51 protein-coding genes (1 of these 51 only partly in view) are annotated in these 56,394 nt (G+C 62.5%); 28 read left to right on the top strand and 23 right to left on the bottom strand.

Annotation, left to right across the window (positions count from 1 at the left end):
- Nucleotides 1-102: 102 nt before the first annotated feature.
- The 3 genes from APH42_RS04260 (at nt 103) to APH42_RS04270 (ending at nt 2,772) form a co-directional block, all read left to right on the top strand.
- On the top strand, nt 103-1,089 hold the full coding sequence (locus APH42_RS04260) for a zinc-binding dehydrogenase (RefSeq protein ID WP_012271679.1): 987 nt from the start codon (nt 103-105) through the stop codon (nt 1,087-1,089).
- A 106-nt stretch (nt 1,090-1,195) separates the two neighbouring features.
- Entirely contained in the window at nt 1,196-1,738 is a 543-nt protein-coding gene (locus tag APH42_RS04265; RefSeq protein ID WP_012271678.1) for a WYL domain-containing protein, read from the top strand.
- 98 nt (nt 1,739-1,836) lie between these two features.
- Nucleotides 1,837-2,772 (top strand): cyclase family protein, encoded by a 936-nt coding sequence (locus tag APH42_RS04270; RefSeq protein WP_012271677.1) that lies wholly within the window; start codon nt 1,837-1,839, stop codon nt 2,770-2,772.
- A gap of 51 nt (nt 2,773-2,823) precedes the next feature.
- Here the strand turns inward: APH42_RS04270 and APH42_RS04275 are convergent, their stop codons facing one another.
- From APH42_RS04275 to APH42_RS04285, 3 genes are all read right to left on the bottom strand, one after another.
- Entirely contained in the window at nt 2,824-3,600 is a 777-nt protein-coding gene (locus APH42_RS04275) for an SDR family oxidoreductase (protein ID WP_012271676.1), read from the bottom strand.
- Nucleotides 3,601-3,773: 173 nt separating this feature from the next.
- On the bottom strand, nt 3,774-4,694 hold the full coding sequence (locus APH42_RS04280; RefSeq protein WP_012271675.1) for a LysR family transcriptional regulator: 921 nt from the start codon (nt 4,692-4,694) through the stop codon (nt 3,774-3,776).
- Nucleotides 4,695-4,820: 126 nt separating this feature from the next.
- Nucleotides 4,821-5,543, bottom strand: coding sequence for a hypothetical protein (locus APH42_RS04285; protein WP_060492811.1), 723 nt, complete (start codon nt 5,541-5,543; stop codon nt 4,821-4,823).
- A gap of 275 nt (nt 5,544-5,818) precedes the next feature.
- Here APH42_RS04285 and APH42_RS04290 point away from each other — a divergent pair, with 275 nt between their 5' ends.
- Nucleotides 5,819-6,442, top strand: a complete 624-nt coding sequence (locus APH42_RS04290; protein WP_060492812.1) for a glutathione S-transferase family protein — start codon at nt 5,819-5,821, stop codon at nt 6,440-6,442.
- Between the two features lie 171 nt (nt 6,443-6,613).
- Here the strand turns inward: APH42_RS04290 and APH42_RS04295 are convergent, their stop codons facing one another.
- Nucleotides 6,614-7,789: an MFS transporter gene (locus APH42_RS04295; RefSeq protein WP_012271672.1), complete on the bottom strand. Its 1,176-nt coding sequence runs from the start codon at nt 7,787-7,789 to the stop codon at nt 6,614-6,616.
- Nucleotides 7,790-7,883: 94 nt separating this feature from the next.
- Between APH42_RS04295 and APH42_RS04300 the strand changes: the two genes are divergently transcribed.
- Nucleotides 7,884-8,774, top strand: a complete 891-nt coding sequence (locus APH42_RS04300; protein WP_012271671.1) for a LysR family transcriptional regulator — start codon at nt 7,884-7,886, stop codon at nt 8,772-8,774.
- Between the two features lie 37 nt (nt 8,775-8,811).
- Nucleotides 8,812-9,303 (top strand): DUF1543 domain-containing protein, encoded by a 492-nt coding sequence (locus tag APH42_RS04305; RefSeq protein WP_060492813.1) that lies wholly within the window; start codon nt 8,812-8,814, stop codon nt 9,301-9,303.
- Nucleotides 9,304-9,352: 49 nt separating this feature from the next.
- Here APH42_RS04305 and APH42_RS04310 read toward each other — a convergent pair whose 3' ends face one another.
- Nucleotides 9,353-9,838, bottom strand: a complete 486-nt coding sequence (locus APH42_RS04310; RefSeq protein WP_060492814.1) for a hypothetical protein — start codon at nt 9,836-9,838, stop codon at nt 9,353-9,355.
- A gap of 383 nt (nt 9,839-10,221) precedes the next feature.
- Here APH42_RS04310 and APH42_RS04315 point away from each other — a divergent pair, with 383 nt between their 5' ends.
- The 3 genes from APH42_RS04315 (at nt 10,222) to APH42_RS04325 (ending at nt 12,697) form a co-directional block, all read left to right on the top strand.
- Nucleotides 10,222-10,467: a hypothetical protein gene (locus APH42_RS04315; protein WP_041166458.1), complete on the top strand. Its 246-nt coding sequence runs from the start codon at nt 10,222-10,224 to the stop codon at nt 10,465-10,467.
- Nucleotides 10,468-10,525: 58 nt separating this feature from the next.
- Nucleotides 10,526-11,533, top strand: a complete 1,008-nt coding sequence (locus APH42_RS04320) for a 5'-nucleotidase (RefSeq protein ID WP_012271667.1) — start codon at nt 10,526-10,528, stop codon at nt 11,531-11,533.
- Between the two features lie 75 nt (nt 11,534-11,608).
- On the top strand, nt 11,609-12,697 hold the full coding sequence (locus tag APH42_RS04325; RefSeq protein WP_060492815.1) for a hypothetical protein: 1,089 nt from the start codon (nt 11,609-11,611) through the stop codon (nt 12,695-12,697).
- 22 nt (nt 12,698-12,719) lie between these two features.
- On the opposite strand, the gene APH42_RS30105 is transcribed toward APH42_RS04325, so the two are convergent.
- The gene (locus APH42_RS30105; RefSeq protein ID WP_176729454.1) at nt 12,720-12,881 is read right to left on the bottom strand and encodes a hypothetical protein; all 162 of its coding nucleotides are present in this window, start codon (nt 12,879-12,881) and stop codon (nt 12,720-12,722) included.
- 208 nt (nt 12,882-13,089) lie between these two features.
- On the opposite strand from APH42_RS30105, the gene APH42_RS04330 reads away from it, so the two are divergent.
- A complete protein-coding gene (locus APH42_RS04330) occupies nt 13,090-14,367 on the top strand; it encodes a bifunctional O-acetylhomoserine aminocarboxypropyltransferase/cysteine synthase (protein WP_012271664.1) in 1,278 nt (425 codons plus the stop codon).
- A 64-nt stretch (nt 14,368-14,431) separates the two neighbouring features.
- The gene (locus APH42_RS04335; RefSeq protein ID WP_012271663.1) at nt 14,432-15,196 is read left to right on the top strand and encodes a hypothetical protein; all 765 of its coding nucleotides are present in this window, start codon (nt 14,432-14,434) and stop codon (nt 15,194-15,196) included.
- Between the two features lie 17 nt (nt 15,197-15,213).
- On the opposite strand, the gene APH42_RS04340 is transcribed toward APH42_RS04335, so the two are convergent.
- Both APH42_RS04340 and APH42_RS04345 read right to left on the bottom strand, forming a co-directional pair.
- Nucleotides 15,214-15,729: a thioredoxin family protein gene (locus tag APH42_RS04340; protein ID WP_041166457.1), complete on the bottom strand. Its 516-nt coding sequence runs from the start codon at nt 15,727-15,729 to the stop codon at nt 15,214-15,216.
- 10 nt (nt 15,730-15,739) lie between these two features.
- Complete coding sequence (locus APH42_RS04345) at nt 15,740-16,015, bottom strand: DUF2790 domain-containing protein (protein ID WP_012271661.1); 276 nt, start codon at nt 16,013-16,015, stop codon at nt 15,740-15,742.
- 221 nt (nt 16,016-16,236) lie between these two features.
- On the opposite strand from APH42_RS04345, the gene APH42_RS04350 reads away from it, so the two are divergent.
- The 3 genes from APH42_RS04350 to APH42_RS04360 all read left to right on the top strand — a co-directional run bounded on the left by APH42_RS04350 (nt 16,237) and on the right by APH42_RS04360 (nt 18,851).
- On the top strand, nt 16,237-16,977 hold the full coding sequence (locus APH42_RS04350) for a response regulator (protein ID WP_012271660.1): 741 nt from the start codon (nt 16,237-16,239) through the stop codon (nt 16,975-16,977).
- Complete coding sequence (locus APH42_RS04355; RefSeq protein WP_012271659.1) at nt 16,974-18,260, top strand: HAMP domain-containing sensor histidine kinase; 1,287 nt, start codon at nt 16,974-16,976, stop codon at nt 18,258-18,260. Before APH42_RS04350 ends, APH42_RS04355 begins: the two co-directional genes overlap by 4 nt.
- 108 nt (nt 18,261-18,368) lie before the next feature.
- Nucleotides 18,369-18,851 carry a DoxX family protein gene (locus APH42_RS04360; RefSeq protein ID WP_012271658.1) on the top strand — a complete coding sequence of 161 codons (483 nt, stop codon included), beginning with the start codon at nt 18,369-18,371 and terminating at the stop codon, nt 18,849-18,851.
- 32 nt (nt 18,852-18,883) lie between these two features.
- Here the strand turns inward: APH42_RS04360 and APH42_RS04365 are convergent, their stop codons facing one another.
- The 7 genes from APH42_RS04365 to APH42_RS04395 all read right to left on the bottom strand — a co-directional run bounded on the left by APH42_RS04365 (nt 18,884) and on the right by APH42_RS04395 (nt 30,068).
- Nucleotides 18,884-19,579, bottom strand: a complete 696-nt coding sequence (locus APH42_RS04365) for a DUF2063 domain-containing protein (protein WP_060492816.1) — start codon at nt 19,577-19,579, stop codon at nt 18,884-18,886.
- Nucleotides 19,572-20,405, bottom strand: a complete 834-nt coding sequence (locus APH42_RS04370) for a DUF692 domain-containing protein (protein WP_012271657.1) — start codon at nt 20,403-20,405, stop codon at nt 19,572-19,574. The genes APH42_RS04365 and APH42_RS04370 overlap by 8 nt, the downstream gene beginning before the upstream one ends.
- Nucleotides 20,406-20,478: 73 nt before the next feature.
- Complete coding sequence (locus APH42_RS04375) at nt 20,479-20,919, bottom strand: hypothetical protein (RefSeq protein ID WP_060492817.1); 441 nt, start codon at nt 20,917-20,919, stop codon at nt 20,479-20,481.
- Between the two features lie 174 nt (nt 20,920-21,093).
- Nucleotides 21,094-21,645, bottom strand: a complete 552-nt coding sequence (locus APH42_RS04380; RefSeq protein ID WP_012271655.1) for a DUF4174 domain-containing protein — start codon at nt 21,643-21,645, stop codon at nt 21,094-21,096.
- 229 nt (nt 21,646-21,874) lie between these two features.
- Nucleotides 21,875-26,371 carry an NEL-type E3 ubiquitin ligase domain-containing protein gene (locus tag APH42_RS04385; RefSeq protein WP_060492818.1) on the bottom strand — a complete coding sequence of 1,499 codons (4,497 nt, stop codon included), beginning with the start codon at nt 26,369-26,371 and terminating at the stop codon, nt 21,875-21,877.
- A 79-nt stretch (nt 26,372-26,450) separates the two neighbouring features.
- The gene (locus tag APH42_RS04390; protein ID WP_060492819.1) at nt 26,451-28,811 is read right to left on the bottom strand and encodes a DNA polymerase II; all 2,361 of its coding nucleotides are present in this window, start codon (nt 28,809-28,811) and stop codon (nt 26,451-26,453) included.
- 66 nt (nt 28,812-28,877) lie between these two features.
- Nucleotides 28,878-30,068: an MFS transporter gene (locus tag APH42_RS04395; RefSeq protein WP_060492820.1), complete on the bottom strand. Its 1,191-nt coding sequence runs from the start codon at nt 30,066-30,068 to the stop codon at nt 28,878-28,880.
- Nucleotides 30,069-30,187: 119 nt separating this feature from the next.
- On the opposite strand from APH42_RS04395, the gene APH42_RS04400 reads away from it, so the two are divergent.
- Entirely contained in the window at nt 30,188-31,084 is an 897-nt protein-coding gene (locus APH42_RS04400; protein ID WP_012271651.1) for a LysR family transcriptional regulator, read from the top strand.
- Here the strand turns inward: APH42_RS04400 and APH42_RS04405 are convergent.
- Nucleotides 31,065-31,985 carry a LysR substrate-binding domain-containing protein gene (locus APH42_RS04405; RefSeq protein WP_012271650.1) on the bottom strand — a complete coding sequence of 307 codons (921 nt, stop codon included), beginning with the start codon at nt 31,983-31,985 and terminating at the stop codon, nt 31,065-31,067. The genes APH42_RS04400 and APH42_RS04405 overlap by 20 nt on opposite strands.
- Before the next feature lie 160 nt (nt 31,986-32,145).
- On the opposite strand from APH42_RS04405, the gene APH42_RS04410 reads away from it, so the two are divergent.
- From APH42_RS04410 to APH42_RS04445, 8 genes are all read left to right on the top strand, one after another.
- Nucleotides 32,146-32,934, top strand: coding sequence for a YqcI/YcgG family protein (locus APH42_RS04410; RefSeq protein WP_060492821.1), 789 nt, complete (start codon nt 32,146-32,148; stop codon nt 32,932-32,934).
- Nucleotides 32,935-32,936: 2 nt separating this feature from the next.
- Entirely contained in the window at nt 32,937-33,563 is a 627-nt protein-coding gene (locus APH42_RS04415) for a LysE family translocator (protein WP_060492822.1), read from the top strand.
- Between the two features lie 38 nt (nt 33,564-33,601).
- The gene (locus APH42_RS04420; protein ID WP_012271647.1) at nt 33,602-34,684 is read left to right on the top strand and encodes a hypothetical protein; all 1,083 of its coding nucleotides are present in this window, start codon (nt 33,602-33,604) and stop codon (nt 34,682-34,684) included.
- Between the two features lie 138 nt (nt 34,685-34,822).
- Nucleotides 34,823-35,518: a hypothetical protein gene (locus APH42_RS04425; RefSeq protein WP_041166456.1), complete on the top strand. Its 696-nt coding sequence runs from the start codon at nt 34,823-34,825 to the stop codon at nt 35,516-35,518.
- A gap of 111 nt (nt 35,519-35,629) precedes the next feature.
- The gene (locus APH42_RS04430) at nt 35,630-36,322 is read left to right on the top strand and encodes an AzlC family ABC transporter permease (protein ID WP_060492823.1); all 693 of its coding nucleotides are present in this window, start codon (nt 35,630-35,632) and stop codon (nt 36,320-36,322) included.
- On the top strand, nt 36,319-36,633 hold the full coding sequence (locus tag APH42_RS04435) for an AzlD domain-containing protein (protein ID WP_012271644.1): 315 nt from the start codon (nt 36,319-36,321) through the stop codon (nt 36,631-36,633). Before APH42_RS04430 ends, APH42_RS04435 begins: the two co-directional genes overlap by 4 nt.
- A complete protein-coding gene (locus APH42_RS04440; protein ID WP_012271643.1) occupies nt 36,630-37,463 on the top strand; it encodes an AraC family transcriptional regulator in 834 nt (277 codons plus the stop codon). The genes APH42_RS04435 and APH42_RS04440 overlap by 4 nt, the downstream gene beginning before the upstream one ends.
- A gap of 72 nt (nt 37,464-37,535) precedes the next feature.
- Nucleotides 37,536-37,763, top strand: coding sequence for a hypothetical protein (locus APH42_RS04445; protein ID WP_012271642.1), 228 nt, complete (start codon nt 37,536-37,538; stop codon nt 37,761-37,763).
- 46 nt (nt 37,764-37,809) lie between these two features.
- Here APH42_RS04445 and APH42_RS04450 read toward each other — a convergent pair whose 3' ends face one another.
- From APH42_RS04450 to APH42_RS04470, 5 genes are all read right to left on the bottom strand, one after another.
- Nucleotides 37,810-38,292 carry a copper chaperone PCu(A)C gene (locus APH42_RS04450; RefSeq protein ID WP_060492824.1) on the bottom strand — a complete coding sequence of 161 codons (483 nt, stop codon included), beginning with the start codon at nt 38,290-38,292 and terminating at the stop codon, nt 37,810-37,812.
- Nucleotides 38,293-38,901: an SCO family protein gene (locus APH42_RS04455; protein ID WP_003250418.1), complete on the bottom strand. Its 609-nt coding sequence runs from the start codon at nt 38,899-38,901 to the stop codon at nt 38,293-38,295.
- A 207-nt stretch (nt 38,902-39,108) separates the two neighbouring features.
- On the bottom strand, nt 39,109-39,693 hold the full coding sequence (nfuA, locus tag APH42_RS04460; protein ID WP_012271640.1) for a Fe-S biogenesis protein NfuA: 585 nt from the start codon (nt 39,691-39,693) through the stop codon (nt 39,109-39,111).
- Nucleotides 39,694-39,751: 58 nt separating this feature from the next.
- Nucleotides 39,752-40,786, bottom strand: coding sequence for an acyltransferase (locus APH42_RS04465; protein ID WP_060492844.1), 1,035 nt, complete (start codon nt 40,784-40,786; stop codon nt 39,752-39,754).
- 107 nt (nt 40,787-40,893) lie between these two features.
- Nucleotides 40,894-43,194, bottom strand: coding sequence for a fatty acid cis/trans isomerase (locus tag APH42_RS04470; protein ID WP_012271638.1), 2,301 nt, complete (start codon nt 43,192-43,194; stop codon nt 40,894-40,896).
- 183 nt (nt 43,195-43,377) lie between these two features.
- On the opposite strand from APH42_RS04470, the gene metH reads away from it, so the two are divergent.
- A complete protein-coding gene (metH, locus tag APH42_RS04475) occupies nt 43,378-47,085 on the top strand; it encodes a methionine synthase (RefSeq protein WP_060492825.1) in 3,708 nt (1,235 codons plus the stop codon).
- Between the two features lie 170 nt (nt 47,086-47,255).
- A complete protein-coding gene (locus APH42_RS04480; protein WP_060492826.1) occupies nt 47,256-47,474 on the top strand; it encodes a DUF2970 domain-containing protein in 219 nt (72 codons plus the stop codon).
- 268 nt (nt 47,475-47,742) lie between these two features.
- Here APH42_RS04480 and APH42_RS04485 read toward each other — a convergent pair whose 3' ends face one another.
- A complete protein-coding gene (locus APH42_RS04485; RefSeq protein ID WP_060492827.1) occupies nt 47,743-48,819 on the bottom strand; it encodes an ABC transporter substrate-binding protein in 1,077 nt (358 codons plus the stop codon).
- 213 nt (nt 48,820-49,032) lie between these two features.
- Between APH42_RS04485 and APH42_RS04490 the strand changes: the two genes are divergently transcribed.
- Together APH42_RS04490 and APH42_RS04495 are read left to right on the top strand one after the other, a co-directional pair.
- Nucleotides 49,033-50,685 (top strand): nitrite/sulfite reductase, encoded by a 1,653-nt coding sequence (locus APH42_RS04490; protein ID WP_012271634.1) that lies wholly within the window; start codon nt 49,033-49,035, stop codon nt 50,683-50,685.
- A complete protein-coding gene (locus APH42_RS04495) occupies nt 50,669-51,163 on the top strand; it encodes a DUF934 domain-containing protein (RefSeq protein ID WP_012271633.1) in 495 nt (164 codons plus the stop codon). The genes APH42_RS04490 and APH42_RS04495 overlap by 17 nt, the downstream gene beginning before the upstream one ends.
- A gap of 46 nt (nt 51,164-51,209) precedes the next feature.
- Here the strand turns inward: APH42_RS04495 and APH42_RS04500 are convergent, their stop codons facing one another.
- Nucleotides 51,210-55,391: an NEL-type E3 ubiquitin ligase domain-containing protein gene (locus APH42_RS04500; RefSeq protein ID WP_060492845.1), complete on the bottom strand. Its 4,182-nt coding sequence runs from the start codon at nt 55,389-55,391 to the stop codon at nt 51,210-51,212.
- A gap of 204 nt (nt 55,392-55,595) precedes the next feature.
- On the opposite strand from APH42_RS04500, the gene dkgB reads away from it, so the two are divergent.
- Nucleotides 55,596-56,394, top strand: the 5' portion of a protein-coding gene (gene dkgB / locus APH42_RS04505) for a 2,5-didehydrogluconate reductase DkgB (RefSeq protein WP_060492828.1). Its footprint extends 5 nt past the window's final position; 799 of the gene's 804 nt are visible here — the first part of the coding sequence; its start codon is at nt 55,596-55,598; its stop codon lies beyond the right edge, outside the window.

Raw genomic sequence — 56,394 nt, forward strand, 5'->3', positions numbered from 1 at the left:
TTTTCCCCCCCCCGAAAAACCCCCTTCCCCCCCCCCCGCCTGTATCCCCCGCCTCATCTGCGCTAGCCTGCCGCCCATACTCGTCTCACAAGGACCCGCACCATGCCAACTGATTATCAAGCCTGGGGCTGGACCCCGAACGCCGGCCTCGAAGGCCTGCAGCTGCTGCGCAAACCCCTGCCGCAACCCGGCCCCGGCGAAGTGCTGGTGGCCAACCGAGCTATAGCCCTCAACCCGGTGGACTGGAAAATCTGCGAATGGGGCCATCCGGCCTGGCAGCAAGGCACAGTACCGGGTGTGGATGGCGCCGGGGTGGTCGTCGCCGCTGGCGCAGGCGTCGAACTGCCCTTGGGCAGCCGCGTGGCTTACCATCAGTCGCTGGCTCGCGACGGCAGTTTCGCCGAGCATTGCCTGCTCGATGCCAGCCTGGTGATGCACATCCCCAGCGCACTCAGCGACAGCGCCGCCGCCGCCGTACCCTGCCCCGCGCTGACCGCCTGGCAGGCCCTGGCCAAGATACCGGCAGGCACCAGCCGCGATGTGCTGGTGATTGGTGCCGGTGGTGCGGTGGGCTTCTACCTGGCGCAGTTGGCCGCACAACGTGGCCTGCGCGTATGGGCGACAGCCAGCCAGCGCCACCACGCGGCGCTCAAGGCGCTGGGCACAAGCGGCGTGTTCGACTACCACGACGCCGACTGGCAACAGCAGTTGCAGGTCGCCCTGGGTGAGCGCCCGCTGCATGCCCTGTTCGACACCGTCAGTGGCGCCCACGCAGGCAGCCTCGCCCACCTGCTGGGCTACAACGGGCACCTGGTGTGCATCCAGGACCGCCAGGAAAGCGCGCCAACAGCCGCCTTCAGCACAGCCATTTCGCTGCATGAAGTGGCGCTGAACAGCGTGCATGCCCATGGCCGCCTGGCAGATCGCCAGGCCCTGCGCATGGCTGGTGAACAGCTGTTGCAGGCTGTCGCCAATGGCAGCCTGATCGCGCCTCAACGCCGTGAGTTCGACTTCGCCACGCTGCCCGATGCACTGCGGCAATTGAAAGAAGGCCAAGGCGCAGGCAAATGGGTGACGCGCCTCGGCTGAAGGGCATCCGCGCAACTTGGATCCCATTCTGTGACAAGGTATGCTGGGCAATAGCTAAACGCCATTACTCAGGCAGGCTTGGTGCCTGCCCTCAAGGACGAGCCCTTTGCCCAGCCACCCAACCCGCCACACTATTGCCCGCCAGTGGCAGTTGCTCAAGTTGCTGCCCGGCCGCCATCCGGGCATGAGCTCTACCCAGTTGCAGGCCGCCCTGACAACCGTGGGTCATACCACCAGCAAACGTACCGTCGAGCGCGACCTGGTCGAGCTCGCTGCGCTGTTCCCGCTGCAGTGCAACAGCAAAGGCATGCCCTACGGTTGGTACTGGCAACCGAGCATGAGCCTGGTCGATGCGCAGCCACTGCAACCGGACATACTCACACCCCCGGCACAGGTTGAACTGCACGCCTGGGTGGACGACACACTGGCGCGCCTGCTGAAAGAATCCCCGCTGTCCGCAGACATGCAGCTGACCCCGCAAGCGAGCGGCGGCGCGGCATTGGTGGCCACCGTCGACGACAACCGGGCACTGATGGGCTGGCTGCTGTCGCAAGCGGGTTCGATCCGCGTGCAAGCCCCGAAGACGCTGCGCGTGGCCATGCTGGAACAGCTGCGCCAGAGCCTGGCGCTGCACGATGGCGGTTGTTGACCGGCAGGCAAATATCATTGTCCTGCCGAGCGCTTTTTCCCGGTGCCGGCCCTGCGCAGAATTCGCTCCTGACAACGCATCACTTTCAGGAGTACACGATGAAACGCTTCAAGCCCCTGCTGCTGGCCGTCGCCTTGGCGACCACTGCCCAGGCTACCCTTGCCACCGACTGGCAGCACTCGCCGTACGGCAAGCAGGATGAAATCGGCGCTGCCAACCTGCTCACCCCAGACGTGGTCAAGCAGGCCGTCGGCCTGGTCAAGACCGGCAAGACCTACCCCTTGGCCGTACCCGTGAGCAAGGACTTGCCGGCGTTCCGCCACCGCAGCTTTCACCTGTACAACATCCAGCCCGGCGAGCAGGCCGGCCAGACCCTCGGCCGCAACAAGTTCAGCTTCAACGATGAACTGGTCAACGGCTGGACCGGCGTTGGCACCCAGCTCAACGGCATCGGTCATATCGGCATCGACAACGTCTACTACAACGGCAACAAGGCTGCGGATTTCGTCACCGTCGAAGGCGTGACCAAGCTCGGCGTGGAGAAAGTACCGCCCATGGTCACGCGTGGTGTGGTGCTGGACATGACGGCCTACTTCGGCAAGGCCATCGTACCGGGTGGCACCGCGTTTACCGTCGCAGACATCAAGGCGGTGCTGAAGAAAGAAGGCATTACCCTGCGCAAGGGTGATGTGGTGCTGTTCAACACCGGCTGGCTGGAGTTGGTCGGCAAGGATAACCAGCAGTTCCTCGCCACCGAGCCAGGCATCGACCTACCGGCTGCCGAATGGCTGGCGGATCAGGGCATCGTCGCCTTCGGTGGCGATACCTGGGCCTCCGAGGTATACCCCAACCCGACCGGTGAAGAGTTCCCGGTCAACCAATTCATGCTGGCCAAGCGTGGCATTTACAACCTGGAATTGATCGACACGCGCGCGCTGGTGAAAGACAAGGCGTTCGAGTTCCTGTTCGTGCTGGGCCAGCCGCTGTACAAGGGCTCGACTCAAGTCAATATCAACCCGGTGGCGATTCACTGATCACCGGGCTGATTCAATCTGAATATTGGGGCTGCTTTACAGCCCCAGCTTTCAGAACGTACCCGGATACGCCCCGCCATCAATCAGCAGGTTCTGCCCGGTGATGTATCCGGCCTGCGCGCTGCACAGAAACGCGCAATAAGCACCGAACTCCCCGGCATCACCAAAGCGTGCCGCCGGAATGGCCTTGCGCCGCGCCTGGGCAGTGGCTTGCACATCACCGCCTGCCGCCTTCAACGTCTTTTGCAGACGCGCCGTGTCGAACGCCCCGGGCAGCAGGTTGTTCAGCGTCACGTTGCTGCCCGCCAGGCGCTGCTGCCGGGCCAGTCCGGCGATGAAGCCGGTCAGGCCACTGCGGGCGCCATTGGACAGGCCCAGTATGTCGATCGGTGCCTTCACTGCGCCTGAAGTGATATTCACCACCCGGCCGAACCCCCGCTCGGCCATGCCATCGACCACCGCTTTGATCAGCTCGATGGGGGTGAGCATGTTGGCGTCCAACGCCTTCAGCCAGTCTTCACGCCCCCAGTCACGGAAGTCCCCCGGTGGCGGGCCACCGGCGTTGTTGACCAGAATATCGACCTGCGGGCAGGCCGCCAGCAGCGCCTGACGTACCTCGGCATCGGCTACATCACCGGCTACGGTACGCACCTCGATGCCCGGATTAGCCGCGCGCAACTCATTGGCGGTCTGCTGCAAGGTGGCGTCGGTACGGGCATTGATGACCAGGTTGACGCCCTCTTTGCCAAGCGCCTCGGCGCAGCCTTTGCCCAGGCCCTGGCTGGCCGCGCAGACGATGGCCCAGCGGCCGGTAATACCTAGATCCATTGGGTTGCTCCTAGATGTAATGCAGTTACAGGGTTGCAGGCAGGCCGTGCCGGTACAATCTAGAACGCCGGTCACGGCCACCGATAATGAAAAGAGCTGATCTACCAATAACCATTGCTTATCCCCACCAGCGCTGCAACAACGGGTCGGGGGTGGATAGGCACTGTGGCGCGTCAACCAGCTACCAACTCCTCTACCAGCAACCGCGCCGCTGGCGACAATGGCGCCGCTACCCGGTGCACGATGCCGAACGGCTCGCTCAACGCCCGCAGCTGCACCGCCAGCGACACCAGCAACCCACGCTGTTCGGCGAAGGCCGCCACTGCACTCGGGATGACCGCCACCAGGCTCGGATCATCTTCCAGCAGCATGAAGGTGGCGAAGGTGGAGAAGGTTTCCAGCGGATAGCGTGGCACTTGCACTCCGGCCTCGCTCAACTCGCGCTCCAGCGCCTGGCGCATGGGCATGTTGGCCGGGTAGACAACCCAACGGTACTGGCTCAGCTCGCCGATCTCCAGGGCCATCGCCCCAGCCAGTGGGTGCTGTGGGTGCGCGACCACCGCCAGTGGCTCATGAGCCAGTTCGACAAAGGCATATTCCGCAGCGTTACGGCCCAGGCCCGGTCGACAGATGGCCAGGTCGAGCCGCCCCTCATCCAGCTGAGCGAGCAGATTGGCGCTGGTGTTCTCGGCGATCTCCACGGCCAACTGTGGCTGTTTGCGGCGCAAGCGCCCCAAGGCGCTGACCAGCGCCGGCATAGCGCCCATGATGCAGCCCACCGCCAGCCGCCCACCCTGGCCTTGTACGATGCCCAGCACTTCTTCGCGCAAATGCCCCAGGTCGCTGTGAATCAGCCGCGCATAGCGCACCACGCAACGGCCCACATCGTTGGCCACCAAACCACTAGGCAAGCGCTGGAACAACGGTACGCCCAGCACTTCTTCCACCTCGCGCAAGGCCTTTGTGGCACCGGGCTGGGAGATGGCCATGGCTTCGGCCGCCTTGTGCAGCGAACCGCAACGGTCCAGCTCGATCAACAGGCGCAACTGGCGTAGGCGCAGGCGAGAAAAAATGGAGTCCAGGGAAGGGATCATCAGGCAGGCTCGGCATGGCTCTTGTAATGCCGAGCACTATAAAGGGTGGTCAATGGGGCAGCGTTGCGTTTGCAGCAAATAACCTTTGATTGCAGCACACGCATGCCCGCATTTTTCTGCAGGCGCTTACCGCGTAGTACGTCGTGCCAGGCAGGCGTAGCCCAACCCCAGCACGGTGGCCGCCAGCGCTCCCAGCAACACCATCAGCTCGCGGCTGTAGCGGGCCACCAAGGCCGGGAAGCCGATGACCTCGTGGTACACCTGCACATTGGCGGCACCGTTGGCGTGGCTGATGCTGACCCCGCCCTGGCGGATCTGTGAATAGTCTGCGTCGAAATACACCCACACCTTGCACGTACCGCCTGGCTCTATGGCCGGGATCTCCACCTGGGCGGTTGCGGTTTCCAGCAGCGTGTCGTTGCCGGCAGCATCGCGCACCTGCACCAGGCCCTTGGCTGGCAGGCGGATTTTCACCTGGCGTACCTGCGCGTCACCACTGTTGCGCAGCTCGATGAGCAAGCCGGTGCGGTGGTCGACCAGCCCGGCTTCGAACGGCTTGGCGAACAGTTGGGCATACGGTGCCTGAGCCATTTCGATCAGCCGCTCGACCTGGTCATGGCTCAGTTCGCCCTGTTCGATGTTGTTGATGCGCCCCTGCAATTGTTCGTACTTGAGCTGTTCGCTGGCCTTGCTGATACGCTCGCTGAACTGGCTGGGGTAAGTGAGGTAGGCATAGGTCAGTGACGCCTCCAAGCGCGGGTTGCCCCTGAGCAACGCGTAGGCGGCCAACAGGACCACCAGGCCAATCAGCACGGCGACGAGAAGCTTCCCCACCTTGTCCCAGCTCAATGCATACTTCCTTCTGTCGTGTTACAGACGTTCAAAACCGCCCAAGGGTGCCAACTTCACGCCCCCCAGGCAAGCCTGACCGGGCTTGGTGGGTTGCGGGCGTGCGGAGACTAGGGTGCTCCGGCTACCTCCACAATAGCCAAGGGGGTGAAAAGGGTTACTTTCGGAAATGGACTACAAGAACATTACGAAGGGCGGTTCCGTCGCTGTTCGGCCCCTTGACCACTGCACGGCAGTGGCGGACGATCAACCTCCCCTACACAAGGACGAACACCATGCTACGGATACTGGGCAGAGCCTCTTCCATCAACGTGCGGAAAGTTTTGTGGGCCTGTGCCGAGTTCGAGGTCGCGTTCGAGCGTGAGGATTGGGGGTCAGGCTTTCAGCCCACCGACAACGCCGAGTTCCTGGCACTGAACCCCAATGCCATGGTCCCGGTGATCCAGGATGGCGACTTTACGCTGTGGGAGTCCAACAGCATCATCCGCTACCTGGCCAACCGCTACGGCGCCACCGCGTTCTATCCAAGCGAAGCGCAGGCGCGGGCCCGGATCGACCAGTGGATCGACTGGCAGGCCTCGGACCTGAACCGTTCGTGGAGCTACGCGTTCATGTCGCTGGTCAGGCATTCACCCGCCCACCAAGACCCACAGGCGCTTGCGGCCGGTTGCGCGGAGTGGTCGCGTTACATGCACATCCTCGACCGTCAGCTGGCCGGCACCGGTGCCTATGTGGCCGGCAACCAGTTCACTCTGGCCGACATCCCTATCGGCCTGTCGGTCAATCGCTGGTTCGAAACGCCATTCGAGCACCCGCACTTGCCGGCAGTGCGCGACTACTACGAACGCCTGAGCGAGCGCCCGGCCTATCACCTGCATGGCCGCAATGGTACGCCGTAACGCCAACAACGACTTTTATCGGCGGGCGGGGTGGGTGTGTACAGGGGCGGTAGCTGCTTTGCAGCCCATCGCGACACAAGGCCGCTCCCACAGAGACCGCGCAGCACCTGGAGCTTGCGCTGCACTTGTGGAAGCGACCTTGTGTCGCGGTAGGGGCGCGAACTCAGCGTGCTACAGCGCCACCTGCCCCGCTGCAGCCACTACTCGCCCACGCCAGGCAAACAGCAGCACCATCACCAACCCCAACGCCGCCATCGCCGCGCCCGCCAGGGAAATCGCCGGGTAACCCAGCCCCGCATTGATCACCGCGCCACCCAGTGCCGCGCCAATCGCGTTACCCAGGTTGAACGCGCCAATGTTGACTGCCGATGCCAGGTTGGGCGCATCTTTGGCCGCTTCCATCACCCGCATCTGCAGGGGTGGAACCAAAGCAAAGCTCGCTGCTCCCCAGACCAGGATCGCCAGAGCCGTCGGCAGCGGCCAGTCCAGCACCAGCGGGAACACCAGCAACACGGCAATCAAAACGGCCAACGACAGGATCAACGTGCGATCGATCGAGCGATCCGCCGCCTTGCCGCCCCACACGTTGCCCAGGGTCAGGCCGACACCGAACAACACCAGCATGGCCGTCACGAAGGTGGTGGACGCCGCCGCTTCGCTTTGCAGGATCGGCGCAATGTAGGTGAACACCGTGAACATCGCACTGGAACCCACCACGGTCAGCAACAACGCCGCCAGCACCGGCCCACGGCCTAGCACGCGGATTTCGGCCAGGGCCCCATCCCCCTTGGGCGCGGCCACATTGGGCAGCGCGTACCAGAGCGTGGTCATCGCCACCAGGCCAAGCCCGGCTATACCCCAGAACGCCGTGCGCCAGCCCAGCATTTCACCAAACCAGGTCGCCAACGGCACTCCGCCGATGGTGGCCAGGGTCAAGCCCATGAACATGGCTGCCACGGCCCCAGCGCGCTTCTCGGGCGGCACCACGCTGGCCGCGACGATCGAGCCGATGCCGAAGAAAGCACCGTGGTTGAGCGAGGTGACCACGCGGGCCACCAGCAAGCTGGCGTAGTCACTGGCCAGGGCCGACATCAAATTACCCAGGGTGAAAATGGCCATCAGCCCGATCAACAGGTAACGCCGTGGGATCTTCACCGTGGCCAGGGTCATCAAAGGCGCGCCGATCAGCACGCCAATGGCATAGGCACTGACCAGCAGCCCGGCAGCAGGAATGGAAACACCAAGGTCGGTGGCGATACTGGGCAACATGCCCATGGGGGCGAACTCCGTGACACCGATGCCAAAGGCACCGATGGCGAGTGCGACGAGAGGTGGATTGATACGCATGGCAAGCTCCTTATCTATGCCGCGAATGCTACGATCTGTTTCAAAGTCGCACTAGACTGCTTTTTTGCGAACCACCTTTGCTTGTGAGGCACAAATGGACTTCAGTGGCAGATCTGGAGAGATGGAGGTTTTTGCCAGGGTGGCACACGAGGGCAGCCTATCGGCTGCCGCGCGGGCACTGAACCTGACGCCTTCCGCGGTCAGCCGCATCCTCGCCCGCACCGAACAGCGCCTGGGCACTCGCCTGCTGCTGCGCACCACCCGGGCGATCACCCTCACCCCCGAGGGTGAGGCGTACTTGCGCGGCGCGCGGCGGGTGCTGGCAGACATGCTCGAAGTCGAAGAGGCCATCACAGACCAGGGCGTGCCACGCGGGCGCTTGCGGGTCAGCGCTGCGCTGGGCCATGCCCGGCTGACCGTCGTGCCGCTACTGGCAGCCTTCAGCGCGCGCTACCCGCAGGTGCTGGTCGACCTGACCCTCAGCGACGAGGTAGCCGACATTCTCGGCGGCCAGGCCGACGTGGCGCTGCGTTTCGGGCACCTTCCGGACAGCTCGTTGAGCGCCCGTACCATTGGCGAAACCGGCCAGGTGGTAGTTGCCTCACCTGACTACCTGCAACGCTGCGGCACCCCGCTTGAGCCTGAAGACCTGGCCCGGCACAACTGCCTGCGCTTCAACTTCCGCCGCGCCGCCCCCGACTGGCCGTTTCGTCGCGACGGGCAAACGTTCTCGTTGAGGGTGGCGGGAAATATCGAATGCAGCAGCGGTGAAGCCTTGGCGCAACTGGCCAGGCTGGGTGCCGGCATCGCGCGAATCGGCACCTTCACCGTGGTCGATGACCTGGCCAGTGGGCGGCTGGTGCCGTTGCTCGAGGCATACAACCCTGACGACCGCGAGCCGATCCATGCAGTGTTCGTCGGTGGCCCGGCGATGCCCGCGCGAGTGCGGGTTTTTGTGGACTTTCTGATACAGCACCTGTCCTAATGCCGCACGCTTACATCAACCCTGCAAAGGATCGCCCATGCTTTACGTCGTCATGCTCGGAGGCCGCCACCCCGGCGCCAAGATTGAAGTCCACGACGTGGTATTCGCCCAGGCCGATACCTTCGAACAGGCCTACCCGCAGCTGCGCAAGGCGTGGTTCGGTAGCCCGCAAGGCTTGCACATCGATTCGTGGTTGGAAGTGCACGGCGTAGACGGCCAGCGCATTGAACTGCGCCCGGGCTCACCCGCACGCGGCGCTCTGCGCCTGTATTTCATCAACCTCGGCGGGTATGAACGCGATGTGTTCGGCGAGGCGCACCGCTTCCTGCTGGTTGCCGCCCACAACAAGGCTGCAGCCAAGGCCCTGGGCAAGCAGCGGATGCAAGCGCATTGGCTGAAGCCGCACACCGATGCCCTGCTCGATGTCGATGAATGCCTGGCGATCGATCAGGTGGACGGGCAGTTTGTGCACCTGGTCGAAGGGCCGCATGAGCCGCTGGTGGTACGCAGCGACTACATCCTGATCTGACGGCAATAGAACGCCAGGGCCAAGCCACCCTGCGCGATGCCGGTCCGCGTTAACCGAGCAGGTGCAGCCCCAGCGTAAAGACCGCCACGGCCAAGGCCAGCAACGACACGGCGTGCCGTTCCAGATACGCTGGCCAACCGGGTGCTGACTGCTGTTCGCATTCACATTGACGCTCAGCCAGGCTTGCTAGCCGTGACTCCACGCTGTCCACACGGTCTGCCTGAGCGCTGGTTGCCAGTGCGAGCTTCTTCAACGCAGTGGTCATTGTGGTGGACAGGCCTTCCCGGGCCAGGTTGCTGGCTGCCAGTTGCTGCTGATGCTGCTCAAGGCTCTTGCGAATCGCCCCTTCCTTCTGCACCCGGGCCAGGGTACTTGCCACCAGCTTCTTGTTCAGCACCTCGATACTGGCCATCAACGCGCCTTGCTCGGTGGCCTGCCGGGTCAAAGCGTCTGCCTCAATAGTGTTCTCGATCACCCTGTCCACATCCGCCTCGCTGGAAGGCGTCAGAGTGCTGTGTTCGTGTGGCTGGTTCATCAATCTATCCGGATACTGCGATAAAGCGGGGGAAGCTATCAAAATGGCATCACCGGATCCACTGATGAGTTATGGAATTGAGAAATTGGCCAGGTATCTGACAAGGCTGACCAAGCCAGATATGTAAAGTAGCCAGTCACATCTTGGTGAAGGCGTGCACCGTCTGCTCACGGCACCCTCAATGCTGGCAAAGCCTTGTCCACCGTGGCATCGCTTGCACTGAGTGATATCAAATTGCCTGCCGCTGCGTCATGACGCGCCAGGGCGAGTCCCGCTGAACCTGCACCATTCTCTTACCTGTATAAGTCATCACTATCGACATGTAATTATTGGCGACATATCTTTTTGCTTACCAGCTGATGACCACTCCCGAGGAACGTTACATGGAAGCAATCGAAATCGCCCTGCTGGGTGTCTGCGGCATTACTCTGCTGCTGGTGTGTCTCCAACTTGTCCGCCAAGGCGAGATATGGAGCCTGCTGCAAAGCGACCGTGAACTGGAACACACCGCACGTATCCACAGGCAGGAGAACAGCACGCTGCACGCGGCTCTGCGCACGGAGCGCGAACATGTGAGCCAGCTGCAACACCAGATTCAAGTACTGCTCGGGCTGGCGCCGGAGGCCTGAGGGCTTTCGACGCAGCGTGCGCGTACACTCGCTTTCAGGCCACTTGCAGGAGCAACTCATGCCCTACCCTATTGAAGAAAAACTGGTCATCGGCGTTGCCTCGAGTGCGCTGTTCGACCTCACTGTCTCGGACGACATCTACAAGTCCGAAGGTGTCGAGGCCTATCGCCAACACCAGGAGCAAAACCTGGACGAGCCGTTTCCCCGAGGTGTGGCGTTCCCTTTCATTCGCCGCTTCCTGAGCATCAATCAAGCCTTCCCCGAGCAATTGCCAGTGGAGGTGGTACTGCTCTCGCGCAACTCGCCCGAAACCGGCCTGCGGGTGTTTCGCTCGATCAACCATTATCAGCTGGACATCACCCGCGCGGCGTTCATGTCGGGCCGCTCGCCTTACGAATACATCCCGGCATTCAATGCCTCGCTGTTCCTCAGTGCCAATGAGGAAGACGTGCAAAAAGCCATCGACGCCAACTACCCGGCCGGGCGCGTGCTGCCTACACGCATCTACGACGATGAAATCGACACAGAGCTGCGAGTGGCCTTCGACTTCGATGGCGTGATCGCCGACGACGAGGCCGAGAGCGTGTACAAGCGCAACGACAACCTGGACGACTTTCAGGAACATGAGCGCGTGCACAAGGGCACCCCGCATTCGCCTGGGCCGTTGGCGGACCTGTACCGCAAGCTTTCGCTGATACGCATGCTCGAAGATCGCAAGCTGGCCGAGGACCCGACGTACAAGCGAATTTTGCGCATTGCCATCGTCACGGCGCGCAATGCACCTTCCCATGAGCGGGTGGTGACCACCTTGAAGGATTGGGGCGTGTCGCCAGATGAGTGCTTCTTTCTGGGTGGGATGGAGAAACCCAGGGTGCTGTCGATCCTCAAACCGCATGTGTTCTTCGACGACCAGCGCACGCATTTGCAATCGCCAGCGGGGAATCTGCCGATGGTGCATGTGCCGTTCGGCGTGGCGAACAAGAACGCTACGCTGCAGCGTTCCCAGGCCGCCGTGCCACCCGCCGAAACGGTGCAAGCTGAACACCTACAGCACGATAGCCAGTAGCCATCAATTTACCGGCAACGTAAACTGCCCGTGCTGTGCTGCGCAGCCCTCTCTACCGCCACGGAGCCCCTAGGCATGGATCGCGACGCCCTCGTTCAACAGGTTCAGTTGAACATCCTGAAACGCTACGACGTCTTGCTTGATTGCAGCGAATTCGACGACAGCACACTGAACAAGTTAAGCAAACGCTTGCCCAAGGCGAATGGCGAGCACGCGACCTTCGCACGCTGGTGCGAACATGTGTTGGGGGACCACCGCCCTGCAGTGGCACGCTTCAAATACCCAGTCTCCGGACAGACGCGTATCGACACACTGCGCCTGGGCATGCGTGAAGGCCTGTCGACCCAGGAAAGGGCACTGACAGCACAGATTGAAGAACTGAAGAAACAGATCAACGCGCTGCAGGCCAAACAATCGGCGCTACCCACTCACGTTCAACCTGCCGTGGACTTCGAACAGGTGCGTTGGGAGCACGCCTGGCAGTATTTCTATGCAGGCCGGCGTGACGTATTGCGCAACTTGCTGGCTGATGTGCGGGATGTCGAAGGGCACATTTTCAACGCTCAAGGTGAGCGCAACCGCAATTATCGCGAAGTGCTCGACGAAGGCATCCGTTACATGCTTGAGGGTCTGCAACGCCTGGGTTTCATCATCGACGTCACATTGACCACCGCCAGGGAACATGGCTTCATGCCTCAGTACTTCGATTACTACCGTACGCCTGAGCGCGACGATCGATTCGACCATTTGCTCAGCTTCGAAATACCGGAGATGCCGACCGATATCCTGGTTCCGCTACCCGAGGAGGTCAGCGACAAGTCGATCTGCCACGTCTCGCTGTACCGTGGCAGTGCAGCACGGGCTACACCTGAAGAAGTAGAGCACTTGGGGGCATTTCTGCACAGGATGTTCGCTGCGCTCGCCAAGTCGGCCGACCACGTACCACGCGCAGGGCTGCGAGAGCATCTGCTGCTCGCCCTGATGCTGTCCTGGAGCGCCCCCGGGGTAAGCCTGGACGATATGCACTACAGCTCGGTGTACTCACACTCTGACGAGGCGTGGGTAACGCCGAATGCGCAGCCGGCCGACCAGCCCATCGAAATGAGCCCACTGAAGGTTTTCAAGCTGCTGGCCAACGCGGTGGCAGCGCACAGCAATAATTGACCGCTCTGTGCAGGGGGGCAGCTTAGCGTGGGCCGCCGCCTTGGTGGCCGCCAAAGCCACCGCCACCGCCGTGGCCACCACCATGCCCCCCACCACCACCCGGCGGCATGAACATCCAGCAACCCGACAAGGCGGATACCAGCGCCGCCACCAGGGCTGCGCGGAAAAGGTGTTTCAACTTCATAGCAACGCTCCACTAGGCTAGATCCGCTGCCCGCCGTTGGCCGGCTTGGCAGCGGGCGGATTCTAGAGCGGCGGCATGATGGCCCGGGGAAACTTTGCCTATCTTTACAGTCGGCGCAGGCGCACGGGCACAACCACGACGTCCTTGACCCACGCCCGCCCGCCGACGCATGCTCGAACGCTTCCACCCACGCTCAAGGAACGATTGCATGAAGCTGGAAACGCTTGCCATCCATGCGGGCTTCAGCCCCGACCCGACCACCCGGGCGGTGGCCGTACCGATCTACCAGACCACCTCCTTCGCCTTCGACGACACCCAGCACGGCGCCGACCTGTTCGACCTGAAGGTGGCCGGCAATATCTACTCGCGCATCATGAACCCGACCAACGATGTGCTGGAGCAGCGCATGGCTGCCCTCGAAGGCGGGGTGGGCGCGCTGGCGGTGGCGTCGGGTATGGCGGCCATCACCTACGCCATCCAGACCGTCGCCGAAGCCGGTGACAATATCGTCTCGGTGGCCAAGCTGTACGGCGGTACCTACAACCTGCTGGCCCACACCCTGCCACGCATGGGCATCCACACCCGTTTCGCCGCCCATGACGACATCGCCGCCCTCGAAGCGTTGATCGACGCACGCACCAAGGCGGTGTTCTGCGAGTCCATTGGCAACCCCGCTGGCAACATTGTCGATATTGCCGCGCTGGCCGAGGCCGCCCACCGTCACGGTGTGCCGCTGATCGTCGACAACACCGTGGCCACCCCAGTCCTGTGCCGACCGTTCGAGCACGGCGCGGACATCGTCGTGCACTCGCTGACCAAGTACATTGGCGGCCACGGCACCAGTATCGGCGGCATCGTCATCGACGCTGGCAAGTTCCCCTGGGCCGACAACAAAGAACGGTTCGCCTTGCTCAACACCCCCGATCCGTCCTACCACGGCGTCACCTACACCGAAGCCTTCGGCCCTGCCGCTTTCATCGGCCGCTGCCGCGTGGTGCCGTTGCGCAACACGGGCGCCGCGCTGTCACCGTTCAACGCCTTCCTGATCCTGCAAGGCCTGGAAACCCTGGCCCTGCGCATGGAACGCCACACCGAAAATGCGCTGAAGGTCGCCCAGTACCTTCAGGCCCACGAACAGGTGGCCTGGGTGAAATACGCCGGGCTACCCGACCACCCCGAGCATGAACTGGCCCGGCGCTATACCGGCGGCAAACCGGCATCAATCCTGTCGTTCGGCATCAAGGGCGGGCAGGCGGCCGGCGCACGCTTCATCGATGCGCTGCAGTTGGTGGTGCGCCTGGTGAACATCGGCGACGCCAAGTCTCTGGCCTGCCACCCCGCCTCCACCACCCACCGCCAGCTCAACGACGAGGAGCTGGAGAAGGCCGGCGTGCCACGGGACATGGTGCGCCTGTCGATCGGCATCGAGCACAGCGACGACATCATCGCCGACCTGGCCCAGGCCCTGGAGGCCAGCCGCGCCTGACGCATCCGCGCCCCACCCAATGCCGACGGCGGGCGCGCCTTCAATTAGCCTGGATACACCCGCAATGACCCTGTTTTACCTGAAACTGACGGTCACTCCTTTGTTGATGTGGGCCATCTCGCTTGCTTCCCGGCGCTGGGGCGGCCTGCTGGGTGGGCTGCTGTCCGGCCTGCCGATCACCTCGGCGTTGGTGATCACCTTTCTCTGCCTGGAACAGGGCCCGGCCTTTGCCTTGGGGGCGATACCCGGTGCACTGGGTGGCCTGGCAGCGGTGCAGACCACCTACACCTTCTATTTGTTGGCCACCCGCCGCCTCGGCATCGCTGCGTCCGTCCTGCTGGCGTTGCTGTGCTATGGCCTGGCCGCCTATGCGTTTACCCACTGGGGCAGCCTGTACCTGTCGATTGCCGTGGCGCTGGCGCTGATCTGCGTGTTGATCGACGCCAGCGGCCGCGAGCCCACGCCGGATACCCTGGCCCGCCCCCGGCACCGCTACTGGGAGATCCCCCTGCGCATGGTGTCTGCCACTTGCCTGCTGATGGTCATCACCCGCCTGGCCAGTTGGCTGGGCCCGGCGACCAGCGGCATGCTGGCGCCGATCCCGGTGATTGCCTGGCCGCTGGTGGTGTTCGCCCATGTGCAGGGCGGGCGGGCCGCAATGGCGGCGATGGTGCGGGGCAATGCGATCGGCGCAGTGGGGGTCATTGCGTTTTATCTGGTGTTGGCGGGGCTGCTCGAAACCTTGGGCATGGCCATCACGATCAGCCTGGCCATGCTCTGCGCCGTGGTGCTGACTGTCGGGTTGGCCACTGTGCTGCGGCGGCGCTGACTGGCCATGCAGGCCGATCACCCTTTTTCATCCAGCAAAGCCTGTATCACCTGTTCCTGCCCGCCATAATCCCCTTCGCCAAAGTGCACATGGCGCACCTGCCCCTTGCGGTCGACAAAGTAATGGGCCGGCCAGAACTGGTTGCCCCAGGCATTCCACACGTTGTAGTCGTTATCCACCGCCACCGGGTAGGCAATCCCCAGGCTGGCCACCTTGCCCCGCAAGGTGGCGACATCATGCTCGTAGTCGTACTCTGGCGTGTGCACCCCAACCACCACCAGCCCCTGGTCGGCATAGCGCCGCGCCCATTCGTTGACATGCGGCAGGCTGCGCTGGCAGTTGATGCAGTCCCAGGTCCAGAAATCCACCAGCACTACCTTACCCTTGAGCGCCGGGCCATCCAGTGGCACCGAGTTGATCCACTGGCTGGCGCCCGACAGCGACGGCATGGCGCCGTAGCTGTCGCGTGCCATCAGGTGCCCGGCCAGGCCCAGCCCCGTCAACGCCAGGGCAACACCACCCACCTTCAACATCAGGCGGCGATCAATTGTCATGGCAACCGCCGGTGGCGTAGGTACGGTACTGCACGCTCTGTGGCTGACCATGGGAGTCAAGGTAGTCCATGCGGGTGTTCACCAGCCCACAGGCATTGCTCTGATCATCCTGCACCGACAGCACTTTCTTCACATCCAGGTGCTCGCCGTAGCGGTACTGCATGGCCCCGCCATCGTGCATCGGGGTAGCGGCGGCCTGGGCAGCGATGGCACCGAAGCTGAGCACGGCGAACAGGCTGGCGCTGGCGAAAGTCTTGACGTTCATGGCATCTCTCCTGAGTAACACTTGGGTGTGGGGAGTGTTGTTCCCCGGTCGAGAGCCATTTCACGCCTGCCAGGTATCCCGTATGTGTCGCCCAACACGGTGATGTGCTTTCTGCTGTATCTGTACCCATGGCAGATACACTGCAATACAAACCCCCGCAGGCAAGCGCGAACGCGCTCGGTACACTGCGCCCATCCCCTCTTTGCACAGGAACGCAGCGCATGGAACACGTCGATCACATCCTGATCGTCGACGACGACCGCGAAATCCGCGAACTGGTCGGCAACTACCTGAAGAAGAACGGCCTGCGTACCAGCATCGTCGCCGACGGCCGGCAGATGCGCGCCTTTCTCGAAGCCAACAGCGTCGACCTGATCGTGCTCGACATCATGATGCCCGGCGACGATGGCCTGCTGCTGTGCCGTGAACTGCGTGCCGGCAAGCACCGCAACACCCCGGTATTGATGCTGACCGCCCGCAACGACGAAACCGACCGGATCATCGGCCTGGAAATGGGCGCCGACGATTACCTGACCAAGCCGTTCTCGGCCCGCGAACTGCTCGCCCGTATCAACGCCGTGCTACGCCGCACGCGCATGCTGCCGCCCAACCTGACCATCAGCGAAAGCAGCCGCCTGCTTGCTTTCGGCCAGTGGCGCCTGGACACCACCGCGCGCCACCTGCTCGACAGCGAAGGTACCCTGGTGGCCCTGAGCGGCGCCGAATACCGCCTGTTGCGGGTGTTCCTCGACCACCCGCAGCGGGTGCTCAGCCGTGAACAACTGCTTAACCTGACCCAAGGCCGCGAGGCCGACATCTTTGACCGCTCCATCGACTTGCTGGTCAGCCGCCTGCGCCAACGACTGGGCGACGATGCCCGCGAGCCCAGCTGTATCAAGACCGTGCGCAGCGAGGGCTATGTGTTCTCGCTGCCGGTGCAATTGCTCGAGTCGCTGTCATGAAATGGCCTCGTACCCTGGCCTCGCGCCTGGCACTGATCTTCTTCACCGGCCTGGTGCTGGCCTACGGCCTGTCGTTCGGCCTGCAGGCCTACGAGCGCTATATCAGTAGCCGCTCGATGATGCTCAACAACCTGGAGCAGGACGTGGCCACTTCGGTCGCCATCCTCGACCGCCTTCCCGCAGCCGAACGTGCTGCCTGGCTGCCACGCCTGGAACGGCGCACCTATCGCTACCGCCTCGACCAGGGCCAGACAGGCGAAGCAATGACCAGCAGCGACCCGCCGATGGCCGCCGAGTCGATCGTCAAGGCCATTGGCAGCGACTATCGCCTGACCTTCCAGGAAATCCCCGGACCGAATGCGCACTTCCAGGCACACCTGAACCTGGCCGACGGTGCGCCACTGACCATCGACGTGACCCCGTCGCCGGTGCCGGTGGCACGCTGGCTACCCGTGGTACTGCTGATTCAGCTGGCTGTGCTGTTGCTGTGTACCTGGCTGGCAGTGCACCTGGCCATCGGCCCGCTCACCCGACTGGCCCGGGCGGTGGACAACCTCGACCCGGACCGCCCCGGTGTGCAACTGGATGAAAGCGGCCCCCGCGAGGTGCGCTACGCGGCGGTGGCCTTCAACGCCCTGCAGGCGCGCATCGCTGCCCACCTCAAGGAACGCATGCAGTTGCTGGCGGCCATTTCCCACGACCTGCAAACGCCGATCACCCGCATGAAGCTGCGCGTCGAGGTGATGGACGAGGGGGTGGAAAAGGACAAGTTGTGGAGCGACCTAGGCGAAATGGAGCACCTGGTGCGCGAAGGCGTGGCGTATGCCCGCAGCATGGATACCAGCACCGAAGCCCCTTGCAGGGTCAACCTTGATGCCTTCCTCGACAGCCTGGTATTCGACTATCAGGACAGCGGCGCCCAGGTGGCGCGCCACGGCAGCACCGGCAGCCTGCTGGAAACCCGCCCGCATGCCCTGCGCCGAGTGCTGGTGAACCTGGTGGATAACGCGCTCAAGTTTGCCGGTGCTGCCGAACTGGAAGTGTGCCGCGAGGGCGGCATGACCGTGATCCGTGTGCTCGACAACGGGCCTGGGATACCCAGTGGCGAACTGGATGAAGTGCTAAAGCCGTTCTACCGGGTGGAGGGTTCGCGTAATCGCAGCACGGGTGGCACCGGTTTGGGGCTGGCCATTGCCCACCAGCTGATCCAGGCCATGGGGGGGCGACTGACCCTAAGCAACCGCGAAAGTGGCGGGCTGTGCGCACGGATCGAGCTCAACTGAAAAGCGCGCACCTACAATCCGATACACAACCCCCGCACCGCCGACACACTGCAGACACCCCACAACCACACACTCCCGGTCACACAACTAGCCCCGGGAGCCACCTTGATGAAAGCCATTACCCTGACCACCTTCGACCACATCGGCAGCTGGAGCGCCGACCTGCCGTTACGGCTGTTCCTGGCTTGGGAGTTTTTTGAATCCGGCTGGGAGAAGTTCAATGGCAGCAACTGGTTCGCCGACCTGCAAACCCGCTTCCCATTCCCCTTCAACCTGCTACCAGTCGAGCTGAACTGGCAGCTGTCGATGTGGGCGGAGCTGGTGCTGCCGTTGCTGCTGTTGTTGGGCCTGGGTACCCGGCTGGCTTCCTTTGGCTTGATGGTCGTGACCGTAGTAGCGATTGCGGCGGTGCATTGGCCGGCGCACTGGTCAGGTTTGGCTGAGCTGGCGCAGGGGTATGCGATTACCGACCAGGGCTTTGGCAATTACAAATTGCCGCTGATCTACTTGGTTGCATTGCTGCCTCTGCTGCTCAAGGGCGCCGGGCGCTTGAGCCTGGATCATTGGCTCAGGATGCGGTTCAGCAAGTAGTATCGCGGGGGCGTTTTGCGCCCCCAATGCTCTCAAACCGTGCCGACAATGATGCCCGCTTCGCGCATCCCCTGGAGCAACCCCAGCCCCTGCTCCAGATCCCCACCCAACGCCTGCAACCGCTCCCGTCCACGCCCCTGCTCCACCAGCAACCGATACGCCATCGGTGCCAACCGCGCAAAGCGCACCTGCAACCCCGCATCGCGATAAACCAGCAGCAAGGTCGGCGCCTCTGGCGCAACCGTTGGCTGGTAATCGGCGCTGATGCGCTCAACCGGCCACCGGTAGGCCAGCACCCGCGCCACGCAAGACAACAGCGGCTCGCCAGCCAGCAGGTCACCCGCAGGATCATGCAGCGGATCCTCGGCATCGCTCAGGTACAGCTGCGTCTCGATCCACTCGTAATGCGCCAGTTCCAACTGCCAGGGCGCATCCGGCTGCACGCCTTGCAAGTAATCGACGAACGTCTCTGCAATCTCGGTGAACAACGGTGTCTGGCTACGGTAGTTGGCATAGAAATCACGCACCCGCACATGCCAACGTTGCTCGCCCAGGGCCTGGCGCATGACAGGAAAGCTGCCGGCCAGCAAGCCTTCGATGGCGCCATAGAATAACTCCCGGTAAATCTTCAGGCGCCGTGCTTGCGCGCCAGGTGGCGGAGCATTGCGCAGCGGGTCGCGCAGGTGGCGAGCCAAGGCGTATTGCTGTTCGCGCAAGGTCTCATTCATGCCTCTGCCCTCCCCAGCTACGCTGCATGTCACGGATACGTGCTGTCTCCTCCAGCAGCTGTGCCAGTGGGGGGAGGTTGAAGTCACGTTCGAGCACGGTCGGCTGCACCCCAAAGCGTTCACAGGCGAACGCGTACAGTGCCCAGACATCTTCCTTGACCGGCGCCCCATGGGTGTCGACCTTGAGGTCCGGGGCCTCATCGTAATGACCGGCAATGTGCATGCAGGTCACCCGCGCCCGGGGCAAGCCTTCAAGGAATTCCCGGGCGTCATAGCCGTGATTGCAGGCATTGACGAATACATTGTTGACGTCCAGCAGCAGGTCACAGTCGGCTTCATCGAGTACTGCACGAATAAATTCAAGTTCACTCATCGCAGCGTAAGGGGCGGCGTAGTAGCTGATGTTCTCGACAGCGATACGCCGTTCCAGGTGCGTCTGCGCCCGGCGTATGCGCGCCGCCACATGGTGCACCGCTTCATCGGTGAACGGGATGGGCATCAAGTCGTACAGGTGCCCGTCATCACTGCAGTAGCTCAGGTGTTCGCTATACAAGCGCACTTGGTGGCGATCGAGAAACTGCCGGATCTGGTCGAGGAACTGCCAGTCCAGCGGCGCACTCCCCCCCAACGACAACGACAACCCATGGCAGGTGATGGGAAAACGCTCCGCCAACTCGGCCAACCCCTTACCGTAGGCACCGCCCACGGCAATCCAGTTTTCCGGCGCGCATTCGAGAAAGTCCACTGCACCCGGCGCCATGGCGAGCAGTTCCGGCAACAGGCCACGGCGCAAGCCCAACCCAGTATTCAACAGTGCGGGAAGCATAAACAGGTCTCCAACAGGCACAACGCCCCGCCTGACCAGCAGGAGGGGCGTTGCATCACATCAAGGGATAAGGTCAGGACTTATTGTTCAAGTGGCTGAACAGCCCTTCAGGCATGGCCTTGCCGTTGGCCTGGTAAATCGCCTTCAGGTGATCCGCTGCTTCCTGTTCGGAGATGAAGCCATCATGGTTACTGTCGATCTTGTCGAAGTCGCCCGCACGGTCCTTGGCCACCGCCACGAACTCTTCGCGCGAAACCTTGCCATCGTGGTCCCTGTCGGTCTTGGCGAACGAGGCGTCACCGCACTTGCCTTCGCCGCATTTGCCTTCGCTCTGGGTGACCTTGCCGCTGGCGCCGCATTTGCCTTCACCACACTTGCCCTCGCCGGCCACCTTGGCCGATGCCAGCTGGTAACCCTGGGCCAATGGTTCGACGGCAAACGCGCTGCTGCTCAGTGCCATGCTGCCGATCAGGGCGGCGCCGAGCAGGCCGAGGGTAGTTTTTGCTTGAGTCATGATGTAGCTCCACAGTGGTTGGAAAGTGGAGCCATTAGGCCGTTGCGGTTTGTCGTGGATGTATCGTGTGGGGCGCGCTTTTGTATGGCAGTAGGTCTGCCGTGCGCGCAGATACAGTGGGATACACAACACCTGGCAGCTGGCCCCAACGTGCCTTGGGGCCATGATGCGTGTTCAGTCTTCCAGCGGTTTGGGCGGGGCCGCCGGTTTGGCTGGCTTGGCCGGCTTGGTGTCCTTGGCCTTGGCTTCCGGTGCCGCTGCTACGGGCTCGGGCGCCGCCACCGCCTTTTCGCTGGCAGGCAGTTCATCGACTGCCTTGAAGATCACCTGCGGGTCGATGGCCTCGCCAGTGTCGTCGTCCTTGAGCATGTGCCGCTCGCCATCCTTGCCGACCAGGATCACCTTGGTGCCCTTGCTCGCCCCCAGCTTCAGTTCACGAATCAGGGCCATGGTGGTCTGCTGTTCGAGGTTCTTGTCCTCGCGCTTGCCCATCATGTTGGCGACGCTGTACAGCACAAGGTTGCGCTCCTTGAAGGCTGCCTGGGTGGCCGGATCCTCGAGCGCCTTGTTCAACCCGCGCAAGGTCGGGTCGGCACTGCTCGGGGCGATAACCACCAACGGCCTGGCCTTACCCAGTTCCTTGGCTAAAGGCGCATCACTGTCTGCGGCAAACAGGGGGCCGGCAACAGCAAGCAAGGTTGCGAGGGTCAGTGACCGGACGAGCATGCGTATCTCCTTATTGTCTCGATATACCAATGACTACAGATCACGGAGAAAAATCCGACAAGGAGCCTAAACCACTTCACACAAGAACGGGGGGTGCAAAAGTAACTGTCGATTTCCGAGCTACCTGAAGCCAGGGCAACGGCGTTGGCACAATCCACCGTCACCCAGACTGAGCATAGCCCAAAGCCGCCTTGGTCAGGGCCAGGTAAACCCTTACCCTGAGTTGTGGTCAACGCACCGGTATGCCTAGCTCCTCGGGCCCCGCTTCCATCGCACGAATCGTCATGTCCAGCATCAGCCCCCTGCGTGCAGCACGCTGCGCATCTCGAATGGCATCCGCCTGCTCGATCTTTGCGCCCTCCAGGAGCGCTTCATCGTCAAGTACCGTTTCAAGCTGTCGCCTGAAGGGCAAGTCGACCGCAGCGAATTGGTCAGGATGGGTACGCTCCAGGTGCGCCTGCCAAAATTCACGATCAACCATTGAACGTGCGATCTCATCCGGGGTTTCCGCGTTCCGCACAGCGGCTTCTGCCTCTGCCAGGTCCGCGTCCAAAACGCCTGAAACAGCCTGGAAGCTCATTTCCCCCACCTGCAGGGGCAAGTCAAGCCGCTCCCTTAGCCCGATCCTGAAGGCCAACCCCACTTCGCTGCCTTCCAGCGCCCTGGCGTGTTGGATTGCCCATCGGCTGGCGAACCTGTCGACTGCATCCTGGCGCCATAGGCGTCTTCCCAGGCCAAGCAAGGCGCCTTCGCTATGTTCTCCAGCGGCATGTTCTACCTGCCAGACAAGCATGTTCAGTTCGAGGTTGCTCAAGCACCAGGTTGCACCGTCCTGGCACCCCCACTCATCATTGGCCACGGACAGCAAGTTCTGGCGCAATTCCGGCGTCATGGCCATCGCCTGCACTAACGCCATTACCCGATTGCCCAATGCCCGCGCGTTGACACGAAAGTCCTCGGACAGCAAAAGCTGCCCAAGGACACGGAAAAAGCGCCCGGCATCTTGCCGTTCATCCAGCGAGTCCCAGGCCGCAAGCATCAAGCCGCGATGCTCCGGGGCCACCGCATCGCCCCAGACTTCACGCGCGTGCTGCAGGCGCAGAAACACTTGCTCCTCGTCGACCACAGGAACGTCGCTCCTCAGCGAGGCTCGCAAACGCCCCATCTGGGCCTCGCCCAACGGGTTCGCGCTCAGGCGGATCCGCCGCCGACGCCATACGGGCATCTGGAAAAACTGCTCCGGAATATGCCTGATGCGGTTCTCCCGCAAGTCAACGGATACCAGCTGAGCACGCTCGAACACGCCTGCGGGGAATTGCGTGATGTGTGTGTCGCGCAAGTTCAGCCATCGCAGTTCGGTCAAACCGGCCAGCGGAAACGGGCGCCCCAGTGGATTGTGGGACAGGTCGAGAGACTCCAGGCTCGTACAACTGGCCAACGTGGCGGTTTGCTCCATGTTCAGACGAATCCGGTTATGGGTCAGACTCAGATGCCGTAGTTGCGGTATTTGCAGCAGCGGTTGTGGTAGGCGCGTCAACAGGTTGCCGCCCAGGTCAAGGGTTTGCAGGTTGGGGAAAGCCAGCAGGAAACTGTTGGGTACTTCCAGGAGATTCAGGTGCAACATCGATAGGCTGGTAACGCCTCTGAAGCTGACTTGCGCAGGCATGCTGGGCAAGCCGTCCAATCTGAAATTGCAGAAGATGGCATGCAGGTTTTGTTGCGCATCGATTTGCAACGCCCCAACACCGACCGACCGTCTCCAGCAATTGAACAAGGTCTGGCGCAAGGCATCTCGATCCTCCCTGGCTTCGCCCTGTCCCTGTGCCACCCAGGTATCCAGCGTGTTGCGCAGTACCGTGAGCTCATTGCTCAGGTCGCTCAGTACCCGTTCAAGTTGATGCCCTGAACGCCTGGCCTCATCGACGAGGGTCTCGATCTGCACATCACTCAACCAAGGAAAGAGATCCCGCAGCGTTGCTCTCAGGGCTCTGCCTCTCGATGCGAAACCACTCACGCCAGCGCCACCCAGCGGGTAGCCCAAACGCCCATCTGCCAAGCGCAGGGGCATTCGAACAGCGCCCGGGCGTACCGCGCCGAGCAGACGAGCGATCTCATCACGGCGGCTGACTGCTTCGCGCCCCAGCAGCACCCTGAGGTTGTGCGAGAACGGCTCGCCGACCCTCATCGCCTCACGTTGCTCATCGGTATAGGCTAGCGCCATGACGTCGAACAACTCTCCCGGCGCCCCGAGCGCCTTGCCTTGGTCATCAAGCAACTGGAAACGGCCATTCAAGTGCACCAGATCGAACGCTCGCTGCCCCTGTTCGGTTTGCGCCAGCATCGGCCCATCCAGGGAACCTTCGTACAAGCGCCAGCGCACACCTTGTTCGCTTCCAGGCAGGTACCGCAAGAGGCCCAGGGCCACCCGAGCCAGGTCTGCATTCTGTGGCGTATCCAGGTACAGCGCTTCAAGTACCCGGACCTGACGCATAGCCGACAGGCTGCCCCTGGCCGCTTCGGCCAGCCCCAGCGCAACCCTGCCGCTAGAGAGCAGACGCCTGCGCTCGACACCATTGGCGGCTTTTACCAACGCTTGTGCAGCGCGCACGTGCAACCCTGGAAAAACCCGGCGTAGGGCTGCGCTGCCAGGGCTGTCGGTAGGCTGCAGCGCTTCGTACAGGTGATGCAATAGTGTTCGGCGCTGCGTCCATGCCAACTCAGCCAGTGCCTGATCTGGCAGGCCATCCGCACCTGGCAACCGCCGCGCATGTTCAAGCACGGTTACATCCTCTACCGGCATGCCACTGCGCAGACAACCAATCATGCTGCGAATGCGCTGATCGAGCTTGACCCGCAGCACACTGTCAAGCATGCCTGGGCTTGGCGCCTGGGCATGTACATGCAAGCTACGCACATCGTCACCATCAAGGTCATGAAGCAGCAGGACCTGGTCGATCTCTTCGTCACCCAGCCTGCTGAATGCCCCGCCAAAGCGCCGGAACATGCGGTATCTATCGGCCCACTGACTCGGTTGCTCGCTCCACAATCGCCAAGCGCCAGCACCATTGTGACGTAGCATCGGCCCGTGGCCGTCGACGGGGCACAGTTGCCACTGACCGTCGCCAGCCGGCGCCGTCACGCGGTAGTCATACCCGTCCATTTCGATCCAGGCCTGCCCATCCAGGCGCCGAATGCCCAATGCGTCCTGGCCGGTGGCCGCAACGGGGGCCTGGCTTTGAAACGGCGTCAAATCGAGTTGCCAGAGTTTGACAGTGCCGTCCTCCAGCCGAGCCGGCAACATGGCATCAACGCACGCGGAGCGCGCCCAAATCCGTCGTGCCACGGCAACCCCCGCAACCGTGGTCGCAAGCACGGCAAGGTCAGTGGCGACATGGGTCAAATGATCGAGTGCCGCTTGGCGATCCCCTTCCTGCCATGCCTCGAAGCCATGGTAGACCTCGCCCAGCAGCTCCCAAGCCGTCACGGCAAGCAGCGCCACGCCAAGGCCCGGCACAAAGAAGCTGGCCAGGTTGAGCAGTGCCCACCCCTCGGCCTCCAGGCGCTCGTCATGCTGGCGCTGAACCTCACGATCAAGCCGTGCCACAGGTACCGCGATCATCGCTGCATCTTCCTTGATCTGGCGTATACGTGCCTGTGCCAGGCTGTTGAACAACGGTTGCGGGTAAGGGTGCAAACGCGGCTCGAGATCACGGAATGCCCAAACCGCCAGATCATCGAACAGCGCCATGACCTGAGCGAAAAACGCCTGGCTGTCACGGCGCAGCACGAAGCGGCTGAAGAAACGCTGATAGGCCTTGTCTCGAAAGCGGCGACCCAGTTCCCGGTTCAATTTGTCGATGCTGTCAAATACGCTCCAAGGTGACACCGGATCCCCAGGCACATAGAGCAATACCCGGCGCGTGGTATTGAAAAGAACGCCCTGGTCAATTACCTCGAACACGATCACCTGCTCGATAAGGCAACCCAGCAGCTTCAGTTGCCTGGCTTCAACACGGTCCCCCGCCAGACGCAGCAGCTTGCCATCCGCGCACACAGTCACCATCAGTTTGAGCTCGCTGTCATCCAGCTTTCCCTCCTGCCTGGCTTTATAGGCGTCCACCAGCATGGCGTAGCGGCTGGTATCCCCAAGCTGAGACTCCACGCGCCTGGCATCACCCGCGGGCTTCAGAGTGGAATCCAGGTGACGTTGATAACACGCCCCCAAATCCAGCTCACGGCACAGCGTGGCAAGTTCGATGCTGGTGGGCGGTGCGCCCCTGCCCTGACGCGAAACCAGTAGGCGATTACCACGCGGCTGGCCACCCGCCTGGGCCTGCTCGGCAGTGAAGTTGCGCAGGACCACCTCGAGCAGCGGCTTTTCTTCGTAGACCACTTCGGTAAGGTGCGCGCCAACCGGCTGACTGTTGATCACAGGTTCCCGACGGCCCTCCAGAAACCTGAGCGCGCGCGCGTTACGAACAATCCCGTAACGCTCGCCAAGGGCCTTTTCCAGGCCCGCTGCAACGAAACTGTCGATGCTTTCGATGCCCCGCAGCAGCGCATTCACTTGCTCACGACAGCGCAGGCTATTTGCCAATGCCATGCTGATCTCTGGCAGTTGCTCGGCGGGTGCCTGACGCAACCAGAGTGGCAGGCGCTTGCCGATGATGCCGTCCTGGAAAGCATCGATGGCTGCCTGTGCGCTTGATAGCGGAGTAGTGTCCATTGCCTGAGGCCTCTTCATGAAAAGAGGCAAGGCTAAGCAGCATGCTTTACGTCGGGCGCTAGATAACTAACGCCTGCGGTCAGAACAGTTGTAACTGGCGACCGGTCAAGGTGGCGAAGTCATCGCCAACGAACGGCAGGATGGCATCGGCCACCGGCTGCAACTGCCGGCTGAGGTAGTGTTCGTAGTCGATCGGCGATTGCAGGTTCTCCATCGGCTCGGGGCCGGCGGTGGTAATGACGTAACTGATCCAGCCACCGCGCTGGTACTGACGGGGGCGGCCGAGGCGGCTGTTGTACTCATCGGCCTGGCGTGCGGCACGCACATGAGGTGGCACGTTGCGCTGGTAGTCAGCCAGCGGCCGGCGCAGGCGCTTGCGATACACCAGCAGGTCGTCCAGTTCGCCCGCCAGGGTCTGCTGCACGTAAAGGCGCACATAGTCGCGGTACGGCTGGCCGCGAAAGATTCGCCCATACAGCGCCTGCTGAAACTGCTGCGCCAGTGGCGACCAGTCGGTGCGCACCGACTCCAGGCCCTTGTAGACCACATCCTCGCTGCCGTCGGCACGCTGCACCAAGCCGGCATAACGCTTCTTGCTACCCTCATCGGCGCCACGAATGGTAGGCATCAGAAACCGCCGATAATGCACCTCGAACTGCAGCTCCAGCGCGCTTTGCAGGTTCATCTGCTGGCGCAGGTGCTCACGCCACCACTGGTTGACCTGAGCCACCAGTTCGCGGCCGATCTGCGCCGCGGCTGCTTCGTCATGGGCACCTTTGAGCCAGACGAAGGTGGAGTCGGTGTCACCATAGATGACCTCATAACCCCTGGCCTCGATCAGCGTGCGAGTCTGGCGCATGATCTGGTGACCGCGCATGGTGATCGACGAGGCCAGGCGCGGGTCGAAGAAACGGCAACCGCTCGACCCCAACACCCCATAAAAGGCATTCATGATGATCTTCAGTGCCTGCGACAGCGGCGCATTGCCCTCACGCTTGGCCGCTTCCCGGCCCTGCCAGACACGCTCGACAATGGCCGGCAGGCAATGCTGGCTGCGCGAGAAACGCCCACCGCGAAAGCCCTCCACCGAATGCTCTTCGTCGGGCAAGCGCAGGCCCTCGACCAGCCCAACCGGGTCGATCAGAAAAGTACGGATGATCGACGGGTAGAGGCTCTTGTAGTCCAGCACCAGCACCGAGTCGTACAGGCCTGGACGCGAATCCATGACAAAGCCACCGGGGCTGGCTTCATCGGGGCGGCTGCCGAGGTTGGGGGCGACAAAGCCCAAACGGTGCATCTGCGGGATGTACAGGTGACAGAAAGCGGCCACCGAACCACCGCTGCGGTCTACCGCCAGCCCGGTGACCGAAGCACGCTCCAGCAGGAACTCGAGCAGGCGGGTATGGGCGAAGATGCGGGTGACCAGCTCGCAGTCCTTGAGGTTGTAGCGTGCCAGTGCCGGTTTGTCTTCGGCGAAACGGCGGTTGATTTCATCCATGCGCTGGTACGGCGTGTCGATGGCCTTGCCTTCTCCGAGCAGGGTCTGCGCAACACTTTCCAGGCTGAACGACGGAAAGCTCCAGGTCGCCGAGCGCAGTGCTTCGATGCCATCGATCAACAGCCGCCCCGGTGCTTCGGCGAATACATGGCCGCCCCCGGCGTGGCTGCGCAAGGTCATGGGGGCACCGTTGCGGCCTAATGCCAGCGGTACCTGCAACAGTTTGGCGTGTTCATGCAAAAGGCGCAGGTCGAACTGGATCAGGTTCCAGCCGATGATCGCATCCGGATCGTGCGTGGCCATCCATTGGTTGAGGCAGTCGAGCAACGCGGCACGGTCATCGCAATAGTGCAGAGCGAAGTCGACGCCATCAGCGTCGCCGTTGGCCGGGCCAAGCATGTACACCTGACGCTGGCCACACCCTTCCAGGGCAATGCTGTACAACTCTCCCCGTTCGCTGGTCTCGATATCCAGCGACACCAGACGCAGCGGTGGGCGATAGCCGGGCAAAGGCTTGAGCTGGGCGTCGCAATAAACGCCCTGGGCATTCAGCTGACCGGTGAACTGCACAGGGGCGGTGATGAAGCGCTCCATCAGATAGCGCTCGGGCGGGCGGATATCGGCCTCGTACACCTCGATACCCGCGCTGCGCAGGCGTTGCTCCAGCTGCATCAGTTGCCGGTGTTGGCGGCAATACAGGCCAAGCACCGGGCGCTGGTCGAAGCCCTTCAGCCGCAGCGGCTTGAGCTGAACGCCAGGCTCCTTGGACAGCAGAACACGGGCATGCTCAGCCTGCGCCTGGGGGATGAACGCCACCGACTCCTGGGGCGCCAGGCGCAGCTGCCGCGGTCCCTGATCGGTGGCCAGCCAGAACTCCACGCAAGTGCCTTCGGGCGTGTCATGCCAATGCCGGGTCAGGACAAAGCCCTGCTGCAACTCCACTGCGTCGACCTCTGAATCATCTGTAGATGAGATGATTCTACCTTTGTCGTGCCTGGGGTGAGTGTTTTAGCGCCTTCCTGGCACAAACCCGCTGCGCCGCCCGGCCCAGCTCAACAGCCAGGCCAGCGCGATCAGGCCCAGTACCACCGCGCCAAACCCTTCCACTCCTGGGCCGCTCAACAGCAAGCCGCCAATGATCCCGCCCAGGGCAATGGCGCTGTTCCACACCGTCACCAGCATCGACTGCGCCACATCCCCGCCTTCGCCCGCCGCATCGGCGCAAGCGGTCTGCAACAGAGTCGGCGCACCGCCGTAGGTCACGCCCCACAAAGCGATGCTCAGGTACATCAGCCACGACGACGCCTGCCCCAAAGCCAACGTAGCCAGGGCAAAACCCGCCAGGCTCAATAGCACCAGTGTGCGCAGATGCCGGTCGACCAGCAACCCCACCAGGCCAATCCCGGCCAGGGCAGACAGGCCAAACACCATCAACACTGGGCCAATGTCCGTCGCCATGCCAGCCGCCGCCAGTAGTGGCACGATATAGGTGTAGAGAATGTTATGGCCAAGGATCCAGCTGAGGATCACCAGCAGCACGAGCATCACCCCCGGTGTGCGCAGCACCTGCATGGCCGCTGGACGCTTGCCGGCGGTGTGCCCAGGGTAGTCCGGCACCGACCGCAATACCCACACCACCAACAGCAACGCCACCAGCGTGACCACCACGAACGTCGCGCGCCAGCCCAGCCCCGCACCTAGCCAGGTGGCAATCGGCAAGCCAAGCGACAGGGCAATCGGCTGGCCGAGCATGGCCAAAGCCATGGCTCGCCCCTGCTGTGCCACCGGCACCATGCGCCGCGCGTGACCGGCGATCAAACCCCAAGCCAGCCCGGCTGCAGCGCCGGTAAAAAAGCGCAGCACCAAGGTCAGGCTGTTGGAATTCGACACGGCCGTCAGCCCGTTGAACAGTACGAAACCGACGATCGCCAGCAACAACGCCCGGCGCCGATACCAGCCTTGGGTCAAGGTCACCAGTGGAATGGCGGTCAGCAACGAGCCCAGGGCATAGGCCGTCACCCATTGCCCGGCCATGGCCTGGCTGATGTGCATACCCTCGGCGATCTGGTCGAGCAGGCCAGCCGGCAGGGTTTCGCTGAGGATGGCGATGAAGCCGGTCATGGCCAGCGCCAGCAGCCCGCTGAGCGGCAAGCGTTCGTTACTGGTTGCCAGCAACGATGCGGAAGGTGTTTGGGACATGTGCTTTTGCCTTGCGTAGGAAAACGAGAGGAACAGTCTGCAAGACCCACGCATTACGGAAAAAGACGGTTACAATGCCACTCACCCAGGACACCAATGTCCGCAATCAGGTATGCAGCATGGACAGCCTCAGCGGCTTCGTGGTCTTCAATCGAGTGGCCGAAACCCGCAGCTTTGTCGCCGCGGGCCAGTCACTGGGGATCAGTGCCTCGGCAGTCGGCAAGCGCGTGGCGCGCCTGGAGAACCGCTTGGGCGTACGCCTGTTCCACCGCAGCACACGCAGCATCACCCTCACCGCCGAGGGCACGTTGTTCCTTGACCGCAGCCGGCGCATCCTCGCCGAAATCGAGGCGACCGAGCAGGAACTGTCGCAAGCCAGCGAAACCCCGCGCGGGCGCCTGCGGGTGAGCATGCCGCAGGTGACCGGGCTGGTGATGCCGGCACTGGCCGAGTTCATGGCGCTGTACCCGCAAGTGGAACTGGACCTGGACTTCTCCGACCGTATGGTGGATATCGTCGGCGAAGGCTTCGATGTGGTCATGCGCGGCGGGCAGCCGGTGGATTCACGGCTCAATGCCAAGTTCCTGGGGCACTTCCAGCACCGCCTGGTGGCCTCGCCCGACTACCTGCGCGAACGCGGCACACCCCTGCACCCACGCGAGCTGGCCACGCACACCTGCCTGCACTACCGCTTCCCCAGCAACGGCAAACTGGAAACCTGGCCGCTGCGCCAGGAGCACCCCGAGCACGCCTACGACATTCCCATTTCGATGGTTTGCAACCATGTCGAGACACGCGTCTGCTTTGCCGTGAACCACCGCGGCATCACCTGCCTGCCGGACTTCACCGTAGGCCGTGAACTGGGCAACGGTTCGCTGGTCAGCGTACTCGACGATTTCATGGAACAGCGCGGCAGCTTCTACCTGCTGTGGCCGTCCGGGCGGCATATGCCGCCGAAGCTGCGGGTGTTCATCGATTTCATGCTCGAGCGGGTGTTCAACCGTACAGGTAGTTGATGTCCTTGTAGGCCAGCGGCGCTACCTGGCCGAGCAGGAAGTCGCGCAGCTTGTGCATCTGCCGCGCTTTTGGGCTGGCCTTGAGCCAGGTCATGTAATAACCGTCGCCCGTGGCCACCGCATGCTTGAATGGTGTGACCAAGCGCCCGGCCGCCAGGTCGGCACTGGCCAGCACCAGGTCGACCACTGAAATGCCCAGGCCCTGCTGAGCGGCCGAAATGCCCTGGTCGAGGGTATCGAACACCTGCCCCTGGTCAATGCTGATGTCCAGCGCATCCATGCGCGCCAACCAACGCCGCCAGTCACGGCGGTCGGGGGATGGGTGCAGGAACTCGCATCGGGTCAGGTCGGACAGTTGCGGTTGTGCCTGCGCCATGTAATTGGGGTGGCATACCGGAATCAGCCATTCATCGAACAGCTTGAAGCTCTCGATATCGGCGGGAAAGCGCCCATTGGCCAGAAGAATGGCGCAGTCGTAGGGCTCGGAATAGAAGTCCACGCTGTCGATGTCCATCCACACGCTGGACAGCTGCACACTGCAGTTGTCCTCGATTTTCTTGAACGCATCCAGCGCCCGCAGCAGCCAGCGCACGGTGAGCGTGGACGGGGCCTTGAGGCGCAAGCCATAGCGGTCCTGGCGCAGCAACGCGCAGGCATTTTCGATGATCTTGAAACCCACTTTCAGCTCTTGTGCCAGCAGGCGGCCGTGCTCGGTCAGGCTCAGTTTAGGGCCGCGACGTTCGAACAGGTCACAGCCGAACATGGCTTCGAGCGTCTTGATGTGGTGGCTGACCGCACCCTGGGTCAGGGCCAGCTCTTCAGCTGCACGGGTGAAGGAGCCATAGCGAGAGGCCACCTCGAAGGCACGCAGCGCGTGCAAGGCCTGAATCCGTTCCGACATGGCGACGTCCCGAGCATGAGTGAGACTAATAGTAGGTCATAGTTCCACGCGTTTTACAACGTCAGAAGCGTCTCGGAAAATGCAGGTAAATAACAAACATAACCAAGATCCTGCCTGCATGTGACTGGAACGTTCACTTAAATCAACGCCTGGGGAAATCATGTTTACGGGATATGGAAATTGCTATCGCCTGGATGCGCTAGAGCTAGCCGCGGAACATGGTCCTAACATGCAACACTGGACGTACAAAACCATAGAACACTTTCGCAGTGTTCTCGCCAACCCCGAATTCCCCTGCTTGTTCGGCCGCAAGGCGGTAAACGGCGAAACCTGTCACATTCTGTTCGCCCGCGCCGAGCAACTCGCCGATGACATCGCGCAGGGCTTGGCCGACTATGTGCGCACCGTCGCACAAATCACCGCCAAGCAGCGCATCGGCAGCCCTTTGGTGGTGTTTCTCGAAACGCCAGCCGGCAGCAACCTCGCCGAGCAGCAAGCGTTGGCCTGGAAGGTGCTGCGCGGGGTGCATGCACGCGACCCACACCCTTGGCCACAGGGCATTCCGACCGACCCTGACGATTCGGGCTGGTCGTTCTGCTATGCCGGCATGCCGCTGTTCATCAACATGAACTTCCCCGGCCATCAGCAAATGAAAAGCCGCAACCTCGGCCAGCACGTCACGTTCGTCATCAACCCACGGGCGAACTTCGACGAAGTGGCCAACGCCAATACCGAGAGTGGCAAGCGAATCCGCGAGCGCATTCGTGAGCGCGTGCACCATTACAACGACGGCGTCGTCCCCGACACCCTTGGCGCTTTCGGCGACGCCGACAACTACGAGTGGAAGCAGTATCAACTGCAGGAGGCAGGCTCGCTCAATCCAGCGCGCTGCCCGTTCCACGCCCATGCCGCACACCTGGCGACACCCGACATACTGATCGAGAACTGACCGTGAATACCGCACTCACCGCCACTTATGCCCTCACCGTCCTGCTCCTTATCGCCACCCCCGGGCCGGTGGTGGCACTGATCGTCAACACGGCCGCTGCTTCCGGCTCGCGCAAGGCCATGTTCACCGCTGTCGGCACCAACTGGGCGTCACTGGTGCTGATCGGCGCCGCCGCCTGGATCATCCTCACCAGCGCCGCCATCGACAAGGCATGGCTCAGTACCATGAGCCTGCTGGGCTGCCTGTTCATTGGCTACATCGCCGTGGGCACGCTGAGGGACGCCCTGCAGGCACCAACCCAGGAGGCGGCGAGCGAGGCCCCAAAGGCCGGGCGTGGCGGGCTGCTACAAGGTTTCATGGTGGGTATCTCCAACCCCAAGGACATCATTTTCTTCATCGCTTTCTTCCCCCAGTTCATCCAGATCACCGAGTCGTTCGGCAAGAGCATGGTGGTGCTGTCATTGCTGTGGGTGGCCATCGATTTCGCCGTGCTCAGCCTGTACATCTTCGCCATCGGCAAGATCGCCTCGCAGCGCAGCAACCGCGTCATCAGCCTGGCCTCGGGCGTCGCCCTGCTGCTGATCGCCGCCGGTGGCCTGCTGTACAACCTCAAGGAGCTGGCGGCCTGAACGTGAAACGCAGCACCCGAACAACCGGAGGAGAGAGCATGACCGCGACTGACACGAGCCCGTCTCCTTCGCCGTTGCAGCAGGACTACCAGCGTTTTCTGCTGCTGGGCAGTCGGCGTGCCCCACACACCGTGCATGTGCACGAAACCGGCTACCGCTCCGGCACCATCAACACCGACGCACTCGGCCTGCGCTACAGCCATTGCGCCGGCAAGCGCTTTTCGCCGGCCGAGCGCGGCGGTGCTTCGCGCATCAACCTGCTGGTCGGTGGCTCCACGGCGCTGGGCATTGGCGCCAGTTCCGACGAACACACGGTGGCTTCGCACCTGTCGATGCTCACCGGCGAAGTCTGGCTGAGCCTGGCTGGCTGCGGGCTCAATGCCAGCCAGGAGCTGCTGATGTTCCTGACCCACCAGCACCGCCTTGGCCAGCTCGGCCACGTGGTGGTGCTCAGCGGCCTCAACAGCCTGGCCCACGAAGCCCTGTGCGAAGTTCTCGCCAGCCCCAACGATCCACAACACGCCAAGGCCTACCAGGCCTTTCTCAACAGTTTCAGCGAAGGCATGCAGGCCACCGCACCGTTGCGTCGGCAGTCGCTGTGGCGGCGCATTGGCCAGGCCTTGGCCACGCCTGCGGTCGCAGCCCCGGTCAGCTGGCCGCTGTCGCCCCCGGAAAAGCGCCTGGCCCGTGCCGCCGACAACATTGGCCGTACCTTGCGCCAATGGGACCGGCTGCTGGCAGACAGCCACGCCACCCTCACTTTCATCCTGCAACCGTTACTCCCCTGGTGCCGGGATACCCTGCCCGCTGGCGAGCAGGCCATGCTGGCCGCGCTGCAGCAACAACCGGCAAACTTCGACCGGCTGCTGGAAGGCGCCTTCGACAGCCAACTGCACTCGGCGTTTTTCCGCCGCATCAAGAGCCAGGCCGACCCGGTGCCCTGCTACGACATGAACTGCATGCTCAACAGCTCGCCCGTGTTCGGCGCAGACCTGTTCATCGATCGCCTGCACCTGAACGATCTGGGCAACAACGCACTGGCCAAGGTAATCACCGCCAAGCTTGGCTTGGCCCAGGAAAAACACGCCCAGCGCAAGGTTACGCCAATCAAGCTCGTCTGACAGATGCCGAGTGGTCTTCCGGCCAGCCCCCTTGGGTGGCTAGAATATGCCGTCGTTCCGATTTGCCTGAGGCGTACGCTTGACCGCCATGAACATCGAAGCCGTCCATCCTTGTCTGGCCGCCCCTGGGGTTCGCCTGTGAGCCGCATGCGTCGCTTGCCCCCGCTGTTGATCGCGCTATTACCGCTGGCTGGGCACGCGCTGGAAGTGCACATCGACCCTCATGCCGACCTGCTCTACCGCCAGGCCTTACCCCTGCTGGAGCAAGCCGACAACCAGGATGACGGTGCCAGCACGCTGCGGACCGCCGTGGGCGACGACCCCGAGCTTAGCCGCCAGGGCCAGGCCATGGCCCACACCTTGCCGACAGCGGTCGCCCTGCTGAAAAAGTCGGTGGAGCTGGGCCACCCGGTCGCGCAGTACCGCCTGGCGCTGTACTACATGACCTACCTGCCCGCCGCGCAAATTGCAGATGCCGCCTGCCCGTTGCTCGAGGCCAGCCTCCAGCAGGGTTTTGCCGCACCCGCGCCAGCCATCGCCACCTGGTGCCGGCCCTACAACGCCAGTAACGAATACCGCGCAGCACTGGAGGCCATCCCCAACATGGCCACCGTGTACGCCCCCTACTACCCGCAACCGGCCACCCGCCTGGCCTGCAACCGCAGCCGGCCACAAGGCCTGGAAATGCTGTGGGGGCGCCAGCGCGACTACCAGGCCGAGGTGTACCGCCTGCTTGGCGACCTCGACCCACAGCACCGCCTGAGCCTGTTGCAGAAGGCCGTGGACATCAACGGCTGCGTGACGGCGCAACAGCACCTGACCAGCCACCCATAGCCCTCGGCCGGCCGCGATCCTTGTGGAAGCCGCGTCAACCAGCAAGATCGTTCAAGCCATCCCCTGCTCCGTCTGGCATGCTGGCCTGCCAAGTACAGCATTGCAGCCATCATGCCCCACATCGCTCGCCAAGCTTTTCTCCACGGCGTCATCGCCATTCTCCCGTTGTCCCTGGCCGTCGCCCCCTGGGGCCTGCTGGCCGGTTCCATGGCCATCGAGGCCAACCTCAGCGCCTGGCAGGGGCAAGGGCTGTCGGCCATCGTCTTCGCTGGTGCCGCGCAACTGGTGGCTATCGGCATGCTCAAGGGCGGCGCGAACCTGGCGTCGATCCTGCTCACCACCCTGCTGCTGACCTCTCAGCACCTGCTGTATGGCCTGTCGATGCGCCCGGTACTGTCCAGCCAGCCGCTGCGCTGGCGCTTGGGCCTGGGCTTTCTGCTGACCGACGAGTTCTTCGCCCTGACCAGCCAGTACGACCAGCAGCAGTTCAACCGCTGGTATGCCCTTGGGGTGGGCCTGACCTTCTACATCGCCTGGAACCTGTTCACCCTGGCCGGCATCCTGCTGGGCCAGAGCATTCCCCACCTGGACCAGTTCGGCCTGGATTTCTCCATCGTCGCCACCTTCGTCGCCCTGATCGCACCGCTGGTGCGCAACCTGGCCACGGTGGTGTGCGTCGCCGTGTCGCTGTTCTGCTCGGTGCTGTTCAGCTACTGGCATTGGGAAACCGCCCTGGTCGCCGCAGGCCTGCTGGGCATGAGCGCCGGGTTCATCTGTCAGAAATTCACCGGAGCCCGCGCATGACCTGGATCCTGATTTTCGCCATGGGCGCCATCGTGTTCCTCAACCGCTATGCATTCCTGGAGCCGCGCCTGCCCTTGCGCCTGAGCTCCAATGCCCGGCAGTTCCTCGGTTTTGCCGTGCCGGGTATGCTCACCGCCATTTGCGGCCCGATCATTTTCATGCCCGAGCACCAGCTCAACCTGAGCCTGACCAACCCCTACCTGCTGGGCTCACTGGTGGCCATCGCCCTGGTGTTATTGACCCGCAGCGTATTGCTCAGCATGCTGGTGAGCATGTTGATCTTCTTCCTCCTGCGCAGCTGGCTGGCATGAACACGCCCCTGCGCGAGCAGACACACCTCTGGCAGGCGCCGGCCCTGGGCGACGTCGAGATGCTGCACGCGCGCTATTTCCAGCAGCGCTTTGCCCCGCATGTGCACGAAGGCTATGTGTTCACCGTGATCGAGTCCGGCGCCCAGCGTTTCTGGCACCGTGGCAGCGAGCACTTGGCGCCGGTCGGCAGCATGGTGCTGATCAACCCCGACGAGCTGCATACCGGCGCCACAGCCCACGAAGCGGGGTGGCGCTACCGCGGCTTCTACCCCGAGCACGCGCGGGTCACGGGCGTGCTCGACGAATTGGAGCTGGGCCGCCATGGCATGCCGAGCTTCAAGGACAGCGTGATCCATGACGCGGCCCTGGCGATCGCCTTCAGCCAGCTGCATCAGCTGTCCGAAACTGGCGCCAGTGCCCTGCAACAGCAGACCGCCTGGCGTCAGGCGGTGCTGGCCTTGGTGCAACGACACGGGCAATGCGCTGAACCCTCTGCCCCCGGCCACGAGCCACTGGCCGTGGCCCGCGCCCGCGAACTGCTGGAAAGCCAACTGGCCGACCCACCCTCGCTCGAAGCGCTGGCGGCGGCGGTCAACCTGTCGCCGTTCCATTTCGCCCGGGTGTTTCGCCAGGCCACCGGCCTGCCGCCGCACGCCTGGCTGAAGCAGCGGCGCCTGGCCCGCGCGCGGGAAATGTTGAAGTGCGGCTTTGCTGCTTCGCAGGTGGCGTTCGACCTGGGGTTTGCCGACCAGAGCCATTTGAGCCGGCAATTCAAGCAGGCATACGGGGTGACACCCGGGGCCTATCGCAGCGCTTGCCTGCAAGGCTGAGCTGCGACATCCAGCCTCAGGCAAGCCGGCCAGCCGCTGCTACACTGACAAGGCTGAATGGAGGATCCTGCCATGTCTGAAAGAGATCTCACTACCCTGCTGTCACTGATGAACCAGCGCCAAGCCTGCCTGAGCAGTGCCTGCAAGGAGATTGCCGACTGGATCGACCGGCAGGGCGATGTGCCCGCTGCCGGCAAGATCCGCGCCAGTCTCAAGGCCCTGGAGGCCGACGAAGCCCAGGTCCGCAAGACCTTGACCTCGCTGACCCTCGACAGGCCGCTGCCACGCTTTCGTAGCTGAAAGGCGCAGCTAAAAAAAGGGCCGCTGAACGCGGCCCTTTGATCTGTCAGTGCTTCATGTGCATGTGATCATGCCCACCGCCCGCCTCGGCGTTGAGCGCACGCACCTCAGCCTGTACGTCCAGGGTTTCCTTGCCACCCTTGACATCTTCGATGGTCAGGGTCAGCGGTACTTTTTCGCCTTCCTTCACCTGATTGTTCAGGCCCATCAGCATCACATGCAGGCCATTCGGGTCCAGGGTCACTGCCTTGCCGGCCGGCAGTTCGACGGCCTTGACCTCACGCATGCCCATCACGTCGCCGTTCATGGTCATCTCGTGCACCTGCACGGTCTTGGCCACGGGCGATGCCACGCTCACCAGCTTGCTGTCGCTGCTGGCGGTCAGGGTCATGAAAGCACCGGTGGACTGCTGGTGCGGCACGCTGGCGCGGACCCAGGCATCGCTCACGGTGGTCTGGGCCAGTGCCGGCAAGGCCAGGCCCATCAGTGCCAGGGCAGCCAGGCCGCGTTTGATCGGTTGCATCGACATTCAGCAGATCTCCATCAGGGTGACCAGGTCTTCGGCGCATTCCTTGGCGTTCAGGGAATGGCCCAGGCTCAGGCGCAGGGTGCCACGTGTGTCGTAGACGTAGCTGGTGGACGAATGAGAGATGGTGTAGGTGTCCCCGGCCGGGACCTTTTCGTAAAACACCTTGAATTCCTTGGCCACCGCGGCGATTTCTTCGGGGGTGCCGGTCAGCGCGGTGAACGTAGGGTCGAAGGCCTTGACATAGGCATCGAGCACCTCGGGGGTGTCGCGCTCAGGGTCCAGGGTGATGAACACCACCTGGAACAGGTCGCGATCACGGCCGCGCAGCAACTTGCGGATTTGTGCCGCACGCGCCAGCGTGGTCGGGCAGACAGCCGGGCACTGGGTGAAGCCGAAGAACACCATCGGCATGCTGCCGTAGAAGCTCGACAGGGTGCGCACGTTACCTTGCGGGTCTTTGAGGCTGAACTTGCGCCCAAGGATTTCGTTGCTCATGTTCTTGCCGTACTTGAACTCGAGCCCCCGGGCCGGGCTGCAGCCTGCAAGCAGACCAAGCCCGAGAACGCCCATGCCGGCGACAACCGCACGCCGGGTCAAAAGATCATTCATGAAACCATCCTTTACAGGGAAGGTGCCGGCCCTCGGGACGGGCCAGTCGAAAAACCGGGGCATTCTGGCATGACACCCAGAGGGGTTCTACCCGACCAAGGCGCTGATGGCCCGCAGCCCTTTGAATACGGGCTGCGGCCTGTTGTCGCAGGGGTTGAAACCGTAACACTTTGTTGCTAAGAGAGCCGCCCCGCAGGCGCGTAAGCCTTAGTAGTAGGCGTTCTCTTTCTGCGTGTGGTCAGTCACGTCACGTACGCCTTTGAGCTCCGGAATACGCTCGAGCAAGGTGCGTTCGATGCCTTCTTTCAGGGTGACGTCGGCCTGGCCACAGCCCTGGCAGCCACCACCGAATTGCAGCACGGCAATGCCGTCGTCAACCACGTCCACCAGGCTCACCTGGCCGCCATGGCTGGCCAGGCCGGGGTTGATCTCGGTCTGCAGGTAATAGTTGATGCGCTCGTTGATCGGGCTGTCTTCGTTGACCATCGGCACCTTGGCGTTCGGCGCCTTGATGGTCAGCTGACCACCCATGCGATCGGTGGCGTAGTCGACCAGCGCGTCTTCCAGGAATGGCACGCTGACTGCGTCCAGGTAAGCAGTGAAGCTCTTCAGACCCACGGCGGTGTCGTCAGGCTTCTCTTCGCCCGGCTTGCAGTAGGCAATGCACGTCTCTGCGTACTGGGTGCCCGGCTGGGTGATGAAAATGCGAATGCCGATGCCAGGCGTATTCTGCTTGGAAAGCAGATCGGCCAGGTAGTCATGGGCGGCGTCGGTAATGGTTATAGCGCTCATGTAGGTTCCTCACAGACTTGCCGCCAAGTGTACGCCAACCCAGCCTTCGAACAAAGTCCTAGTATTTGACTCGGGAAAGCGCATATTCAGGCGCCGGCTCCCGTGGCGCCGCCAGCCAGGCCTGCATGCGCCGGTACAGGCCGCGCTCCAGCCACTGGTAGCTGAACCACGACATTAGTCCAATGGACGGCACGCACAGGGCGAACACCAGGTACGGGTTCAAATGCAGGCGCTGGCTGGCGAACCAGCCGGCGTACAGCACCAGTACATGGACCAGGTACACCGAGTACGAACAGTCGCCCAGCGCCTTGAGCAACCGGTTGCCCTGGAACACGGGCTCCAAGGCAATGAAAGCCAGCACGATCATCGCGCTTGGCAGGCCCCAGTGCAGCAACCGCTGTGACGCATCCAAGTGATAGATGGCCAGGCCTGCCACCCCCAGCACCACCAGCGGCAGCCACCGCCCTTGGCGAATCAGGCCACGGCGATGAAGCACACCCAGGCCAATGCCGAGCAGGAACTCGTAGATGATGTCGTTGTTGTAGAAATGGCTGAGCATACCCACACGGCCCAGCACCTCGCTGACCAGCAACAGTGCAGCGCTCACCAGCAGCAGGTGGTGCCGTTGCCGCACCAGGAACGCCAGGCCGAACAGCAGGTAGAAGAACATCTCGAAGTTCAGCGTCCAGCCCACGTTCAGGGTCGGGTACAGGCCATAACCTCCGGGGTTTTCCGCCGGGATGAACAGCAGCGACAGGAACAGGTGACGCCAGGCGAATTCCTGATGTGGCATCCATTGGCTGAAGGCCAGCAGCAACATGGCCATCAGTGCTGTGTAGAACCAGTAGGCAGGGACGATACGCATAACCCGATTGAGCAGGAACTGGCGCGGCTCGATGGATTTGTCGCGGGTCGACAGGTAGATGACCAGCCCGCTGATGACGAAGAAGATGTCGACGCCTATGGCGCCACGGTCGGTGAGCAGTTGGCCGATGGGGCCTGTGGCATGGAAGTCGAAGAAGATCTGCATGAAATGGTGGCAGACCACCACCCAGGCGGCGAACGCCCGCAGTGCCTGAAGCGAATACAGCATGAAATACCCTGCGATTGCCGGTGCATTGAGGCCTTCGGGCTGCATAGCAGCCCCGGACCACCCACCGATTCCGACCGCAGGGTATTCGGAAAGATCAGCTGACCCGATCAGAGGTTCTCATAGCGGTTCATGTCCAGTACCCCGGCTTCGACCGGTTCGGTCTCCTTGATGAAGCTGTTCAAGTCATGGAAATAGCGCCAGAACTCGGGGTGACTGCGGCGCACGCCCCAGCGCATGACAATGCGCTCGAACTTCGCCGCATCATCTTTTGCATATTCCATATCCTCGACGAACTCCGGCACATCCTTGGTCGGGATATTGAAGATGAAGTTCGGGTAGCTGCTGAGCACCCCAGGGTACAGGGTCAGCGTGTCCAGCCCTGGCTGGTAGCGGTACGCCTCGCCCAACAGGAACGCCACATTGCTATGCGCGCGGTTGCGCAGCAGGCTGTAAACCTGGCGCTGCCCGCCCTGCCCTTCGATGCGCAACATGGTCGCCTCGGGCAACTGGTTGATCACCTTCAGCCCGGCAGCCGGGCGCGACACCAGGCGGCTGAGCGACTGCTCGGCATTGCGGAACTCCTCGCTCACCTGCGCCCGCGAGCAGAACGCACCCTGGCAGCGGTTGATCGGGTCCGGCGCGGCATTCAGGCTGCCGGTGCGCTGCAGCAGCTTCAGGCCAAAGTCACGTTTGGGGTTGTGCGCGTCAAGCTTGATACCGCTCGGGGTATCGGTGTCGATGTCCTCGTAATCCATCCACATCTTCACCTTGCCGCTGTTCTGGTACCAGTCGCCGAGGATCGCCTTGCGCTGGTCGGCAGGCATCAGGCGCAGGAAGTTGACCTCGGCGCCGTTGCGGATCAGGTCGAAGTACAGGCGTGTCTGCAACTGGTGAGAAACGTTGCCGTACACATCGAAGTTGACCGCCAACTGATAATAAGTGCGCTCGAACAACGGGTAGTCGAACAGCCACACGGTCAGCGGCACATCACCGATCAGGCCCTTGGTCACCGAGGCGCTGTCGAAGTGGCGGAAGATGCTCAGCAACGCGTTGTCGTTACCGGCCCACAAGGTCGACCAACCGGGTGCTGGCATGTCGGCATAGGCTTCACGGCGCAGTTTCTCGTACTCGTTGCGCTTGTCGCGGTAGGCGTGCCACAGGCTCAGCACACTGCCCACATCATCGATCTGCCCCGGCATGGCCAGCAATGGCGTAGCCTCGCCCCGGTACTTGGCATCGGTGATGTAGCGATCGAAGGCCGGCTCTTGGAACAACGCCCAGAAATTGTCGCGGATCACGTCGGTGGCAATCTGCCCGCGGCACACCGGGCCACGGATGAAGGTGCGCACGAAGTATTCGGCGTTATCCAGCATGAACTGGTAGCGCGCCACCGCCGGGATCGCCTCGAAGGTTTCGAACGGGTTGGCCCGGTGGCGCGGGCCGTAGCCTGGCAGCGCGGCGGCATGCCAGTCACCGGCGTAGAACAACTGCTTCACCCGCTTGAGCTTCTGCGGCCCCATCGGGTAGGTGATGTGCGTTTTGTGCACGATCACGCCCTGTACCGGGATCAGCCGGTAGTAGAAGTCGGTGCCCGGCGGGTCGTTGGGGCGACGGGTCGCAATGATGTCGACGGGCTTGCCACTTGGCGTGCGCGAGCGCACCCACTGGAAGAAGTGGCCCTGCTCGCCGCCAACGAAATAGATGTGCGCCAGGAACAGGTGCTCGTATAGCCAGCGGCCAACCAGCGCCTCGGTGGAACCGGGGCGGTTGAGCAGTTCTTCCCAATCGCTGATCTGCCTGGCTTCGGCAGCGCTCGGCTGGATCGGCTGGTACTCCACTGGCGCACCGGCCGCCAGCCATCGGCGCATGGTGTCGTATTCCTTGTCGGTCAGCCCGGTTACCGCCAGCGGCATGCCCTCCTTGGGGTGGGCGCCGGCATAGGCGTCGAACTCATGGGGCAACGGGCACATGTTGTTGCGGCTCAGGCCCAGGACGATCTCCTCGGGCAGCTTGGCGTTGGGCGTGAGCGGGGTCTTGTGACCCAGCTCCAGCATGCGCGCCATCAGCGCGGCCTGGCTGCCCTGGTTGTCGAGCACCGAGTAGAAGCCCTTCTTGCGCCATTGCTCTTCGCTGTGGGCGTCATAGAACAGCCGGGTGGGGGGCACCGCCTTGCTGCGCTCGCCTTGGTACACCGGCACCTTGCTGGCCCCGCGCACCGCGCCTTCGGGGCTTTCCAGCTTCAGCTGGCAAGCGGCGTCGTTGCAGGCGTGGCAGGCCACGCACTTCTCGGTGAAGATCGGTTGAATGTCCCGGGTGTAGGAAATAGCCGGGCTCGACTGGGGGGCTTGCCCGAACACCGCGCCGCTGATGAGCAGGGCGAAGGCGCCGGCAAGGATACGATGCACCATGTGCGGAAAGTCCTGGTTCTTGAAAGCCATCACGATTTGTTGCCTGGTCGTCCTTGGGTGCTCTGCGTTACCGACACCCGCCCAACATGAGCACTTTTCATGCAAATGGGCGATGCGCCTAAAAACCGCGCAGGTTTGTTATGATTCCGCACCTTTTGATATTTGCCCGACCAGGTAGTTCCTATGTCCGACCGCAGCGCTCGTCTCCAAGCACTCCAGAACGCCCTCAAAGAGCGCATCCTGATCCTCGACGGCGGCATGGGTACTATGATCCAAAGCTACCGTCTCGAGGAACACGACTATCGTGGCACGCGTTTCGCCGATTGGCCAAGCGATGTCAAAGGTAACAACGACCTGCTGCTGCTCAGCCGCCCGGACGTGATCGCCGCCATCGAGAAAGCCTACCTGGATGCCGGCGCCGATATTCTCGAAACCAACACCTTCAACGCCACGCAGATTTCCCAGGCCGACTACGGCATGGAGTCGCTGGTTTACGAGCTGAACGTAGAAGGTGCGCGCATCGCGCGCCAGGTGGCCGATGCCAAGACCCTGGAGACGCCAAACAAGCCGCGCTTCGTCGCCGGCGTGCTTGGCCCCACCAGCCGCACCTGCTCGATTTCCCCGGACGTCAACGACCCCGGCTACCGCAACGTCACCTTCGACGAACTGGTAGAAAACTACATCGAGGCCACCCGTGGCCTGATCGAGGGCGGCGCCGACCTGATCCTGATCGAAACCATCTTCGACACCCTCAACGCCAAGGCGGCGATCTTCGCCGTGCAGCAAGTGTTCGAAGACGACAACGTCGAACTGCCGATCATGATCTCCGGCACCATCACCGACGCCTCCGGCCGTACCCTTTCGGGCCAGACCACCGAAGCATTCTGGAACTCGGTGCGCCACGCCAAGCCGATTTCCGTGGGCCTGAACTGCGCCCTCGGCGCCAAGGACCTGCGCCCGTACCTGGAAGAACTGTCGACCAAAGCCGATACCCATGTATCCGCCCACCCCAACGCCGGCCTGCCCAACGCCTTTGGTGAATACGACGAAACCCCGGCCGAGATGGCCGAAGTCGTCGAAGAATTCGCCGCCAGCGGCTTCCTCAACATCATCGGCGGTTGCTGCGGCACCACCCCGGGGCACATCCAGGCCATCGCCGAAGCCGTGGCCAAGTACAAGCCGCGCGAGATCCCGGAAATCGCCAAGGCCTGCCGCCTGTCGGGCCTGGAACCGTTCACCATCGACCGCCAGTCGTTGTTCGTCAACGTGGGCGAGCGCACCAACATCACCGGCTCCGCCAAGTTCGCCCGGCTGATCCGAGAAGAGAACTACACCGAAGCCCTGGAAGTCGCCCTGCAGCAGGTCGAAGCCGGCGCCCAGGTGATCGACATCAACATGGACGAAGGGATGCTCGATTCCCAGGCCGCCATGGTCCGCTTCCTCAACATGATCGCTGGCGAGCCGGATATCTCGCGCGTACCGATCATGATCGACTCCTCCAAGTGGGACGTGATCGAAGCGGGCCTCAAGTGCATCCAGGGCAAGGGCATCGTCAACTCCATTTCCATGAAGGAAGGTGTCGAGCAGTTCAAGCACCACGCACGCCTGTGCAAGCGCTACGGCGCTGCCGTGGTGGTGATGGCATTCGACGAGGTCGGCCAGGCCGACACCGCTGCGCGCAAGAAGGAAATCTGCAAGCGCAGCTACGACATCCTGGTCAACGAAGTGGGCTTCCCGCAGGAAGACATCATCTTCGACCCGAACATCTTCGCCGTCGCCACCGGTATCGAAGAGCACAACAACTATGCCGTCGACTTCATCGAGGCCTGTGCCTACATCCGTGACCACCTGCCTCATGCGCTGAGCTCGGGCGGGGTGTCCAACGTGTCGTTCTCGTTCCGCGGCAACAACCCGGTGCGCGAGGCGATTCACTCGGTGTTCTTGTTCCACGCCATCCGCAACGGCCTGACCATGGGTATCGTCAACGCCGGCCAATTGGAGATCTACGACGAGATCCCGGCCGAGCTGCGCGAAAAAGTCGAGGACGTGGTGCTTAACCGCACGCCGGAAGGCACCGATGCACTGCTGGCCATCGCCGACGACTACAAAGGCGGCGGCGCCACCAAGGAAGTCGAGAACGAAGCCTGGCGTTCGCTGCCGGTCGACAAACGCCTGGAGCATGCCTTGGTCAAGGGCATCACCGCGCACATCGTCGAGGACACCGAAGAGTGCCGCCAGCAATGCGCACGCCCGATCGAGGTCATCGAAGGCCCGCTGATGAGCGGCATGAACGTGGTCGGCGACCTGTTCGGCGCAGGCAAGATGTTCCTGCCCCAAGTGGTCAAGTCAGCTCGCGTGATGAAGCAGGCGGTGGCGCACCTGATCCCGTTCATCGAGGCCGAAAAAGGCGACAAGCCCGAAGCCAAGGGCAAGATTCTGATGGCCACGGTCAAAGGCGACGTGCACGACATCGGCAAGAACATCGTCGGCGTGGTGCTGGGCTGCAACGGCTACGACATCGTCGACCTTGGCGTGATGGTGCCGGCCGAGAAGATTCTGCAAACCGCTCGCGACGAGAAGTGCGACATCATCGGTTTGTCTGGCCTGATCACCCCGTCGCTGGACGAAATGGTCCATGTCGCCCGCGAAATGCAGCGCCAGGGCTTCGAGCTACCGCTGATGATTGGCGGCGCCACCACCTCCAAGGCGCACACTGCGGTGAAGATCGAGCCCAAGTACAGCAACGACGCGGTCATCTACGTCACCGACGCCTCGCGCGCGGTCGGCGTGGCGACCCAACTGCTGTCCAAAGAGCTCAAGCCGGGCTTCGTCGAAAAAACCCGCCTGGAATACGTGGACGTGCGCGAGCGCACCGCCAACCGCAGCGCCCGCACCGAACGCCTCAGCTACACCCAGGCCATCGCCGCCAAACCGCAGTACGACTGGGCCGGCTACCAGCCGGTAGAGCCCACCTTCACCGGCGTCAAGGTGCTGGAAAACATCGACTTGCGCACCCTGGCTGAATACATCGACTGGACCCCGTTCTTCATTTCCTGGGACCTGGCCGGCAAGTTCCCGCGTATCCTCACCGACGAAGTGGTCGGCGAGGCGGCCACCGCGCTTTACCAGGATGCCCGCGAGATGCTCGACAAGCTGATCGACGAGAAGCTGATCAGCGCCCGCGCGGTGTTCGGCTTCTGGCCGGCCAACCAGGTGGCCGATGACGACATCGAAGTGTACGGCGAGGACGGCCAGACGCTGGCCACCCTGCACCACCTGCGCCAGCAGACCATCAAGCCGGACGGCAAGCCCAACTGGTCGCTGGCCGACTTCGTCGCGCCAAAAGCCAGCGGCGTCACCGACTATGTGGGTGGCTTCATCACCACCGCCGGCATCGGTGCCGAGGAAGTGGCCAAGGCCTACCAGGACAAGGGCGACGACTACAGCTCGATCATGGTCAAGGCCCTGGCCGACCGCCTGGCCGAAGCCTGTGCCGAGTGGCTGCACGAGCAGGTACGTAAAGAGCACTGGGGTTATGCCCGCGACGAGCACCTGGACAACGAGGCGCTGATCAAGGAACAGTACAGCGGTATCCGGCCTGCCCCGGGCTACCCGGCCTGCCCGGACCACACCGAGAAGGAGACCTTGTTCCGTTTGCTCGATGGCACTGCCATTGGTGAAACCGGGCCAAGCGGCGTGTTCCTCACCGAACACTTCGCAATGTTCCCCGCGGCAGCGGTCAGCGGCTGGTACTTCGCCCACCCACAGGCGCAGTATTTTGCCGTGGGCAAGGTCGACAAGGACCAGATCGAGCGCTACAGCGCGCGCAAAGGCCAGGATGTGAGCGTCAGCGAGCGCTGGTTGGCGCCAAACCTCGGGTACGACAGCTAAGGCCGCGCTGGCCTCTTCGCGGGCAAGCCCGCTCCCACAGGGGCCGCACCGTTTTTGAAACGTGTGCAGTACTTGTAGGAGTGGGCTTGCCCGCGAAGAGGCCAGTCCAGGCAGTTCCTTTTTCATTGCCTACACTGTCCCTGATTGCCTCTGATTTCCCAGGAGCCAACATGGACGATTCCAGCCAGGGCAAACCCCCGACCTTCTGGCAGATGCTGCACAGCATCCTCGCCGCCGCCTTTGGCGTGCAAAGCGGCAAGAACCGCGCCCGCGACTTCACCCACGGCAAGGCCAGCCATTTCATTGCGCTGGGGACATTGTTCACCCTGGTGTTCATCGCGGTATTGATCGGCCTGGTGCAACTGGCCCTGCACCTTACCACCCGTTAGAAGTGAAAACGCCTGCGGGGATTCCGTCCCCGCAGGCGCGCTTGCTGCATCACGGTCTAGAAGACAAGTCTACTGGTGGCTGACCCAATACACGGCAGTGACCACCACCAAAACGATCAGGCAGAGGATCGCCCAGGCATCGACGCTGCTGTCAGCTTTGCGGACCTTGGTTGAGTTTCCCATTGCATTGCCTCTTGTAGTGGTTATGGGAATGCACTTCACCACCAGCAGTTAAGACGAGCAATGCCCTTCACTCAAGCAGGGTCTTTCAATATTCGACCGGTGACGTAAGAAATGGGTAGCGGTAGCCCGGCGGCCGCCCTTCAGCGCTGTACCGCTGGAAATCGACGCCGTAATCGTCCCGTTCCAGCAGTTTCAGCCAGCGCTTGGCTTTGGCCTGATCGATCGCCTGCAATACCGGGGCACTGTGCTCGCGCAGCCCGTCGCGGTTCAACGCCAGCCCTTGGGCGTCATCGTGCAGCATAACCATCGCCCAACCGCCCAGGGTGAAATGCCCACCCATCAGCACGCTCAGGCGCCCATCGATACGCGCCCGCAAGGCCTCGGGCGAACTGTTGACGGCGCCGAACAGCACGTCGCGCCCCGGTGTGTGTCCAGCTTCCTCGAACGCCTGCATGGCACCAAAGGCCATCTCGTCATTGGCCGACCACACCAGCCGGGTGGCCGGGTAGCGCTCCAGCAACTGCTGGGCCTGTTCATAGGCGCGCTGGCGGTTCCAACCGCCGTACACCACCTGACGCAGGCGCACCTGGGGGAAGTCGGCCAGCGCACGGCGCATGCCCTCCTCACGCAACTGCGAGGCCGGGGTGGTCTTGACCCCGGCAAAGGCCACCAGGTCCACCGGAAAGCTGTCGCGAGGCAACTGTGCGACCATCTGGTGCAGCATTTGGAAGCCCGCCTGCTCGTCGTTACTCATCAAGGTCCCCAGTGGCTCGGCGTACTTGTCGGGCTGGGCCTCGATGCTGCGGACCTGGCTGGCGGTCAGGCCATTGTTGACCAACAGCAGCTTCACACCCGTGCCACGTGACAGGCGCAGGATTTCCGGTGCCACGTACTGCTCGTTGACCAGCACCAGGTAGTCCGGCCGCTGCGCCCCACCCAGAATTGCCCGGGCCTGGCTCAGCGCCAGGTCGGCGCGGCGCTCGCTGTACTCCACCCGCAGGGTCATGCCCAGCTCATCCGCGGCGGCCTGCATGAAGCGGGTATAGCTGGTCCAGAACGTCTCGGTGGACAGCCCAGGGTTGAGGAACACCACCGAAGCCGGCTGCGCACTTGCCGTCAGTGGCAGGGCAAGACACAAGCTTTGGCACAGGGCCTTGAGCATGGGGTCACATCTCTGCGAAGCAAACGCCGGATTATAAACGCCTGGCTACGCTCAGCGCACAAATGGCAGTCAGTCTCACATAGTCCATTTGGTTCTTTTCATATGCAAAAACATCACTTTAGCGCATAACTGCAACCTGATATCGTTCCCCGGCTCCGTACCGGAGTGCGCGGCCGTGCGCGCGAATAGCTGCATGCCTGAGACAGGACTTTTATGTACGTATACGACGAGTACGATCAGCGGATCATCGAGGACCGCGTCAAGCAGTTCCGTGATCAGACCCGCCGCTACCTGGCCGGTGAGCTGAGCGAAGAAGAATTCCGCCCTCTGCGCCTGCAGAACGGCCTTTATATCCAACGTTTCGCGCCGATGCTGCGTGTCGCCGTGCCGTACGGCCAGCTGAACGCCACCCAGGTCCGCACCCTGGCCAAGATCGCTCGCGACTACGACAAGGGCTATGCCCACATTTCCACCCGCCAGAACGTGCAGTACAACTGGCCGGCGCTGGAAGACATCCCGGACATCCTCGCCGAGCTGGCCACCGTGCAGATGCACGCGATCCAGACCAGCGGCAACTGCCTGCGTAACACCACCACCGACCAGTTCGCCGGTGTGGCCGCAGACGAAATCATCGACCCGCGCCCATGGTGCGAAATCGTCCGCCAGTGGACCACCTTCCACCCGGAATTCGCCTACCTGCCGCGCAAGTTCAAGATCGCCATCAACGGCTCGCAGGAAGACCGCGCCGCCATCGAAGTGCACGACATCGGCCTGGAGCCTGTGCGCAACGCTGCCGGCGAGCTGGGCTTCCGTGTGCTGGTCGGCGGTGGCCTGGGCCGTACCCCAGTGGTGGGCTCGTTCATCAACGAGTTCCTGCCGTGGCAGGACCTGATCAGCTACCTGGACGCCATCCTGCGCGTGTACAACCGTTACGGGCGCCGTGACAACAAGTACAAGGCGCGGATCAAGATCCTGGTCAAGGCCCTTACGCCGGAAGTGTTCGCCGAAAAGGTCGAGGCCGAAATGGTCCACCTGCGTGGCGGCAGCACCACCTTGACCGAAGATGAAGTGCAGCGTGTGTCGCGCCATTTCGTCGACCCGCAGTACCTGGCCCTCGACAATGTCGACTACGCCGCCCAGGACGCCGAATACCCAGGTTTCGCCCGCTGGCGCTCGCGCAACACCCGCGCCCACAAGCGCCCTGGCTATGTGGCCGTGACCCTGTCGCTCAAGCCCACCGGCGTTGCCCCTGGCGACCTGACCGACAAGCAGCTGGACGCCGTGGCCGACCTGGCCGAGCGCTACAGCTTCGGCTTCCTGCGTACCTCGCACGAGCAGAACATCATCCTCGCCGACGTCGAGCAGCGCCAGTTGCACGCGCTGTGGCTGGAGCTGCGCGAGGGCGGCTTCGCTACCCCGAACATCGGCCTGCTGACCGACATCATCTGCTGCCCAGGCGGTGACTACTGCTCGCTGGCCAACGCCAAGTCGATCCCGATCGCCGAATCCATCCAGCGCCGCTTCGACGACCTGGACTACTTGTTCGACATCGGCGAAATCGACCTGAACATCTCCGGCTGCATGAACGCCTGCGGCCACCACCACGTGGGCCACATCGGCATCCTCGGTGTGGACAAGAAGGGTGAGGAGTTCTACCAGGTGTCGCTGGGCGGCAATGCCGCGCGTGGCGCGAGCCTGGGCAAGATCCTCGGCCCGTCCTTCGCCCAGGATGCCATGGCCGATGTGATCGAGAAGCTGATCGCCGTGTACGTCGAACAACGTACCGAGGAAGAGCGTTTCATCGACACCTACCAGCGTATTGGCATCGACCCCTTCAAGGAACGCGTCTATGCAGCGAATCATTAAGAACAACCAGATCGTCGACGAAACCTGGCACCTGCTGCCCAAGGAAACGTCCTTTGACGAGCTGACCAACTGCGACGACTACATCGTTCCGCTGCAGATGTGGCGCGACCATGCCCACGTGCTCAAGGCCCGCGATGGCGGGCTGGGTGTGTGGCTGGACAGCGACCAGGAAGCGGAAGAGATCGGCGAAGACGTGCAGCACTTCCAGGTCATCGCCCTGAACTTCCCGGCATTCACCGACGGGCGCAGCTACTCCAATGCGCGCCTGCTGCGTGACCGCTACAAGTTCAAGGGCGAGCTGCGCGCCATCGGCGATGTGCTGCGTGACCAGCTGTTCTTCATGGCCCGTTGCGGCTTCGATGCGTTCGCCATCCGTGCCGACAAGGACCCGGAAGACGCGCTGCAAAGCCTGAAAGACTTCTCGGTGACCTACCAGGCCGCCACTGACGAGCCGCTGCCGCTGTTCCGCCGCCGCTGATCGTCCAGCCCCAGCGAACAGCCCGCCTTTCAGCGGGCTGTTTCGTTCATAGGCCCTGGCGCTCAATGGCCTCGCGGCTCAACTCAAGAAAAAGCTGGCGTTGCGCTGCCTCACGCTCTGCACTGATCTGCTCGGTTTGCATGAGGTAGTCATGATCGCTTAGCGCTTCCGATTGCTCGAGCAATGTATCCAGCCGCTGCTGGAACGGCTCGTTCATGCGGCTGAAACGCGCCGATTGGTGACTGCTTAAGTAATCTTGCCAAAAGGATCGATCGGCAAGCGCTTGAGCCAAGGATTGTGGCGTCTCCTCCCGCAGTACCTCGCTGCGGGCCGACTCCAGGTCTTTATGGCTAACCCCGCTTACACTCTCGTACGCCATATGTTCAGGCTGCGCCGGGAGGTCGAGGCTTTCAGCCAGTTTGACACGATAGGCCAGGTAAACTTCGACGGGATCGTCCGAGTAATAGTGGGCGATATGCCGTGCCGCTATCGCGTTTACCTTGTCCAGACGAGACAACGAACGCCCCAGCATCACCAGCGCCCGCTCCCTTTGCAAACCACTACTGGCCGATGCAGCCCTGGAGGCCATCGCGCCAACCTCCAGCTCGCTCAGCGTCAGCAGCAACTCGTCACTGCAACTGCGCGGCCGGCTAGCTTGCTCGAAAAGGCTGGCACGCACTTCGGCGTGCTGCTCGCACGCTTCGAGGATATGCCACACGCGCGCTTGAAGGTCACGGGGGCGTGCGTGGTATTCACGCAAATCCTGCAAATCAGCGATAAATTGGAACAGATCACTCGCCCCGTCCTCTTGGCGCAACAGGTTCCAACGCGCCAATCGAACTTCGCGTTGTGCCGCAGTAAACCCTGACAACCATGGGGTTGCGTCGCTGGCGTCAATCGATAGGTGAGTCGCTTGCCTACGCTCAGATGCCCCCGCTGCGGCCCTGGCCAATTGCAAGCGTTGGAGGGTTTCATCCGAGAGTGGATTGTCGTGCAGCTCCAGCCCCCCTAGCAAACGTAGCGGCAACATGGACAGCGCTTCAGGCAACGTCTGGATCTGGTTGCCACGCATGTCCAGCAACTCCAGATTTCCGTGCCTGGCCAATTCAGCTGGCAAGTTGCCCAGCCCTGTGTTGCGCAAGGACAAACGGCGCAGCAAGGGGAATGATGTCAAGGGTGGCAGCAGGCCCACAGGGTTGCCGTTGAGCTCCAGACGGCGCAGCCCCACAAGCTGGCTCAAGCGAAGATTATCGTCGCTGGAAAGAACGATCCGATTGCCACCAAGGCGTAGGTTCCTCAATTCGGCCAGTTGCTCGATACCTGCAGGAAGGCGTGTAAGCTGGTTGCCACGCAAATCCAGGTTACGCACCTTGCTAAAGCGAGCAAGGAAACCCGCGTCAAGGGCCGCCATCCGCATATCACGTAGGGTCAGGTGCGTGATATGGTCAAAAGCCACGTTCTCGGGCAAGGACGGCAAGTCACCCACTCTGTCACCCGCGATCGTCAGGTGATAATCACCCGTCAACTCCCCAGGGTTCATGCGCTGCCAACTCGCCATAATGCGCCTGGCAACCTTGATGCGACGCAACCGGCGAATAATGTTCAGCCCCGTTTCATTCCGCCAGCTTTGCAATGCCTGCTTGAGACTAAACTTGGCCCGTAACAGCTGGCTGACATGGTTCCACGGGTCAATCCCCCGTTGAGCCAGGTCTTGCAGATACGCCTCCAATTGTTCGTTGCTCATTAGCGGGTACACGTGATTCAACGTGCGCTTTAGTGCCTGGCGCGTCCCCGACAGGTGGCCGCTGAGCGGATAGCCCAAACGCCCATCGTATAAACGCACAGGAGGGCGTATACCCTGCCCCACCTGGGCCAGCCCAATCAAACGGGCCGCCGCTTCACGGTCAGCAAGCGCTTCACGCCCAAGCCGCTCGCCCAGCGCGCTTTCCGTCATTTGGCTACCGCCGAGCAGTTGTAGCTGGCGGCTGTCCAGCTGCCGCATTAACGCTTGCAATAACCCACCCTGGTCAGCGGTAGGCAGTTCAACCTCGACCCCAGCCGGCCAGGGTGCGATGGCATCGATCAGCCCCCGCGCGAGCCTTGCGCTGTCGTCATTTGCGGCAGAGGCCTGGCGCAAACCTGCGCAGGCACGGTCTATCCGGCTGTCGCGCACCGCCCAGCGCGCCCGCTCCGCCAAAGCCAACGGTACCCGCCCTGCGCTGGTCAGGCTTTCCAGTTCGTCGCTATTTGCCCCTTCAACGATTTCCCATGCGCAGCGGTGGGAAAGGCTCGGGAAGTTCCGCATCAATAGGTGGTCCGCTGCCTGCGGATTGACCTGCCGCTCATTGAACAATTCCTCGAAAGCACCACCCCGTAATGCCGGGTAATCATGGTGCAATTGCTGACGCTCAAGGGCGTCGAGCAAGCGTGCCGGGGGTGGCGCATTTTCCAGTAACAAACGGCGCAGGCAATCTGCATCGAAACCGGTGACCTGTAGCGCAACAGACGCCGCCTCGTCGGACACTTGGGCCGTGCGGCTGGCAAGGCGGCGCACCATGTAAGCGGCGTCCTGCCAGCACTGCGGCTGCTCAAACTCATGCACCCATCCTCCGGCACCATTGTGTTCAAGAGCTGGTACATAGGCCCCCGGCCGCGTGGGGTGATGAATACGCAATGTGCCATCGCTGTGTTCGCTTACCTCATAGGTAGCATCGTGCAGGCGCCTCAGCGTTCGGCCATTTTCAGTGGCCGCCTGCCCAACGATCAAATTGACGCCATCATGCTGATACGCCGACAGCGCTGGATCGCACAAGCGTAACTGGCCATCCTCCAAACTCACCGGCACCATGGCATCTACGCGTGCCACTCGCTGGGCCAGCTTGCCGAGTGCCGCCGTGCCGGCGGCCGTCACCGCCCCCAGCGCCACCGTCTCGGCCACGTTGAACAGGTGCCCCAATGCGGCGTTGCGGTCGCCCAGTTGCCAATCCTGGTAGCCTTCGTACACCTCGTCCGCCAATTGCACTGCCGTCAGCCCAAGCAAGGCCTGACCCAACACCGGCACGAACAGCGCGGCCAGGCCTGCAATGCTAAGCCCCAAGTTCAGATAACCTTGTAAGCGTGCGTGGCGGTCGGCGATATCCTCATCCTCTGTCGACACCGCCAAAACCCGAGCGTCATCCAGTATTTTGTGGAGACGGGCTTTGCGCAGTGCGACGAACACGCCCCCCTCGACCACAAAGCAGCGGCCATCCAGCTCAAGCGGTGAACCTGTATCGTCTTGCGTGAGCTGCAAGTTCAGGGCCGTATGGAAGGCGACCCGATCACGCTCTGCGATAAAACGCTGGAAGTACTTGCGATACGCTTCGCTGCGCAAACGTACGCCAAGCGCCGTGTACAGCAGCTCCCAGGTTGCATACCCGCTCACCGGGGCATAGGGGTCCTCGGGAAACCACGCGATAACCCCTAGTAGTTCAGCGTGCTGACGCACTTCGATCACAAGTGCACCAATGACCTGCTTGCCCAGCAGCCTCAAGGTATGGCACTTCAACACAGTATTGTCGGCGGGCGACAAAGGTGCTGCGTTCACAATGCGAGCAATACGTTGATACGTCTGCTCGTCGATCTCACCCTTGGTCCTGGCGAGGATGGCCGCAGCGTCCAGGTTGGCGCTTGACGCCTCCTCCATGGCTTCGGTGATCACCTCGCCTTCAAGGTGCAATTTCAAGTGGTTTTGATACTGCCGCCCGATATCGAGCCGTCGGCAGAGCTCGACGAATGCCTTCACGCTCAGCGGTAGCACCTGCCCACTCGCATCGACCAACTGTGACCCTGTAGCGAACCAGCCAGGCTGCGTTTCATTTTCGTGAAAGTTATGCAGCGCCGCTGAAAGAAGCACCTGGGTGCTGACAATTTGCGACCAATACAGTGGCAAGGAGGGCGCTATCGGCGGGTTCAGTCGCCGGGTCACCAGGGTGACCTGGGCCAAGCGCAGGTCTAGCTGCGTGATCGAGTGCTCCGCGAGCGCGCTTGCAAGCAACGACTCGGCAAAGGTTTCCAGGGGGCTGATGGCTTGCAGCCGGGCGTTGAGGGCGTCCTGGGCTTTTTGTTGACGCAGCAACGCCACACGCAATAAAGCCAGGTGTTCGGCTGAAGCACCTTTGAGCCAACCTGGCAGTCGGCTGGCAATCAGCGCATCGATGGAGTCAGCAGGTATTACAGAAGTAGCCATCGGCAGTGTGTCCGCTTGATAAAAGCGGTAGCTGACCAAGTTATCGACCTGTTCAGGCCATACTTATGTAATGGAGACACAGCTTGACGGGCGATTCGTGCCTCCCGATCAAATGACTTTGACGCAGCGGCCGCTTATTCACTGCCTGCCAAACCTGCACACTGGCCATCACACGAACTTCCCCAACTTTCCAGGAGTAACCCCATGAGCGTTCCTTCATTCGGCCTCGGTACCTTCCGCCTGACCGGCCAAGCCGTCATCGATTCGGTCAAATCGGCACTGGCGCTGGGCTACCGCGTCATCGACACCGCACAGATCTACAAGAACGAAGCCGATGTTGGCCAGGCTATCGCCGAAAGCGGTGTACCGCGCAGCGAGCTGTTCATCACCACCAAGATCTGGGTCGACAACTACGCCGCCGACAAGCTGATACCCAGCCTGCGCGAAAGCCTGGAAAAACTGCGCACCGACTACGTCGACCTGCTGCTGATCCACTGGCCAGCGCCGGGCAACGGCGTTGAACTTACCGAATACATGACGGCCTTGGCCGACGCCAAGAAACTAGGCCTGACCCGCCAGATCGGTGTCTCCAACTTCAACATCGAACTCACCCGCCAGGCGATTGAAGTAGTCGGCAAAGGCGAAATCGCCACCAACCAGATCGAACTCAGCCCATACCTGCAGAACAGAAAGCTGACCGCGTTCCTGAAGGAACAGGGCATCACCGTGACCTCTTACATGACCCTGGCCTACGGCAAAGTGCTGAAAGACCCGGCCCTGGCCGAGATCGCCGCCAAGCACAAAGCCACCGTCGCCCAAGTAGCCCTCGCCTGGGCACTGCAACTGGGCTACGCCGTGATCCCATCGTCGACCAAGCGTGAGAACCTGGCCAGCAACCTGCTAGCCCGCGACCTGAAGCTGGACGCCGACGACATGGCACGAATCGCCACCCTCGAGCGTAATGGACGCGAAGTCAGCCCTGACGGACTGGCGCCGATCTGGG

The sequence above is a fragment of the Pseudomonas sp. NBRC 111140 genome, assembly GCF_001320885.1.
GTDB lineage: Bacteria > Pseudomonadota > Gammaproteobacteria > Pseudomonadales > Pseudomonadaceae > Aquipseudomonas > Aquipseudomonas putida_P.

What these genes read in the sequence shown, in the direction of transcription:
- APH42_RS04260 (WP_012271679.1), top strand. Translation starts at nt 103, where the DNA reads ATGCCAACTGATTATCAAGCCTGGGGCTGGACCCCGAACGCCGGCCTC.
- APH42_RS04270 (WP_012271677.1), top strand. Translation starts at nt 1,837, where the DNA reads ATGAAACGCTTCAAGCCCCTGCTGCTGGCCGTCGCCTTGGCGACCACT.
- APH42_RS04275 (WP_012271676.1), bottom strand. Translation starts at nt 3,600, where the DNA reads ATGGATCTAGGTATTACCGGCCGCTGGGCCATCGTCTGCGCGGCCAGC.
- APH42_RS04280 (WP_012271675.1), bottom strand. Translation starts at nt 4,694, where the DNA reads ATGATCCCTTCCCTGGACTCCATTTTTTCTCGCCTGCGCCTACGCCAG.
- APH42_RS04290 (WP_060492812.1), top strand. Translation starts at nt 5,819, where the DNA reads ATGCTACGGATACTGGGCAGAGCCTCTTCCATCAACGTGCGGAAAGTT.
- APH42_RS04295 (WP_012271672.1), bottom strand. Translation starts at nt 7,789, where the DNA reads ATGCGTATCAATCCACCTCTCGTCGCACTCGCCATCGGTGCCTTTGGC.
- APH42_RS04300 (WP_012271671.1), top strand. Translation starts at nt 7,884, where the DNA reads ATGGACTTCAGTGGCAGATCTGGAGAGATGGAGGTTTTTGCCAGGGTG.
- APH42_RS04305 (WP_060492813.1), top strand. Translation starts at nt 8,812, where the DNA reads ATGCTTTACGTCGTCATGCTCGGAGGCCGCCACCCCGGCGCCAAGATT.
- APH42_RS04310 (WP_060492814.1), bottom strand. Translation starts at nt 9,838, where the DNA reads ATGAACCAGCCACACGAACACAGCACTCTGACGCCTTCCAGCGAGGCG.
- APH42_RS04315 (WP_041166458.1), top strand. Translation starts at nt 10,222, where the DNA reads ATGGAAGCAATCGAAATCGCCCTGCTGGGTGTCTGCGGCATTACTCTG.
- APH42_RS04320 (WP_012271667.1), top strand. Translation starts at nt 10,526, where the DNA reads ATGCCCTACCCTATTGAAGAAAAACTGGTCATCGGCGTTGCCTCGAGT.
- APH42_RS04325 (WP_060492815.1), top strand. Translation starts at nt 11,609, where the DNA reads ATGGATCGCGACGCCCTCGTTCAACAGGTTCAGTTGAACATCCTGAAA.
- APH42_RS30105 (WP_176729454.1), bottom strand. Translation starts at nt 12,881, where the DNA reads ATGAAGTTGAAACACCTTTTCCGCGCAGCCCTGGTGGCGGCGCTGGTA.
- APH42_RS04330 (WP_012271664.1), top strand. Translation starts at nt 13,090, where the DNA reads ATGAAGCTGGAAACGCTTGCCATCCATGCGGGCTTCAGCCCCGACCCG.
- APH42_RS04335 (WP_012271663.1), top strand. Translation starts at nt 14,432, where the DNA reads ATGACCCTGTTTTACCTGAAACTGACGGTCACTCCTTTGTTGATGTGG.
- APH42_RS04340 (WP_041166457.1), bottom strand. Translation starts at nt 15,729, where the DNA reads ATGTTGAAGGTGGGTGGTGTTGCCCTGGCGTTGACGGGGCTGGGCCTG.
- APH42_RS04345 (WP_012271661.1), bottom strand. Translation starts at nt 16,015, where the DNA reads ATGAACGTCAAGACTTTCGCCAGCGCCAGCCTGTTCGCCGTGCTCAGC.
- APH42_RS04350 (WP_012271660.1), top strand. Translation starts at nt 16,237, where the DNA reads ATGGAACACGTCGATCACATCCTGATCGTCGACGACGACCGCGAAATC.
- APH42_RS04355 (WP_012271659.1), top strand. Translation starts at nt 16,974, where the DNA reads ATGAAATGGCCTCGTACCCTGGCCTCGCGCCTGGCACTGATCTTCTTC.
- APH42_RS04360 (WP_012271658.1), top strand. Translation starts at nt 18,369, where the DNA reads ATGAAAGCCATTACCCTGACCACCTTCGACCACATCGGCAGCTGGAGC.
- APH42_RS04365 (WP_060492816.1), bottom strand. Translation starts at nt 19,579, where the DNA reads ATGAATGAGACCTTGCGCGAACAGCAATACGCCTTGGCTCGCCACCTG.
- APH42_RS04370 (WP_012271657.1), bottom strand. Translation starts at nt 20,405, where the DNA reads ATGCTTCCCGCACTGTTGAATACTGGGTTGGGCTTGCGCCGTGGCCTG.
- APH42_RS04375 (WP_060492817.1), bottom strand. Translation starts at nt 20,919, where the DNA reads ATGACTCAAGCAAAAACTACCCTCGGCCTGCTCGGCGCCGCCCTGATC.
- APH42_RS04380 (WP_012271655.1), bottom strand. Translation starts at nt 21,645, where the DNA reads ATGCTCGTCCGGTCACTGACCCTCGCAACCTTGCTTGCTGTTGCCGGC.
- APH42_RS04385 (WP_060492818.1), bottom strand. Translation starts at nt 26,371, where the DNA reads ATGGACACTACTCCGCTATCAAGCGCACAGGCAGCCATCGATGCTTTC.
- APH42_RS04395 (WP_060492820.1), bottom strand. Translation starts at nt 30,068, where the DNA reads ATGTCCCAAACACCTTCCGCATCGTTGCTGGCAACCAGTAACGAACGC.
- APH42_RS04400 (WP_012271651.1), top strand. Translation starts at nt 30,188, where the DNA reads ATGGACAGCCTCAGCGGCTTCGTGGTCTTCAATCGAGTGGCCGAAACC.
- APH42_RS04405 (WP_012271650.1), bottom strand. Translation starts at nt 31,985, where the DNA reads ATGTCGGAACGGATTCAGGCCTTGCACGCGCTGCGTGCCTTCGAGGTG.
- APH42_RS04410 (WP_060492821.1), top strand. Translation starts at nt 32,146, where the DNA reads ATGTTTACGGGATATGGAAATTGCTATCGCCTGGATGCGCTAGAGCTA.
- APH42_RS04420 (WP_012271647.1), top strand. Translation starts at nt 33,602, where the DNA reads ATGACCGCGACTGACACGAGCCCGTCTCCTTCGCCGTTGCAGCAGGAC.
- APH42_RS04430 (WP_060492823.1), top strand. Translation starts at nt 35,630, where the DNA reads ATGCCCCACATCGCTCGCCAAGCTTTTCTCCACGGCGTCATCGCCATT.
- APH42_RS04435 (WP_012271644.1), top strand. Translation starts at nt 36,319, where the DNA reads ATGACCTGGATCCTGATTTTCGCCATGGGCGCCATCGTGTTCCTCAAC.
- APH42_RS04440 (WP_012271643.1), top strand. Translation starts at nt 36,630, where the DNA reads ATGAACACGCCCCTGCGCGAGCAGACACACCTCTGGCAGGCGCCGGCC.
- APH42_RS04445 (WP_012271642.1), top strand. Translation starts at nt 37,536, where the DNA reads ATGTCTGAAAGAGATCTCACTACCCTGCTGTCACTGATGAACCAGCGC.
- APH42_RS04450 (WP_060492824.1), bottom strand. Translation starts at nt 38,292, where the DNA reads ATGTCGATGCAACCGATCAAACGCGGCCTGGCTGCCCTGGCACTGATG.
- APH42_RS04455 (WP_003250418.1), bottom strand. Translation starts at nt 38,901, where the DNA reads ATGAATGATCTTTTGACCCGGCGTGCGGTTGTCGCCGGCATGGGCGTT.
- nfuA (WP_012271640.1), bottom strand. Translation starts at nt 39,693, where the DNA reads ATGAGCGCTATAACCATTACCGACGCCGCCCATGACTACCTGGCCGAT.
- APH42_RS04465 (WP_060492844.1), bottom strand. Translation starts at nt 40,786, where the DNA reads ATGCTGTATTCGCTTCAGGCACTGCGGGCGTTCGCCGCCTGGGTGGTG.
- APH42_RS04470 (WP_012271638.1), bottom strand. Translation starts at nt 43,194, where the DNA reads ATGGTGCATCGTATCCTTGCCGGCGCCTTCGCCCTGCTCATCAGCGGC.
- metH (WP_060492825.1), top strand. Translation starts at nt 43,378, where the DNA reads ATGTCCGACCGCAGCGCTCGTCTCCAAGCACTCCAGAACGCCCTCAAA.
- APH42_RS04480 (WP_060492826.1), top strand. Translation starts at nt 47,256, where the DNA reads ATGGACGATTCCAGCCAGGGCAAACCCCCGACCTTCTGGCAGATGCTG.
- APH42_RS04485 (WP_060492827.1), bottom strand. Translation starts at nt 48,819, where the DNA reads ATGCTCAAGGCCCTGTGCCAAAGCTTGTGTCTTGCCCTGCCACTGACG.
- APH42_RS04490 (WP_012271634.1), top strand. Translation starts at nt 49,033, where the DNA reads ATGTACGTATACGACGAGTACGATCAGCGGATCATCGAGGACCGCGTC.
- APH42_RS04495 (WP_012271633.1), top strand. Translation starts at nt 50,669, where the DNA reads ATGCAGCGAATCATTAAGAACAACCAGATCGTCGACGAAACCTGGCAC.
- APH42_RS04500 (WP_060492845.1), bottom strand. Translation starts at nt 55,391, where the DNA reads ATGGCTACTTCTGTAATACCTGCTGACTCCATCGATGCGCTGATTGCC.